This window comes from Kocuria sp. CPCC 205235, from assembly GCF_040980905.1.
In the GTDB taxonomy this organism is placed as follows: Bacteria; Actinomycetota; Actinomycetes; order Actinomycetales; family Micrococcaceae; genus Kocuria; species Kocuria carniphila.
The window spans coordinates 1-57671 of sequence record NZ_JAVKPR010000001.1 but is presented as its reverse complement, the minus strand read 5'-3'; the positions used below and the strand labels follow the sequence as shown (position 1 = coordinate 57671).

Annotated in this window: 53 protein-coding genes, 1 tRNA gene, 2 pseudogenes and 1 riboswitch; of the genes and pseudogenes, 33 read left to right on the top strand and 23 right to left on the bottom strand. The window is 63.9% G+C overall.

Annotated elements, in window-relative coordinates; translation table 11 throughout:
• Positions 1 to 1344 precede the first annotated feature (1344 nt).
• The 4 genes and pseudogenes from RF638_RS00280 to benB form a co-directional block, all read right to left on the bottom strand.
• Positions 1345 to 1776: pseudogene (locus RF638_RS00280) on the bottom strand (ATP-binding protein); the annotation flags it as partial.
• A gap of 142 nt (positions 1777 to 1918) precedes the next feature.
• A complete protein-coding gene (locus RF638_RS00275) occupies positions 1919 to 2752 on the bottom strand; it encodes a 1,6-dihydroxycyclohexa-2,4-diene-1-carboxylate dehydrogenase (RefSeq protein ID WP_305778352.1) in 834 nt (277 codons plus the stop codon).
• On the bottom strand, positions 2749 to 4320 hold the full coding sequence (gene benC, locus RF638_RS00270) for a benzoate 1,2-dioxygenase electron transfer component BenC (protein ID WP_315278384.1): 1572 nt from the start codon (positions 4318 to 4320) through the stop codon (positions 2749 to 2751). The genes RF638_RS00275 and benC overlap by 4 nt, the downstream gene beginning before the upstream one ends.
• Before the next feature lie 160 nt (positions 4321 to 4480).
• On the bottom strand, positions 4481 to 4921 hold the full coding sequence (gene benB / locus RF638_RS00265) for a benzoate 1,2-dioxygenase small subunit (protein ID WP_311198952.1): 441 nt from the start codon (positions 4919 to 4921) through the stop codon (positions 4481 to 4483).
• A 143-nt stretch (positions 4922 to 5064) separates the two neighbouring features.
• Between benB and RF638_RS00260 the strand changes: the two are divergent.
• Positions 5065 to 5529, top strand: a pseudogene (locus tag RF638_RS00260) (catechol 1,2-dioxygenase); the annotation flags it as partial.
• A 477-nt stretch (positions 5530 to 6006) separates the two neighbouring features.
• Here the strand turns inward: RF638_RS00260 and RF638_RS00255 are convergent.
• Positions 6007 to 6492 carry a MarR family winged helix-turn-helix transcriptional regulator gene (locus tag RF638_RS00255; protein ID WP_129699547.1) on the bottom strand — a complete coding sequence of 162 codons (486 nt, stop codon included), beginning with the start codon at positions 6490 to 6492 and terminating at the stop codon, positions 6007 to 6009.
• Positions 6493 to 6540: 48 nt separating this feature from the next.
• On the bottom strand, positions 6541 to 7281 hold the full coding sequence (locus RF638_RS00250; protein WP_368841183.1) for a hypothetical protein: 741 nt from the start codon (positions 7279 to 7281) through the stop codon (positions 6541 to 6543).
• Between the two features lie 166 nt (positions 7282 to 7447).
• On the opposite strand from RF638_RS00250, the gene RF638_RS00245 reads away from it, so the two are divergent.
• Together RF638_RS00245 and RF638_RS00240 are read left to right on the top strand one after the other, a co-directional pair.
• Positions 7448 to 8527: a glutathione S-transferase family protein gene (locus RF638_RS00245; RefSeq protein WP_259914992.1), complete on the top strand. Its 1080-nt coding sequence runs from the start codon at positions 7448 to 7450 to the stop codon at positions 8525 to 8527.
• A 39-nt stretch (positions 8528 to 8566) separates the two neighbouring features.
• Complete coding sequence (locus RF638_RS00240; protein ID WP_095796352.1) at positions 8567 to 9412, top strand: CoA ester lyase; 846 nt, start codon at positions 8567 to 8569, stop codon at positions 9410 to 9412.
• 128 nt (positions 9413 to 9540) lie between these two features.
• Here RF638_RS00240 and RF638_RS00235 read toward each other — a convergent pair whose 3' ends face one another.
• Positions 9541 to 10245, bottom strand: a complete 705-nt coding sequence (locus tag RF638_RS00235) for an HAD family phosphatase (RefSeq protein ID WP_259914995.1) — start codon at positions 10243 to 10245, stop codon at positions 9541 to 9543.
• Between the two features lie 14 nt (positions 10246 to 10259).
• On the opposite strand from RF638_RS00235, the gene RF638_RS00230 reads away from it, so the two are divergent.
• The 13 genes from RF638_RS00230 to RF638_RS00170 all read left to right on the top strand — a co-directional run bounded on the left by RF638_RS00230 (position 10260) and on the right by RF638_RS00170 (position 23200).
• Positions 10260 to 11348 carry an LLM class flavin-dependent oxidoreductase gene (locus tag RF638_RS00230; RefSeq protein ID WP_315279321.1) on the top strand — a complete coding sequence of 363 codons (1089 nt, stop codon included), beginning with the start codon at positions 10260 to 10262 and terminating at the stop codon, positions 11346 to 11348.
• Between the two features lie 76 nt (positions 11349 to 11424).
• Complete coding sequence (malQ, locus tag RF638_RS00225; protein WP_368841182.1) at positions 11425 to 13653, top strand: 4-alpha-glucanotransferase; 2229 nt, start codon at positions 11425 to 11427, stop codon at positions 13651 to 13653.
• Positions 13654 to 13916: 263 nt separating this feature from the next.
• A complete protein-coding gene (locus RF638_RS00220) occupies positions 13917 to 14045 on the top strand; it encodes a hypothetical protein (protein ID WP_256382218.1) in 129 nt (42 codons plus the stop codon).
• A gap of 100 nt (positions 14046 to 14145) precedes the next feature.
• The gene (gene rpmB, locus RF638_RS00215; RefSeq protein ID WP_016997590.1) at positions 14146 to 14382 is read left to right on the top strand and encodes a 50S ribosomal protein L28; all 237 of its coding nucleotides are present in this window, start codon (positions 14146 to 14148) and stop codon (positions 14380 to 14382) included.
• 1 nt (position 14383) lies between these two features.
• Complete coding sequence (gene rpmG / locus RF638_RS00210; RefSeq protein ID WP_016997591.1) at positions 14384 to 14551, top strand: 50S ribosomal protein L33; 168 nt, start codon at positions 14384 to 14386, stop codon at positions 14549 to 14551.
• A gap of 4 nt (positions 14552 to 14555) precedes the next feature.
• Positions 14556 to 14861: a 30S ribosomal protein S14 gene (gene rpsN, locus RF638_RS00205; RefSeq protein ID WP_016997592.1), complete on the top strand. Its 306-nt coding sequence runs from the start codon at positions 14556 to 14558 to the stop codon at positions 14859 to 14861.
• Between the two features lie 78 nt (positions 14862 to 14939).
• Positions 14940 to 15224 carry an HU family DNA-binding protein gene (locus RF638_RS00200; protein WP_095796356.1) on the top strand — a complete coding sequence of 95 codons (285 nt, stop codon included), beginning with the start codon at positions 14940 to 14942 and terminating at the stop codon, positions 15222 to 15224.
• A 156-nt stretch (positions 15225 to 15380) separates the two neighbouring features.
• On the top strand, positions 15381 to 15998 hold the full coding sequence (locus RF638_RS00195; RefSeq protein ID WP_368841181.1) for a hypothetical protein: 618 nt from the start codon (positions 15381 to 15383) through the stop codon (positions 15996 to 15998).
• Between the two features lie 120 nt (positions 15999 to 16118).
• Entirely contained in the window at positions 16119 to 16793 is a 675-nt protein-coding gene (locus tag RF638_RS00190; protein WP_368841180.1) for a copper resistance protein CopC, read from the top strand.
• A 118-nt stretch (positions 16794 to 16911) separates the two neighbouring features.
• A complete protein-coding gene (locus tag RF638_RS00185; RefSeq protein ID WP_368841179.1) occupies positions 16912 to 17568 on the top strand; it encodes a copper chaperone PCu(A)C in 657 nt (218 codons plus the stop codon).
• Positions 17558 to 18835: a Dyp-type peroxidase gene (locus RF638_RS00180; RefSeq protein ID WP_368841178.1), complete on the top strand. Its 1278-nt coding sequence runs from the start codon at positions 17558 to 17560 to the stop codon at positions 18833 to 18835. Before RF638_RS00185 ends, RF638_RS00180 begins: the two co-directional genes overlap by 11 nt.
• A gap of 81 nt (positions 18836 to 18916) precedes the next feature.
• Positions 18917 to 21061, top strand: coding sequence for a cytochrome c oxidase assembly protein (locus RF638_RS00175; RefSeq protein ID WP_368841177.1), 2145 nt, complete (start codon positions 18917 to 18919; stop codon positions 21059 to 21061).
• Positions 21062 to 21268: 207 nt separating this feature from the next.
• Entirely contained in the window at positions 21269 to 23200 is a 1932-nt protein-coding gene (locus tag RF638_RS00170; RefSeq protein WP_368841176.1) for an NHL domain-containing thioredoxin family protein, read from the top strand.
• A 119-nt stretch (positions 23201 to 23319) separates the two neighbouring features.
• On the opposite strand, the gene RF638_RS00165 is transcribed toward RF638_RS00170, so the two are convergent.
• The gene (locus RF638_RS00165) at positions 23320 to 24303 is read right to left on the bottom strand and encodes a hypothetical protein (protein ID WP_259915031.1); all 984 of its coding nucleotides are present in this window, start codon (positions 24301 to 24303) and stop codon (positions 23320 to 23322) included.
• Positions 24304 to 24442: 139 nt separating this feature from the next.
• Between RF638_RS00165 and RF638_RS00160 the strand changes: the two genes are divergently transcribed.
• Entirely contained in the window at positions 24443 to 25096 is a 654-nt protein-coding gene (locus RF638_RS00160; protein ID WP_259915034.1) for a hypothetical protein, read from the top strand.
• A gap of 84 nt (positions 25097 to 25180) precedes the next feature.
• On the opposite strand, the gene RF638_RS00155 is transcribed toward RF638_RS00160, so the two are convergent.
• The 7 genes from RF638_RS00155 to RF638_RS00125 form a co-directional block, all read right to left on the bottom strand.
• Positions 25181 to 26536, bottom strand: a complete 1356-nt coding sequence (locus RF638_RS00155; RefSeq protein WP_259915036.1) for an ABC transporter ATP-binding protein — start codon at positions 26534 to 26536, stop codon at positions 25181 to 25183.
• 53 nt (positions 26537 to 26589) lie between these two features.
• The gene (locus RF638_RS00150) at positions 26590 to 27426 is read right to left on the bottom strand and encodes a carbohydrate ABC transporter permease (RefSeq protein WP_345310267.1); all 837 of its coding nucleotides are present in this window, start codon (positions 27424 to 27426) and stop codon (positions 26590 to 26592) included.
• Between the two features lie 6 nt (positions 27427 to 27432).
• Positions 27433 to 28398 carry a carbohydrate ABC transporter permease gene (locus RF638_RS00145; RefSeq protein ID WP_368841175.1) on the bottom strand — a complete coding sequence of 322 codons (966 nt, stop codon included), beginning with the start codon at positions 28396 to 28398 and terminating at the stop codon, positions 27433 to 27435.
• Complete coding sequence (locus RF638_RS00140; protein WP_368841174.1) at positions 28395 to 29711, bottom strand: extracellular solute-binding protein; 1317 nt, start codon at positions 29709 to 29711, stop codon at positions 28395 to 28397. Before RF638_RS00140 ends, RF638_RS00145 begins: the two co-directional genes overlap by 4 nt.
• A 127-nt stretch (positions 29712 to 29838) precedes the next feature.
• A complete protein-coding gene (locus RF638_RS00135; RefSeq protein WP_368841173.1) occupies positions 29839 to 30759 on the bottom strand; it encodes an AEC family transporter in 921 nt (306 codons plus the stop codon).
• A gap of 76 nt (positions 30760 to 30835) precedes the next feature.
• Entirely contained in the window at positions 30836 to 31288 is a 453-nt protein-coding gene (gene panD, locus RF638_RS00130) for an aspartate 1-decarboxylase (protein WP_368841172.1), read from the bottom strand.
• A gap of 76 nt (positions 31289 to 31364) precedes the next feature.
• Positions 31365 to 31438 (bottom strand) — tRNA-Gly (locus RF638_RS00125).
• A 107-nt stretch (positions 31439 to 31545) separates the two neighbouring features.
• Here RF638_RS00125 and RF638_RS00120 point away from each other — a divergent pair.
• Both RF638_RS00120 and dcd read left to right on the top strand, forming a co-directional pair.
• Positions 31546 to 32049 (top strand): GNAT family N-acetyltransferase, encoded by a 504-nt coding sequence (locus RF638_RS00120; RefSeq protein WP_095796370.1) that lies wholly within the window; start codon positions 31546 to 31548, stop codon positions 32047 to 32049.
• Positions 32050 to 32076: 27 nt separating this feature from the next.
• The gene (gene dcd / locus RF638_RS00115; RefSeq protein WP_259915047.1) at positions 32077 to 32655 is read left to right on the top strand and encodes a dCTP deaminase; all 579 of its coding nucleotides are present in this window, start codon (positions 32077 to 32079) and stop codon (positions 32653 to 32655) included.
• A gap of 74 nt (positions 32656 to 32729) precedes the next feature.
• On the opposite strand, the gene RF638_RS00110 is transcribed toward dcd, so the two are convergent.
• Positions 32730 to 34052, bottom strand: coding sequence for an MFS transporter (locus RF638_RS00110; RefSeq protein WP_129699566.1), 1323 nt, complete (start codon positions 34050 to 34052; stop codon positions 32730 to 32732).
• Between the two features lie 224 nt (positions 34053 to 34276).
• Here RF638_RS00110 and RF638_RS00105 point away from each other — a divergent pair, with 224 nt between their 5' ends.
• From RF638_RS00105 to RF638_RS00060, 10 genes are all read left to right on the top strand, one after another.
• Positions 34277 to 37393, top strand: a complete 3117-nt coding sequence (locus RF638_RS00105) for a Na+/H+ antiporter subunit A (protein WP_259915053.1) — start codon at positions 34277 to 34279, stop codon at positions 37391 to 37393.
• On the top strand, positions 37390 to 37980 hold the full coding sequence (locus RF638_RS00100) for a Na(+)/H(+) antiporter subunit C (protein ID WP_016997736.1): 591 nt from the start codon (positions 37390 to 37392) through the stop codon (positions 37978 to 37980). The genes RF638_RS00105 and RF638_RS00100 overlap by 4 nt, the downstream gene beginning before the upstream one ends.
• Positions 37977 to 39614 carry a Na+/H+ antiporter subunit D gene (locus tag RF638_RS00095; RefSeq protein WP_095796374.1) on the top strand — a complete coding sequence of 546 codons (1638 nt, stop codon included), beginning with the start codon at positions 37977 to 37979 and terminating at the stop codon, positions 39612 to 39614. The genes RF638_RS00100 and RF638_RS00095 overlap by 4 nt, the downstream gene beginning before the upstream one ends.
• Positions 39611 to 40267 (top strand): Na+/H+ antiporter subunit E, encoded by a 657-nt coding sequence (locus tag RF638_RS00090; RefSeq protein ID WP_129699568.1) that lies wholly within the window; start codon positions 39611 to 39613, stop codon positions 40265 to 40267. The genes RF638_RS00095 and RF638_RS00090 overlap by 4 nt, the downstream gene beginning before the upstream one ends.
• 3 nt (positions 40268 to 40270) lie before the next feature.
• Positions 40271 to 40534, top strand: coding sequence for a monovalent cation/H+ antiporter complex subunit F (locus RF638_RS00085; protein WP_129699569.1), 264 nt, complete (start codon positions 40271 to 40273; stop codon positions 40532 to 40534).
• Positions 40531 to 40896, top strand: a complete 366-nt coding sequence (gene mnhG / locus RF638_RS00080) for a monovalent cation/H(+) antiporter subunit G (RefSeq protein ID WP_095796377.1) — start codon at positions 40531 to 40533, stop codon at positions 40894 to 40896. Before RF638_RS00085 ends, mnhG begins: the two co-directional genes overlap by 4 nt.
• Positions 40897 to 40990: 94 nt before the next feature.
• The gene (locus RF638_RS00075; RefSeq protein WP_368841171.1) at positions 40991 to 41260 is read left to right on the top strand and encodes a DUF4235 domain-containing protein; all 270 of its coding nucleotides are present in this window, start codon (positions 40991 to 40993) and stop codon (positions 41258 to 41260) included.
• Between the two features lie 90 nt (positions 41261 to 41350).
• A riboswitch (TPP riboswitch) is annotated at positions 41351 to 41457 on the top strand.
• 59 nt (positions 41458 to 41516) lie between these two features.
• Entirely contained in the window at positions 41517 to 42122 is a 606-nt protein-coding gene (locus RF638_RS00070; RefSeq protein ID WP_368841170.1) for an ECF transporter S component, read from the top strand.
• Positions 42119 to 43690, top strand: coding sequence for an ABC transporter ATP-binding protein (locus RF638_RS00065; protein ID WP_368841169.1), 1572 nt, complete (start codon positions 42119 to 42121; stop codon positions 43688 to 43690). The genes RF638_RS00070 and RF638_RS00065 overlap by 4 nt, the downstream gene beginning before the upstream one ends.
• Positions 43687 to 44484 (top strand): energy-coupling factor transporter transmembrane protein EcfT, encoded by a 798-nt coding sequence (locus tag RF638_RS00060; RefSeq protein WP_129699573.1) that lies wholly within the window; start codon positions 43687 to 43689, stop codon positions 44482 to 44484. The genes RF638_RS00065 and RF638_RS00060 overlap by 4 nt, the downstream gene beginning before the upstream one ends.
• 108 nt (positions 44485 to 44592) lie before the next feature.
• On the opposite strand, the gene RF638_RS00055 is transcribed toward RF638_RS00060, so the two are convergent.
• The 4 genes from RF638_RS00055 to RF638_RS00040 form a co-directional block, all read right to left on the bottom strand.
• Entirely contained in the window at positions 44593 to 45486 is an 894-nt protein-coding gene (locus tag RF638_RS00055) for an aminotransferase class IV (protein ID WP_238663002.1), read from the bottom strand.
• Positions 45483 to 46181, bottom strand: a complete 699-nt coding sequence (locus RF638_RS00050; protein ID WP_368841168.1) for a uridine kinase — start codon at positions 46179 to 46181, stop codon at positions 45483 to 45485. The genes RF638_RS00055 and RF638_RS00050 overlap by 4 nt, the downstream gene beginning before the upstream one ends.
• Complete coding sequence (locus tag RF638_RS00045; protein WP_368841167.1) at positions 46112 to 46600, bottom strand: low molecular weight protein-tyrosine-phosphatase; 489 nt, start codon at positions 46598 to 46600, stop codon at positions 46112 to 46114. The genes RF638_RS00050 and RF638_RS00045 overlap by 70 nt, the downstream gene beginning before the upstream one ends.
• Positions 46601 to 46728: 128 nt before the next feature.
• Positions 46729 to 48726 carry a BCCT family transporter gene (locus RF638_RS00040; RefSeq protein ID WP_129699575.1) on the bottom strand — a complete coding sequence of 666 codons (1998 nt, stop codon included), beginning with the start codon at positions 48724 to 48726 and terminating at the stop codon, positions 46729 to 46731.
• 346 nt (positions 48727 to 49072) lie between these two features.
• On the opposite strand from RF638_RS00040, the gene dnaK reads away from it, so the two are divergent.
• From dnaK to RF638_RS00020, 4 genes are all read left to right on the top strand, one after another.
• Positions 49073 to 50944, top strand: coding sequence for a molecular chaperone DnaK (gene dnaK, locus RF638_RS00035; RefSeq protein ID WP_259915094.1), 1872 nt, complete (start codon positions 49073 to 49075; stop codon positions 50942 to 50944).
• The gene (locus RF638_RS00030; protein WP_095796385.1) at positions 50941 to 51582 is read left to right on the top strand and encodes a nucleotide exchange factor GrpE; all 642 of its coding nucleotides are present in this window, start codon (positions 50941 to 50943) and stop codon (positions 51580 to 51582) included. The genes dnaK and RF638_RS00030 overlap by 4 nt, the downstream gene beginning before the upstream one ends.
• An 85-nt stretch (positions 51583 to 51667) precedes the next feature.
• The gene (locus tag RF638_RS00025) at positions 51668 to 52717 is read left to right on the top strand and encodes a DnaJ C-terminal domain-containing protein (protein ID WP_259915099.1); all 1050 of its coding nucleotides are present in this window, start codon (positions 51668 to 51670) and stop codon (positions 52715 to 52717) included.
• A gap of 1 nt (position 52718) precedes the next feature.
• Positions 52719 to 53150 (top strand): heat shock protein transcriptional repressor HspR, encoded by a 432-nt coding sequence (locus RF638_RS00020; RefSeq protein ID WP_259915102.1) that lies wholly within the window; start codon positions 52719 to 52721, stop codon positions 53148 to 53150.
• A gap of 82 nt (positions 53151 to 53232) precedes the next feature.
• Here RF638_RS00020 and RF638_RS00015 read toward each other — a convergent pair whose 3' ends face one another.
• From RF638_RS00015 to RF638_RS00005, 3 genes are all read right to left on the bottom strand, one after another.
• Positions 53233 to 55116 carry a BCCT family transporter gene (locus RF638_RS00015; RefSeq protein WP_259915119.1) on the bottom strand — a complete coding sequence of 628 codons (1884 nt, stop codon included), beginning with the start codon at positions 55114 to 55116 and terminating at the stop codon, positions 53233 to 53235.
• Positions 55117 to 55451: 335 nt separating this feature from the next.
• Positions 55452 to 56507 carry a PASTA domain-containing protein gene (locus RF638_RS00010; RefSeq protein ID WP_129699579.1) on the bottom strand — a complete coding sequence of 352 codons (1056 nt, stop codon included), beginning with the start codon at positions 56505 to 56507 and terminating at the stop codon, positions 55452 to 55454.
• A gap of 32 nt (positions 56508 to 56539) precedes the next feature.
• Complete coding sequence (locus RF638_RS00005; protein ID WP_315279406.1) at positions 56540 to 56932, bottom strand: hypothetical protein; 393 nt, start codon at positions 56930 to 56932, stop codon at positions 56540 to 56542.
• Positions 56933 to 57671: the final 739 nt, after the last annotated feature.

Here is a 57671-nt window from a genome sequence, read left to right as displayed (position 1 = left end):
CCCGGCGGACTCGAACTGCGCCTGCGCGGATTCCACCTCGTCCGTGCGTAGCGCGAGCCAACCCGAGCCCATCTCCATGCGCTGTTTCTGCACGTTCTCCTCGCAGCGTTCAAAGGCCTTGGCGTACGCCTTGCGGGCTTCCTTCAACTGTCCCGTGGCGAACAGCCCCAGCCCGTAAATCGCTTCGGTTTCGATATAGGCGGGCGTCGTGGGCTCGGTCAGGGACATGGCCTTCTCGGCCCACGAGATCATGGCCGGACCATCCCACTGAGCCACTCCGCGCAGCACCAGACGCTGAGCGATCTGGCCGGCGATTGCGGGTTCCTGCTTGATGTTCACGCTGCGCCATGCGGCACCGAGCTGGTTCTCGGCGCTGCGATTCTGGCCGGTGACCACGGAAAGATACCCCAGCACCGAGGACCGCAGGGCGGAGGGTTGCATGTCGTCCACCGCGGCGGCCCATGCCTTGGCCTCGGCGATATTGCCCGAGCCGATAATGGCGTCCACTGCGCGTAGGAGCAGATTGTTGCGCAGTCTGGTGTCGTCGGTCAGGCGCGAGGCGGACAACAGGGCGTTGGCGGCGTCGTGCCAAGCGCCCTGGGCCGCCTGTTCGGTGGCGAAGGCCTCCAGCCGGGCGGCGAGTTCCGGATTCGCCGACGGCGCCGAGCTCACCAAGTGGCCCAGCCGGCGGGACTCGTCCGAGACCGCGCGGCTCGCGCGGTGGTGCAGTTCCACGCGGCGGCTGGGCAGCATGCGCTCGTAAATGGCCCCCGCGGCGGAGGGCTCGAAGAACTTCACCTGACTGCTCGCCTGATTCAACTCCAGGGTCAGCAGGTCGGCCCGATGTCCCTCGTCCAGCGCGGCGAGCATGCGGGCCTGATCAGTGATGCCGCAGACCTCTGCGATTTCGGTGAGTGAGGAATCCTCACCCAGGAGCGCCACCGCCTCCGCGACCTGGGTGAGATCCTCGGAAGCGGCCGCCATAATGCTGCCGACACGAGCGCGCACCCGGCTGCTCGGTGGGAGGTCGGGGAACCAGGAATACCAAGTGTCCGGCGGCATCTCGCGGAGTAACTCGTTGATTTGCTGAGGATTGCCGCGGGTGTGTCGGACCAGCTCGTAACTCGCGGCCGAGGAGAGGTCGATGTTGAAGCGGCGACGGGCCAATTCCTGGGTGCCGCGGGGGTCCAACGGCTCCAACGTGATCTGTTGGATCTCGTGACCGGTGAGTTGGTCCAGGACGGTCGCAGGCATGCCCTGGGCTTGTTTGCGGTCCAGCGCCAGCACGAACATGACCTTCTTGGCATGCAAACGACGAAGCACGAAGGACAGGATGCGAAGACTTGCCTCATCAATCCAGTGCGCGTCGTCGATGACGACCAGGACGGGGGAGCGATCCTGGAGAGATTCCAGGTGGGTACCGAGCGTGGCCGCGTGATTCATGAGACGATCCGGGCTCAGAGCCTGGGAGCCCACGGGAGTCTGGGCGATATCGATGTCGTAGCCCTTACCCGAACGGAGCGGGGAGGTCATGATCAGCTGACTGTAACCGGCCAACTGCAACTGGGCCTCCCACTGATCACCCTGGGCCCGCAGAATCCTGGGAGGACGTGCGCCGTTGCGCACGTGGGTGAGGAACTCCGAGATCAGTGAGGTCTTCCCCATTCCGGATTCCCCGTTGATGACTACGGTGTTCACGCGACCGCGGCGCGAGTCCCTGAGTAGGTCGCCCAACCGTTCCAGGGCGGGATCCAGTCCGATCAACACACGATGCATGGTGCCGTGGGTGGGCACAATGGGTTGCGGAGATTGGCTCACGATCACTCCTGACGGTCATCGGCAGCGGGGACTACCTGCGGATACTGTACGCGCCGGGTAAGTCTGTTCGACTCACCCGGCGCGTAGCCAGTGTGGGCTGTCAGCCCATGTCACCACCGCTGACCTGGATCACCGACCCGGTCATGTAGGAGGCCTCGTCGGAGGCCAGGAACACGATGGGTGCGGCTTGTTCGTCCAGAGTTCCGTAGCGCTTGAAGAAAGTGGACTCGGTGACTTGGTCCACCACGTCCTTGACCCACGCTTGCTCCTGCTCACCCTCCGGTCCGGGGCCGCGCTGAACCTTGCGCGGGGGTGCCTCGGTACCACCCGGCGCAGTGGCCATCACGCGGATACCGCGGCCCGCGGTCTCCATGGCCAGTGCCTGGGTAATGCCGTTAACACCGCCCTTGGCCGCCGAATACGGCACACGGTTGATGCCGCGCGTCGCATTCGAGGACACGTTGACGATGGTTCCGGATCCCGCTTCCAACATGGTGGGCAGTACCGCGCGGCACATCCACAATGTGGGGAACAGCGAACGGTTGATCTCCTTCTGGATCTGTTCGGCATCGAAGTGCTCGAACGGACGCATCAGGATGGCGCCGCCCACGTTGTTGACCAGGATGTCCGCGCGACCGTGGCGTTGCAAGGTCTCGGACACGGCGAGCTCGGCGCCGGCGAACTGCTCAAGATCGACACCGGTCACCGCGCTCGCGGATCCCTCGGAACCGTTCTTTGCGACGTGCTCGTTGATGCCGTCAGCCACCTGCTCCGCCAATTCGGAACGGTCCACCAGAACCACGGCGCCGCCCTCGGCGCCGATGCGTTCCGCGACCCGCTGACCGATGCCCTGAGCTGCACCGGTCACCAGCACCACCTTGCCGTTGAAACGGCCCGGGCTCAGTGCGCTGAACGGTTCGGGCAACGGGGTCACCCGGACTCCTTCTTGTCGATGGCGCCTTCCATGGTCTCCTTGGCGTCACGTGCGTGAGCCATGATGACATCGCGGGCACGCTCGACGTTCTTGTTCTCGAACGCCTCGACGAAGTCCAGGTGATCCTGGATGACGCGATCGAAGATCACGGTTCCGGACTCGAACGTGGCCTCCATCTGATCGCTCAGGTCCAGGCGACGGTAGGACTCCAGCAGCGAAGGGTTGTTGGAGACCGTGAAGAGGTACTCGTGGGACTCCTCGTTGTAGCGCACGAAGTCTTCGGGCTTCTTGACCTCGGTGCCGCTCACGCAATCCGCGGTGGCCTCGGCCAGGCGGCGAAGGTTCTTCACCTGCTCATCCGTGATCTTCGGCATCATGAGCTCAGTGATGGCGAGCTCAAGGCCCATGCGGGCGTCCAACTGCGCGAAGGAATCTTCCTTGGCGAAGGAGAGACGACCGGTTTCCATGGAGGACACGGCCTCGGACTTGGACATCGAATCACCGGACTCCGCAACGTCCTCGGAGCTGGCCGGCGCACCGGTCTCGGGATCGCCGCCGGTCTTCTCCTTGGGAGCAAAGCGCTCGAAGTAGAAGTTGGCGGGCTCGATGCCCTCGGTCTCGAGCCACTTGGCTACGGCGTTGACCATGAGCGGGGGGCCACACGGGTAGATGTCGACGTCGCCGTCGTTGAGGTGGCCCGGCTCGATGATCTGGGTGACGTAACCGGTGTGGGGTGCGGAGGTGCCCTCTTCGGAGGCGGTGTAGTCCCACGTGAAGTTGGGCAGCTTGGCCTTGTACTCCTCGATCCATTCCAGGCCCACGATGTCTTCCTCGCGGGTCACACCGTAAACCAGGTGCACGGCGTGCTCCGGCGGGTTCTCCGAGAGCTTCTCCAGGATGGACAGCAACGGGGCCAGACCGGTACCGCCGGCCAGCAGCAGCAGCGGACGCTTGGGGTCGCGAAGGAAGAAGGAGCCGAACGGGCCGGACAAAGTGATCTCGTCGCCCACTTCGGCGCGGTCACGCAAGTACTCGGACATGGCGCCCTTGGGAGCGGTACGCACCATGAAGGACGCAGCTTCGGTGTTGGGACCACTGGAGAACGAGTACGAACGCTCGACATTCGCGCCGGGGATCTTGAGGTTCACGTACTGGCCCGGCAGGTAGGCCAACTCGGAACGCTTGTCGATCTCAAGGGTGAAGGACATGGTGGTCTCAGAGTGACGGTCCAGCTGCGTGATCCGCGAGATGTACGAGGAGGCCGAGGTCTTGGCGGACTCGGAGGTCGCGGGAATGTTCACGGCCATGTCCGATTCCGGCATGGTCTGGCAGGTCAGGATGTAACCCTTCTCGAACTCTTCGTCCGTCAGGGCGTCCTCGATGAAGTCTCCCGGGTCGAACTCGCCGGACTCGCAGAAGGACTTGCAGGTACCGCACGCGCCGTCGCGGCAGTCGGAAGGAATGTTGATGCGCGCCTTGTAGGACGCGTCCATGATGGTTTCGTAGTCATCGACCTTGATGACCTTGGTGACGCCATCTTCGAAAGTTAGTGCAACCTGGTGCGGCATGGGTGATCTTCTCCTACTAGCGGTGAGCCGTGGTCATGGGACGGGTTCGTTCACCGCACTAGCTGTGGTGTGTAAATGAGCCAACCGGTGCGGACAGCGCCGGTGCCCGGACCCCTGAGGCGGGGGCCGGGCACCGGTCCGTCCGTCACAGCGAGTGGACTTAGATCATGTAGATGTCGACCACGTGGTGAATGTAGTCGTTCTTCAGGACAACCTTCTTGTCCATGATCTTGGGCTGCTCGCCGGCCATGTTGATGGTGTACAAGCTGTAACCGAAGTAGGTCTCGGTCACGTTGTAACGGAAGTAAAGGTTGAACCAGTTGAACCGGACCTTCACCTCGTCACCGTTCTGCTCCAGGATCTCAACATCGGTGATGTTGTGACCGGTGCGCGGTTCCGGCAGGGACGTGGCCGATGAACGGTCGGTCTTGATGCGGAACACGCGGTCCTCGATACCACCGCGGTTGTCGTAGTAGATCAGGGAGATCTCGCGCTGCGGATCCTCGGTCAGCTCGCCGTTGTCGTCCCAGGCGGGCATCCAGTAGGAAGCGCTCGGGTCGTAGCACTCGATCCAGGCATCGAAGTCGCGGTCGTCCAGCAGGCGAGCCTATCGGTACAGGAAGGCCCGCACCTTTTCGATGGTGGATGTGCGTTCTTCGGTCAACGTTTCAGTCATGGTCTCGCAATCTTTCGTCGTGTCAGGGAATGGCCGGGCGTGGATCAGGCAGAAGCCGGATCGTTGTCCTGCTCTTCCACGGCAACTTCACCGACACCGATGGCAACCCCATCAAGGACGCGCAGGTTGAGATCTGGCACGCAGATGCTGCCGGCTTCTACTCCCAGTACGCTCCCGGCCTGCCCGAGTGGCTCTTCCGCGGCACCGTCAAGGCTGACGAGAACGGCTACTTCGAGATCAACACCATGCAGCCGGCTCCGTACCAGATTCCCACCGACGGCGCTTGCGGCCAGTTGATCGGGGCTGCTGGTTGTCACGCGTGGCGTCCGGCCCACATCCACATCAAGGTTTCCGCTCCCGGCTACCAGCTGGTCACCCAGCAGCTGTACTTCCCCGGCGACCCGCACAACGAGGACGACATTGCTTCGGCAGTGAAGCCCGAGCTGATGTTGGACGTGAAGGAGCGCCAGGACGGCGAAGGCAACCAGGTCGAGTACAACTACGTGCTCGCCAAGGAGAACGAGAGCAAGTAAGTCGCTCTCAGCCCGTAGCGATCACGCGTGATCGCTACGCTCACAAGAACGCGCCCCGATCCCAACGGATCGGGGCGCGTTCTTGTACCAGATCACCGGCGTGTCGCTCGCGTCGTGAGATTTGAGATCAGCGCAGGCGGTGAGATGCACAGGATTACTGCAGTAGTTGGGACTTGGTATCAGAATTTCTTATTATTCAGTAGTCATAATGTGAAGTCATGAGAATCACCGTGCTTGTTACTTGCATCTGGATGTAAATGACGCCTACAGTGTTGATGTCAGTCGAAGAGGCCCGGGTGCATCCCCCCAAGCGCGCCCGGAAGTTCCCCCGACTGGCCGGCGTCCCGTATCTCCCCCGATCGGGATGTCCGACGGGTCCTGTCGATTCCCCCAAGCGACAGGGCCCGTCCCCTGTTTAAGAGCGATTTCGACTCACCGACGGGTAGGTCCCGGGTTCGTATGGCGAACCCGGGCCTGTTAGATAAGGTTCATGTTCTCCAGACGGGGAATCACCTTGTCCGCCATGTTCACCAGGGCTTGCATCTCGTCGGTGCTGAGGTTGTCCATGAACGCCTCTCGCACCATGGTCAGGTGTGAGGGCGCGGCGCCATTGATGACCTGGCGTCCGTGCTCCGTGATCTCCACGATGAGACCCCGGGCGTCCTGGGGGCTCGGCTTGCGGCAGACCATACCGCGCTTCTCCATGCGGGACAGCATGTGGGACAGCCTGGAGCGTTCCCAGTCCAGGTGGCGCAGCAGTTCACGCGAGGGCAGGCTGCCGTCCTGTGACTCGGACAGGGGTACGAGCACGTGGTATTCGGAGCTCGACAGCTCGCTGTCGCGCTGGAGCTGTCGGTCGATGGCGCGCTCCATGCCACGCGAGAGCGCCAAGAAGCTGCGCCAAGCGGCGTCCTCGTGCTCTGTCAGCCAGGGCACGGAATTCGCGGAGGTGGGCGTCTGCATGATCTGTGGAACTTTCTGTTGGGGCCGGTTCCGGCGGGAGTCAACGGATCAGTCGCGGGGGCCGCGCCGGATCCAATCCGAATCGTAGTAGTTGGGGCCGCGGTCACGATCACGGTCGCGTTGTCGTGCCTGCTCGGCGTAGTTGGTCGGGCGGAGCGGGGAATCGTCGTCATCGGGGCGGGTCAGCATGGCCATGGCCACCAGCCCGAAGCCCAGCACCGATCCCACGACCATGGTCATTCCAGCCACGATGAAAGCCAGAATGTAGTCGTCCACGAGACCCTCGGGGATGGAACTGCCCATGACCGGCTCCACCAGGAACGATGCACCGATTCCCAGCAGCCCAATGAGCAAGAGGGACCCCGGGATGAGCCACAGTTTGGATCGTCTGTGGATGGCCACGGCATCCGGATCGCGGAACAACGGGATGATCTGGAACTGAACCATCACGTATCCCACAACACCCACCAGGGCCAGGGTGGAACCCACGATCCAGCCTTCGGCGAAGCCGATCGCCATCAGTCCCAGTCCCACCAGTGCGCCCAGCAGGATTACGGTGAAGGACAGGCCTCGTCCCATGCGGCGCGCGGCCTTGGGAGAAACATTGCGCTGCGCGCTTGGTTCCCCATTGAGTTCGACGTTCCGCGGCTCGTTGGCCGTAGCGGACGGTGTGGGCCCGGGGGCGCCGGTCGTGTCGGATTGCGGCACCCGCACACCGTAGCGGGGGCGCTCCGTGTCGCGATCCCGGGAGTTCTCCGAGTTTTCGGAAGAATTGCTCGTTGAATTCATGATGTTCACCCCGACAAATGAAGCGGCCGTTCGCCGCGTCCGACGCGGTATGTATGCAGCCACTGTAGCCCCGGTGGCTGCCCCTGATGACGGTGGTCAGCGTCATAGCAAGCTCGCACAATGATGACGTATCATCAAAATAAACCATTGATGTGAGGAGCGCACCGTGACCGACGCGAAAAAGCAGGACAAAGACAAGTATTCGACCGCCGGGGCCTACGTCCACGCCGGTGAGGAATTCAATCGAGACACCACTTATATCGAGGATCGGATCGTCGCCGACCCAGAGTCCGCCGAACTGAGCGAGGGTGCGCAGGCATGGCCGGTCGAGGCCGGACGCTACCGGCTCGTTGCCGCCCGTGCGTGCCCCTGGGCCAACCGGACCCTGATCGTGCGTCGCCTGCTGGGCCTCGAGGACGCCATCTCCGTGGGTCTGCCCGGACCTACCCACGACGTCCGCTCGTGGCAGTTCGACCTGGATCCGGAAGGTAAGGACCCCGTGCTCGGCACCGAACGCCTGCAGGAGAACTACTTCAAGCGTTTCCCCGACTATCCGCTGGGCATCACGGTGCCGGCCATCGTGGACATTCACACCGGTGAGGTCGTGACCAACAACTTCCCGCAGATCACGGAGGATTTCGCGAAGGAGTGGGCCGAGTTCCATCGAGAGGGTGCCCCGGATCTATGGCCCGCGGAGCTCGAGGACGAAATGCTCGACGTCATGAAGCGCATCTACACCGAGGTCAACAACGGTGTGTACCGGTGCGGTTTCGCAGGTTCTCAAGAGGCCTATGACAAGGCCTACGACCGGTTGTGGGTCGCCATGGACTGGCTCGAGGAACGCCTGGCGGACAAGCGGTACCTGATGGGCGATCACATCACCGAGGCGGACGTGCGGCTGTTCACCACCCTGGTCCGTTTCGACCCGGTGTACTACTCGCACTTCAAGTGCTCGCGCCAGAAGCTGACCGAGCTGCCCAATCTGTGGGGTTACGCCCGAGACCTGTTCCAGACTCCCGGTTTCGGTGACACCGTGGACTTCCAGCAGATCAAGGAGCACTATTTCATCGTGCACGAGGACATCAACCCGTCTCAGATCGTTCCCGTGGGTCCGGATCTGAGCAATTGGATGTCCGAGCACGGTCGTGAAAAAATGGGTGGTTCCCCGTTCGCGGACGGTGCTACCGCACCGGGTCCGGTGCGCGCCGGTGAAGAGGTCGACCCCGCGCACACGCCCCTGCGCTAATTCCAGTCCAGTAAAGTTTTTTCGAATCAGAGGAGAGTAGTGACTCCGTATCGTAATCAGCGCGCCGCAGATCTGCCCGCTCGGCTGTCGCGTTCATGGCTGTTGACCTCGGCGGCGGACACGTCTTTGTTCGCCCCGGCATTGGCCTCGGAAGCGGACTCGGTGATCTTCGACATCGAAGACGCCGTGCCCGAAGAGGACAAGGACACCGCCCGGGCCAATATGATCCAGGCCATGCACGACGGTGCGAGCGCGTGGGTCCGTGTCAATGACATCACCAGCCCCCACTGGGAGAAGGACCTGGCTGCCCTGAGCGAGGTCAAGAACCTCCGTGGGATCGTGCTGGCCAAGACCGAGCACCCCGATCACATCACCAAGACGGCCATGATGAGCCGCGCCGGCACCCCGGTGGTGGCGTTGATCGAGTCCGCGGTGGGCCTGATGAACGCCTACGACATCGCTCGTGCGCCTGGTGTGTTCCGGCTGGCCTTCGGGGTGGGTGATTTCCGTAAGGACACGGGTGCCTCGGGCGATCCCATGGCGCTCGCCTTCGCGCGTTCCACCCTGGTCACCGCGTCTCGCGTGGGCGAGCTGCCCGGCCCCATTGACGGTCCTAGTAACGGCGCCACCGGTGACGAGCTCGAGGCCGCATGCAAGGTAACCCAGTCCATGGGCATGACCGGCAAGCTCTCCCTGGACCCGAACCAGACGGACGCCATCAACCACCTGCTGGCGCCCAGCGAGCAGGAGATCCGCTGGGCTCGCGAAATGATCGAGAAGGCCAATTCCGGTCACGCCGGCGCGGACGGTTCCTACCTCCCGCGCTTGGCTCGCGCCAAGAAGGTCTCGGAATTGGCCGAGACCTACGGTCTCTGGAACAGCTAGTACCGTCCTACGGCCTTTGGAACGGCTAGCGCTTTTCAGGACGACGCCGCTGCGCCCCGTTTCCTGCCTCACGGCGGGTTGCGGGGCGCAGCGGTTTCGTTATGGGGTGCGAGGGTTTCGGCGGCGGGTCACAGGCCCCAGCCGGTCATGAATTCGCGCACGCGCGGGTCCGCCAGGGAATCGGCAACGAAATGGCATGCGAGCGGCTCGTCGTGGCCGTTGGGAACACCCAGCACGTACAACCCCGCCTTGGACGCCGCCGTGGTGCCGGCGGGGGAGTCTTCAATGGCCAGGGCGTGATCGGGATCCACACCCAGTCGGCGAACGGCCTCTTCGTAGATGTCAGGAGCGGGCTTCCCGTGGGGGACATCGTCGGAACTGACCCACGTGGTGATGACTTCGTCCAGTCCCAGGGCGTGCACCTTGCGATCCAAGACCTGCGCCGTGGAGTTACTGGCCACCGCGACGGGCATCCGCTCGGCAAAGGCACGCACTGTTTCAAGCGCGCCGGGCAGGGGTTCCAGCACGGAAGAGACGACCTCTGATTCGACCTCGATCAGGTGATCGTAGACCTCGCTCAAGCTCGGCTTCTCACGGCCTTGCTCCTCGGCTACCTCACCGGCGCGGTCGGTGATCCACTGGGCAACATCCGCGGCGGAAAGGCCCATGAGTTCCTTGAGCGCAGCCTGGTTGAAATCCACCCCGTAGTCCGCTGCGACCCGTTCCTGCACACCGGCCCATGCGGTCTCGGTATCCATCAGGACGCCGTCGCAATCGAAGACCACGGCGGAGGGGTGCCAGTCTGCTGGCGGTGCGGGCAAAGAAGGCTTCACGGGGTAATCCTCACATGACGAGCGTGGTCGGGTACGGAACGGGTAATAGCATCGAAGAACAAGATCCAGTGGACGGCCGGCGAAAGGACCACACCGTGGTAGCAACCCAGAATTCTCGCGTGAACCTGTCCGCACTGGACCTGGTCCCCATTATCCAAGATCGGTCGGTCGCCCAGTGCGTGCGCGATGCCACAACGTTGGCCCAGCGGCTCGAAGCGGCCGGATATGCACGGGTCTGGTACGCGGAACACCATAATTCGGAGTCTTTCGCCTCCTCGGCCACGGCCCTGCTCATGGGGCAGGCCCTCGCCGCCACCTCTACTATTCGTGTGGGCTCCGGGGGCATCATGCTGCCCAACCATGTGCCGCTCACCGTGGCCGAGAGCTTCGGCACCCTGGAGAACTTGTACCCGGGGCGGGTGGACCTGGGACTGGGGCGGGCGCCCGGAACCGATATGCGTACTGCCCTGGCGTTGCGTCGTGGTCAGGGCGGCCACGACACGTTCCGGCAGGACATTCACCAGCTCGAGCGGTACTTCGGCGGTCAGAACGGCGAGCCCATTCGCGCGGCGGTCGCCCGTGACACCAACGTTCCGCTGTGGATCCTGGGCTCCTCGACCGACGGGGCCCTGGTGGCGGCATCCCTGGGTCTTCCCTACGTGTTCGCATCGCACTTCGCCCCGGCCATGATCATGCAGGCCCTCGAGGTGTACCGGACGTCCTTCGACGCGTCGGCCCCCACGGCCACTCTGGAAGAGCCCCATGTCATGGTTGCCGCCAATGTGCTCGCGGCCGATACCGAAGCCGAAGCCCGCAGGCAGTTCACGACCCACCAGTTGCTGGTGCGCGGGATGGCCCGCAACAACAGGGGCCCGCTGCAACCCCCGGTGGATGAAGTGGATGTGACTCCGGCCGAAGCCGCCTTCGTGGAGCAGCACCTGGCGGTCTCCGCCGTGGGAGCCCCGCACCAGGTGGTCGAGCAGCTCGATCAAATCGTGGAGGTCACCCGGGCGGACGAGCTGATGCTCAACAGCTACGCGTTCGATCCGGAGGTGCGGGCGCGCAGCTTCGAGCTCACGGCAAAGGCATGGTCCGAGTCGTGATGCTCTGAACCGCCGACGGACAGTCGCACAGGTCATGTGCGCGGGGGACCATCACCCGGCTGATTAGAGTGGAACCATGGCGGACAGCGGATCACACTCAGGCGAGACCTCACTGCAAACATTGGCTTCCCGCTACGGCGTGGCCACCGAATACCAAGGCTTTGACGGCCAGCCCAAAACCGTCCCGGACGACACCTTGGGCAAGGTTCTCACCGCGCTGGGTGCGGACGTTTCGTCCGAGGCCGCGGTGCGGGAGAGCCTCCGGGCCCGAGACGAGGCGCCCTGGCGGCGCATGCTGCCTCCCTCGGTGGTCGCCGAGGTCGGAACCTACACCACGGTGGACGTCACCGTCCCCGCGGGTGCCGAGACCCACGTGCGACTGTGGCCCGAAGACCGACCGGAGGCCGCGCGCGACCTGGACGCAGCGGCGTCGTCGGACACCCGCACGGTGGACGGGACGGAACGTGAGCGGCGTCGTTACGAACTCCCCGAAGACCTGGAACTGGGCTGGTACCGCTTGGAAGCGGTGTGCCCGAAGGTCAAGGAGGGGCAGGCCGAAACGATCTACGTGGCCGTGACACCGCAGCGGTTGAACACGACCGACAAGTTGCGCGGGCAGCGGCGCTGGGGGTACATGGCGCAGCTGTACTCCGTGATGTCCTCGCGCTCGTGGGGCGTGGGGGACCTGTCCGACCTGGCGTCCCTCGCGGCCATCAGCGGCACCCAGGGCGCTGACTACGTGTTGATCAACCCGCTGCACGCCGCTGAGCCGGTGCCCCCCATCGAACCTTCGCCGTATCTGCCGTCCAGCCGACGCTTCTTCAATCCGCTGTACCTGCGCATCACGGACGTGGCCGAGTTCGCCTATCTTCGTCCCAACGACCGCGAGGTGGTCGAGCACCTGGCCGCAGTGCAGCGCAAGACCGTACTGGACCCGAGCAGCATCGGGCGTGACGCAGCCTACGAGGCCAAGCTCAAGAGCCTCGACCTGCTCTTCACCGTGCGGCGCTCGCCGTATCGCCAGCAGCAACTGGAATCTTTCGTTGCGCGCGGCGGCCAAGCGCTGCAGGACTTCGGGCTGTGGTGCGCCCTGCGTGAGGAGCTCGGCGAGGAGTCACCGGAATGGGACGACGGCGCCGCGTCACCGGAGGCTCCCTACGCACGAGAAGCGCGCACGCGCCTCGAGAAGCGGATCAATTTCTACGTGTGGCTGCAATGGCTGCTGGACGAACAGCTCGAAGCGGCGCAGCGCGCGGCCCACAGGGCGGGCATGGACATCGGCGTGGTGCACGACCTCGCTGTGGGTGTGAGCAAGAACGGTGCCGATGCGTGGACCCTGCAGGACACCATGGCCGGCGGCGTGAGCGTCGGTGCGCCCGCGGACATGTACAACCAGCTCGGCCAGGACTGGAGCCAGCCCCCGTGGCACCCTGAGCGGCTTGCCGAGGCCGGCTACCAACCGTGGCGGGACATGCTGCGCAATATCTTCCGACATGCCGGCGGCATCAGGATCGACCACGTGGTCGGCCTGTTCCGACTGTGGTGGATTCCGGACGGTAATCAGGCCTCCGAGGGGGCTTACGTCTATTACGACCACGAGGCCATGGTGGGTGTGCTGGCCCTGGAGGCAGAACTCGCCGACGTGGTGGTGATCGGCGAGGACCTGGGCACCGTTGAGGCAAGTGCACGGCAGTACCTGGAACAGAAGGGTGTGCTGGGCACGTCCATCCTGTGGTTCGAGATGGCCGAGGACGAGCCCCTGGACCCGTCAGAGTACCGCGAACTGTGCATGGCCTCCGTCAACACGCACGATCTGCCGCCCACGGCTGGTTACTTGGAGGGTGTGCAGCTCGAACTGCGCGAGGACCTGGGGTTGCTCGCTCGTTCCCCGGAGGAAGAACGCAAGGAAGCCCAGCAGCAACTGGATACCTTCTTCACGGCGGTGGAGGCGGCCGGTCTGCTCCCGGAGGGGGCCGACAGCAGCGAAGAGGCCAAGATCGAAGCGCTCTGCCGTTACCTCGGGCGGGCGCCGTCCATGCTGTTCAACGTGTCCCTGGTGGACGCGGTGGGGGAGAAGCGGATTCAGAACCAACCCGGCACGAGTGACGAATATCCCAATTGGCGGGTTCCCCTGGCCGACGGGAACGGAATGTACGTCCTGCTCGAGGAGCTGAACCGGATGGATCGGGTGCGGTCGCTCGTCAAGGCCGTGAACGAGACCCTGGGCACGAGCTCGCGCGAACCCGGAGTGTCGGTGCCGGAACCGCTTGAACACCGGGATATCGCGGAACCGCGCGGAAAATGAGGGTCAAAAGTCAGGGGTTCCCCCGTCGGAAAAATTAGGTTAGATTAGTCTTACCTAATCTCCTGGGTGAGGAGTTGGGAACCGCACACGTGTTCTGGGGTGTGCGCCGGGTCATGGACGGCGCACACCCCGCACTCGTGTTAAAAGCACTCGAGTTTGCCCCCTGGGCACCTACCGCTAAGATAGTCCTGCGCTCAATCGCACCGTTTTTAACGTTGAGTTTGCGAGAGAGACCGTAGAAGCCTAGAATTTAAGGTTGTCGTGTGGTGGAGTCCATCTACCGGCACCTGATCTTCACCGTCTTCGTCGTGGCGAGTGCCCTGACCGGTACTGACGCGGGGCAATTAAGCACCACCGCCCAGCGCACGAACGGTGGCATTTTCTTGAGGTGACGGATCACTCTTGGCCGCAGCTGTCAGCGTGAACACAAAACATTGACAGCGACCATGCGTGCCGTCATTTCGTCGACATTAGACATTGGAGGAGAACACTATGGCAGCGCACTGCCAGGTGACCGGAGCTCAGCCGGGCTTTGGACACAGCATCTCGCACTCGCACCGCCGCACCAAGCGCCGGTGGAACCCGAACATCCAGAAGAAGCGTTACTGGGTGCCCTCGTTGCGTCGCAACGTCACGCTCAACTTGAGCGCCAAGGGCATCAAGGTGATCGATGCTCGCGGCATCGACTCCGTGGTCAACGAGCTCATTGCACGTGGGGAGAAGATCTGAGATGGCCAAGGACAAGGACGTACGTCCCATCATTAAGCTGAAGTCCACCGCAGGTACCGGCTTCACCTACGTAACCCGTAAGAACCGCCGTAACAATCCTGACCGCATGGTCATGAAGAAGTACGACCCGGTGGTTCGCAAGCACGTCGATTTCCGCGAGGAGCGCTAAATCCATGGCAAAGAAGTCCAAGATCGCCAAGAACGAGCAGCGCAAGGTCATCGTCGAGCGCTACGCCGCTAAGCGCGCAGAGCTGAAGAAGACTCTCGTGGATGAGAACGCAACCCCGGAGGCTCGCGAAGAGGCTCGCCTGGGTCTGCAGAAGCTCCCCCGCGACGCCTCTCCCATCCGCGTTCGTAACCGTGACCAGATCGATGGCCGTCCCCGCGGTACTTTCCAGCGATTCGGAATCTCCCGTGTTCGCTTCCGCGAGATGGCTCACCGCGGCGAATTGCCGGGTATCTCCAAGTCGAGCTGGTAATTTCTCACTCGGAAGCACTGGGCGCGTATGCTCCCTATTTCCATAGAGAACGCCAATTAAGTCCAGGAGGACAAGCACATGGCTAAGAACCGCAGCGAACTCGTTGCCGAGGTTGCCGAGAAAGCCGGCACCACTCAGGCCGCCGTCAACGGCGTCCTGGATGCAATGTTCCAGGTCTTCGAGAGCTCCGTTTCCAACGGCGAGAAGATCACCATCCCGGGTTGGATGTCCGTTGAGCGCACCGACCGTGCCGCTCGCCAGGGCCGCAACCCGCAGACCGGTGAGACCATTCAGATTCCGGCCGGCCACGGCGTCAAGCTGACCGCCGGCTCCAAGCTGAAGGCTGCTGTTTCCTCCAAGTGAGGTAAGCCTGCGCGGGCGTCATGCTCGTGTTAGTTCAAGGGACCGTCCACGATTTTCGTGGGCGGTCCCTTGCTCGTCTCCGAGTTCGTGGATTCTCGGGTCTACGCGCATAATGGAGGGGAATTTATTGGCTGATCAGATCCCCGGAGGTGTGCGGTGTCTTCGCGTGCGCGCCGTCTTGCCCGGGGCTGGGCCGCGTCGCTGATCGCCACGAGCCTGGGCGCCGCGTCTCACGCCGCCGTTGACGGCACGTGGCCTCCGGTCATCCTGATTCTCCTGTCCGCCGCGCTGGCCGCCCCCGTGTGCATGCTGCTCGCGGGTCGCGTGCTGTCCCGTGTGAGCGTTGCCGCGGCCGTCGTGGCAAGCCAAGGACTTCTCCACGGACTCTTCGCACAATCCGGGCACGGCGTGACTGCCGTTGACCACACGCATCACGTCACGGGCGCGGTTGCCGAGGGCACCCCGCAGCTCGTGGTGACCCTGGCGCCGGATCTGGCGCACCACGGCGCGGGGATGCTCGCCGCACATGTGATTGCCGCGGCCGCCACGTATGCCCTGTTACGCCACGGTGAGGTTGCCGCGGTGCGGCTGCTCGACGCCGTGTCGTTGCGCGTGCTCGCATTGGTGAGCGTTCCCGTGCTGCCCGTGATTCGCGCGGTGCCGCGGCGAATCGCGTGGACTTCTCCCCGTGCCCTCACGGATCAATTGCTGCTGCCGGTCGTGCACGGCTTCAGGGGGCCTCCCGCGCGCGGGACGGCCCCGGCTTTCGCCTAGTTCTTCAGCGTCGATCATTGGCGCTGCGGCGGGACCGGGAGTGCCGTCTCGGCCACTCTTCACATTCCGCTTCTTGCCGCCTCCCGCGGCACCAATGCGTCCGAGACGCAGGAGAATTCCATGCACACTTTTGATGCCTCAACCCCCGTTCCCGCCGCGCCCTCAGCACGGACGACGCCGCCTCGCGCGGTTGCGCGCGCCACTTCCGATCGCCGTCCGCTCGCGGTGGTTCTGCTCGCGGTGCTCACGGCCCTGTTCATGCTTGTGAGCACGGCACAGCTCGCGGCCGCCCATGACGAGATGATTGGTTCCGACCCCGAGTCCGGGGCTTCCCTGGACGCTTCCCCCGAATCGCTGACGCTGACCTTCTCCGGAAACGTCATGGACATCGGGCGTGAAATCCGAGTCACGGACTCCGCCGGTGAATCCCTGGTGGAACGTGAGTCCACCGTGGAACGCCAGCGCGTGATCCAGCCGCTCGCCAACCCCGGGTCCACCGAGGATGAAACCTACACCGTGGTGTGGCGTGTGGTTTCCGAAGACGGCCACCCCATCGAGGGAACCTTCGAGTACACCGTGGGACAGGGAGCCGGCGAGCAGGCCGGTCAGGGCCCCACCCAAGAGCCGTCCTCGGCTGCCACGGGTGAACAACGTGACGACACCGCTACCGAGGCCGCAGAGCCCGCCGGTGATTCCGGTACCCCCGGTTGGCTGATCCCTGTCATCGGTGGCGTGGGTGCCCTTGCGCTGCTCATCGTGGTGCTGGTTCTGGCCGCCCGTCGGAAACAGCGCTGATCGCCCCGTATCCCCGTAGGTTTCTGGGTTTCGCGTCCTATGTCGGTGGAGGCATGGTTCGCCCGCGCCCGATCTGATCACGGCGGAACTCAGGTTCGAGAAAGACACCATCATGAACATGCCCATTGAGACTTCTACCCGTTCCCTGCCCCGGCCCTTGCGCCGTAGCGTGACCACACTGCTGGCTGCGGGCTTCGCCGTTACGGCACTCACCGGCTGCTCGGTCGACGGCAACCAGGCGAGCGAGGAAACCCAAGCCCCGGCGGCGTCGTCGGCGGAGGACAACGCCGGAACCGAGCAGGTCGTAGAACTGACCGACGGCTGGGCCAAGGCCGCCGACTCCAACATGACCTCCGTGTTCGGCTCGCTCAAGAACACCGGCGACCAGTCCGTGACACTCGAGTCCATCGGCGCGGGGGACACTGCCGGTGTGGCCGAGCTGCATGAAACCGTGATGAACGACCAGGCCGGCTCCACCGAAATGAAGCGGGTCGAGGGCGGCTTCGAGATCGCTCCGGGGGAGACCAAGACGCTCGAACCCGGCGGAGACCACATCATGCTCATGGAGCTGCAGTGCGCCGTGAAGTCGGGGACGGATCTCACGGTGGAACTGGGTTTCGACAATGGTCGGACGCAGCAGATCACCGTCCCGGTGCGTGACTACACCGGAGCGCAGGAGCACTACGCGCCGGGCGAGGAGCACAGCGGACACGGAGAGCATTCCGAGATGCTCAGCCCGGAATCCTCGGCCCTTCCGGAATGTCATGAGCACTGACGAGACCCCTGCTCGTGAGGGCCTGCAGCGGCGATCGCTCCTGATCGGAGCGGTCGCCGGTGCGGGCGTCACCGGCATCGGAGCGGCCTCGGCAGTAGGCCTGAACGAGGCTTTCGGGGCCGCGGAGGATCCCACCGCCGATCATTCCGACGCCGCTCGCCACGGATTGCAGGTCGAGCCGTTCCACGGTGCTCGCCAAGCCGGCGTGGCCACGTTGCCACAGGCTTTCAGCGCGTTCATCGCGCTGGACCTCAACCAGGGCGCGAGCAAAGATTCCCTGCGGCGCATGCTTCGTGTACTCAGCGACGACGCCGCCGCACTCACCCAGGGCCGCGCCCCGCTGTGGGATCAGGAACCGTGGCTCGCGGAGAATCCGTCGCGGCTCACTGTCACGTTCGGTTTCGGTCCGAAGGCCATGGCGCTGATCGATGCCGCTCGCGCGCCCGAGTGGCTCAAACCGCTCCCGGCCTTCGATATCGATCAGTTACAGGATCGGTGGAACCAGGGAGACCTGTTGCTGCAGCTGTGCTGTGACGACAAGCTGACCCTCGCGCACGCCCAACGTGTGCTGCTCAAGGACTCCCGATCGTTCGCGAAAGTGCGCTGGATCCAGGACGGTTTCCGGAACACCGTGGGTGCAACTCCCGCGGGCCAGACCATGCGTAATTTGTTCGGCCAGGTGGACGGCACGGTCAATCCGTATCCGGGCGAAGAAGATCACGAGAAGGTGGTCTACGGGCGGGACGGTTTTGAACCGTGGATCGAGAACGGCACGTCACTGGTGCTGCGCCGCATCCACATGAACCTGGACACCTGGGACGAGGCCGACACCCCCGCGCGCGAGGACTCGGTAGGGCGGAAACTGGCCGACGGCGCACCCCTGACCGGTTCCCAGGAACACGACGAGCCGGACTTCGAGGCCAAGGGGCCTCTGGGGTTCCCGGTGATCGCCTCCTACAGCCATATCCGGCGCTCGCGCACCGACAATCCGGACGAGAAGATCTTCCGCAGGGTGTACAACTACGACCTGCCGGTCGCCGATGCGTCCGGTATGAGCCGTTCCGGGGACAGCAGCGGGGGAGTGTCCGACACGGGACTGATCTTCGCGTCCTATCAATCCGATCTGACCCAGCAGTTCGTTCCCATTCAGAAGAAACTGGACGACATGGACATGCTCAACACCTGGACGGTCCCCATCGGCTCGGCGGTGTTTGCGATTCCGCCCGGGTGCGAGGAAGGTGGATTCGTGGGAGACGGGCTCTTCTGATCGGATGAAGCACTGCATCTCAGGGTCAGCGGGTAACAACACGGGAATGGCCGCGACGTACGGGGCCGAAGGAGCACACGAATGAGCACTGCCACTGGGGCGAAAACCCCGGGAAGCACCAAGCCCCAGCGGTCCGAGATCGCGGGGGTGAGTCTCAACCCCTGGATCATTGCCGTGGTGGTCGTGGCCGCCATGATCGGCATGACCGCCGCGCTGCTGTACGGCGGTGCATCGGACCCCCGCGAGGTCGCGGACCCGGGAGCTCTGGTTCGTTGGGGTCTGCCCGCGCTGGAAACCGTGCACAACATCTCCATGGCCGTGGTCATGGGCGCCCTGCTGCTGGCCATCGGCGTGGTCCCGCGTTTCGCAGATCTCACTCGGAAGCGTCCGCCGCGCAACAGCCGAGACCAGTCGGTCGAACCGGATCACCCCGTGTATTCCTCGGTGCTCCGGCTGGCGCAGGCGGCTGCGGTCATGTGGACGGTTTCCGCCATCGCGGTGCTGATCTTCACGTACTCGGACGTCTCGGGTACCGGGCTCGGCTCGGGACAGAACTACACCCAGCAGCTGACCCACTACATCACCGAGATCGCCACGGGTCAGGCCCAAGCGACCGTGGTGATCGTGGCCGCCGTGGTAACCACCCTGATCTTCGGTGTGCGTGCCCTGCTGGGACTTTTCTGCACCCTGGCGCTGAGCATGATCGCGCTGGTGGCGCTCGCGCTCAACGGCCACTCGTCCGGCGGCGCGGACCACATGGGTGCCGTGAATTCGCTGGGTCTGCACCTCATGGGTGTGTGCTTGTGGGTGGGCGGCCTGATCGTCCTGGCATGGGCCAGCCCGCTGCTCGCCAAGGAATCCACGGTGATCGCCCACCGCGGCGAGACCAAGCACCGCGTCCCGCTGTTGTCCGTGGTGCTGCGCCGCTATTCCGTGGTGGCCCTGGGCTGCTACTTCCTGGTGCTGCTGTCCGGCATCATCAACGCCCAGGTGCGCATCGGCACGTGGGAGCAGCTGAACTCGGGCTACGGGCGCATCGTGCTGGCCAAACTCGTGCTCACCCTGCTGTTGGCCCTGGTCGGTTTCGCTCACCGGCAGTGGCTGATCCCGGGTGTGGAGGACGGCTCCCGGTCCCGCACGGCCACCCTGTGGCGCGTGATCGTGGTGGAGCTGGTGCTCATGGGACTGCTCATGGGTATCGCCTCCGCGTTGAGCCGCACGGCTCCGCCCGTACCGGAGGAGATGCCCACCGATGCTTCCCCGGCACGCTTGCTCACGTGGTACGAACTGCCGCCCGAACCGACCTTCGCCTCGTGGTTCACCACGTGGCGCATCGACTGGTTCTGGGCTGCGGTGGTCGTCTTCTTTGCCATCGTGTACCTCTGGGCCGCGATTAAGGTGTGGCGCCGCGGGGACAAATGGTCTGTGCTGCGAACCGCGTCCTGGCTGATCGGCCTGGTGCTGCTCATGTACGCGACGTCCGGCGGCGTGGCGGTGTACGCCCGCGTGCTGTTCTCCGCCCACATGGTCGAGCACATGAGCCTGACCATGATCGTGCCTCTGTTCCTGGTCTCCGGTGCACCCATCACGGTCATCCTCAAGGCGCTGGAACCCCGCGGCGACGGCACTCGCGGTCCACGCGAATGGATCCTGCGCCTGGTGCACTCCACGTGGGGCAAGATCGTGACCCACCCGATTTTTGCCGCGGCCAACTTCGCCTTCTCGATCGTGCTGTTCTACTTCACGGATCTGTTCCACATCACACTGCGCTACCACGTGGGCCACGAGTTCATGATGATGCACTTCCTGTTCACCGGGTACATGTTCGCCCTGGTGCTCATCGGCATCGACCCCATCCCCAAGCGGCCCAGCTATCCCATGCGCCTGGTGCTCCTGCTGGCCACGATGGCCGCCCACGCGTTCATCGGTATCTCCATCATGAGTATGACCGCGGTGCTGCAGGCCGGCTGGTTCGGCAACATGGGCCGCCCCTGGGGCCCCAGCGCGCTGGAGGATCAAGAGCTGGGCGGCATGCTCATGTGGGGGATCGGTGAGTTCCCCACATTCCTGCTGGCCGTGATCGTGGCCATCATGTGGGCGCTCGAGGGCAGCAAGGAGAACCGTCGCGTGGACCGACAAGCGGACCGCACCGACGACGCCGAGCTCAAGGCCTACAACGAAATGATGGCCAACCTGGCCGAACAGGACGAACGAAGCCGCCGCTGACGTCCCAGCACGCGTCCCGATCTCGCCTCGGGCCGGTTCGAACTCGGGCCGGCACGGACATCAAGGGTGCCGGCCCGCGGGAGGGGGTGAGCGGCGTCGTCGTCCATGGCGCGGGCCCGCTCGCCGAACGCGCGTCACAGACCGCAACGCGCGTGGCCGGGAAGATGCGGGCGGCGGCTAACGTTGACCTGGAAGACCTGATTCTGCATGCTTGGAAGGACTCATCACACTGTGAAGACACAGCGGAGCACTACCCCCGTACGAGCTTCCGAGCTCACCGGCCGCGCCTGGCTCAACACCGGCGACCGGCAGCTGGATCTGGAGGCCCTGCGCGGCAAGATCGTGGTGTTGGACTTCTGGTCCTTCTGCTGCATCAACTGCCTGCACGTGCTGGACGAGCTGCGCCCGCTCGAGGAGAAGTACTCGGACGTGCTGGTGACCGTGGGCGTGCACTCGCCCAAGTTCGAGCACGAGGCCGATCCCGAGGCGCTCGCCGCCGCCGTGGATCGCTACGAGATCACCCACCCGGTGCTCGACGACCCCGAGCTCAAGACCTGGGACGCGTACACCGCTCGCGCCTGGCCCACTCTGGTGGTGCTGGACCCCGAGGGTTACATCGTGGCGCACCTGTCCGGTGAGGGTCACGTGCAGGGCCTGGAATCGCTCGTGGAGGAGCTCGTGGCCGAGCACGACGCCAAGGGCACTCTGCACCGCGGCGACGGCCCCTACGTGCCGCGCCCGCGACCCGAGGGCGACCTGCGCTTCCCGGGTAAGTCCGTGCGACTGCCGGACGGCTCCTTCCTGGTCACGGACACCGGCCACCATCGTCTGGTGCAGCTCGACGACGACCTCACCACGGTGCGCCGCGCCATCGGTTCCGGAACCAAGGGCTGGGCGGACGGCCCCGCGGACGCCGCCCGGTTCAACGAGCCCCAGGGCGTTGCGCTGCTGCCCGAATCGGTGCGCGCGACCGTGGGTTACGACCTGATCGTCGCGGACACCGTCAACCATCGCCTGCGCGGCGTGGAGCTGTCCACGGGCAAGGTGCGAACCCTGGCCGGTAACGGCGTGCAGCGCCTCCTGGACGACGCTCGCGCTCGCGGCGTGGACCCCAACGAGATTCCCGCCGACGCCGCTCCCACGGACGTTGCGCTGTCCTCGCCGTGGGACGTGCTGTGGTCCACCGCGACGGACACCCTGGTCATCGCGATGGCCGGCACCCACCAGCTGTTCTCCTTCGACCCGCGCACCGGTCAGGTCTCCGTGCTCGCGGGTACCGGTGACGAGGGCCTGCGCGACGGGGCCGCTTCCGAGTCCTGGTTCGCCCAGCCGTCGGGCTTGGCCGAGGACTCCTCCGGCACGGTGTGGGTCGCGGACTCCGAATCCTCGGCGCTGCGCCGCGTGCGCTTCGACGAGTCCGGCGCGGTGTCCTCCGTGGACAGCCCCATCGGTGAGGGCCTGTTCGACTTCGGCTTCCGCGACGGCGCTGCCGATCAGGCTCGCCTGCAGCACTGCCTGGGCGTTGCCGTGCTGCCCGACAATTCGGTGGCGATCGCGGACACCTACAACGGTGCGATCCGTCGCTACGACCCCTCGACCAACGAGGTCTCCACGCTGACCCGCGGGCTGGCCGAGCCGTCCGGCGTGATCCTGGACGACGCGGACGAGCAGCCCGTCATGGTGGTTGTCGAAGCCAACGCTCACCGTTTGGTGCGCGTACCGGTGCCCAAGGATGCTCAGACCGTGGACGAGGGTGCGGCACAGATGCAGCGCAAGCGCACCCCGATCGCACCGGGTGCCCTGGACCTGGTGGTCCGGTTCTCCGCTCCCACCGGCCAGAAATTGGATACTCGCTGGGGTGATCCCACCCAGCTGAAGGTTTCGTCCTCCCCGGCCGAGGCACTCGTTGAGGGCGACGGCACCGCGCAGGGTCTGACCCGCACGCTGCGCCTGGCCGACGGCGTGACCGAGGGAGTTCTGCACATCACCGCCCGTGCAGCCGCGTGCGACGGTTCCCCGGACGGCGAGATCCCCGAGCACGCCGCGTGCCACCTGTACCAGCAGGACTGGGGTATCCCGTTCACGGTTTCCGAAGACGCCGAGTCCGAGCTGACCCTGGAGCTGCGCGGGCTCGACTGATCCCGCCGCTGATCGGTGACGTGAGAAAGGCCGCTACCGTCCGTGAGGACGGTGGCGGCCTTTCTCACGGTGAATTGTGCGTCGACGCGGGGTGGCCTGCACGTTTCAGTGCTTGTGGGTCAGTGCCTGGGAGTGACCGTGGCTTCTTCCTCGGTGACCTCTAGCGTGCCCTTGAAGGTGAAGGGCACCTCTTCGGAGACCTGGCTGGTCTTGCCATCGAGCAGGTTGACGGAGATGAATTCGATCTTGGCCGTGCCGGGAGCGTCCATGAGGCCCCACCGGTCCACGTTGGGCCCGCTCAACCGGATCTCTGTGGTGGGATACTCGATGATGGACCACTTCACGCTGTCCTGGACACGTCCCGAGAACTCGTACGAGAACGGGCAACCGGCCGGGTACAGGGTGTCCTGTTCGGCGCACGTGTCCAGATAGGTCTTGATCTGCTCGCTGGCCTGCGACTTCAGCTCATCCGAGGGGCTGGCGTCCAGCGTGAGATCGGTCTCTGCATCTGGATCGGTCACCAGGGTCTGTTCGGGCTCGGCCGTCACCATGGGGGACGTGTAGGAACCGGTGTAGATCCCGGGGTAGAAGACCGCGAAGTCACGTGCGGAATCGGTCAGTGCCACGGACTCGCCGTTGATGTCCACCGAGGTGGAACCGGCCATGGTCACGTGCATGGTGGGCAGGGTGGTGCGGTCGAAATCCCACACGGTGAAGAAACCCCACTGGGTGTCCGCGGGGTGGAGAGTGAACTCGGAACTGTGTTCCTGTCCGTCCAACGTGTAGTCGGCGCGGACCACGGCTTGGTCGCTGGTCGAGGACACCGTGGAGATCTCCACGTCGTCTAATTTCTCCGCGGCGGCCTCCAACGGCTCACCGTCCAGCAGGGCCGCGTTCGAATCGGGGACCTCGGCGTTGAGCGCACCGAGAGCCGCGGCGCCGTCGCCGGCCTGGAGCGCGTCGAAGTAAGCCTTGACGTCCGTTTCCGGGCCGTACTGGTACTTGTTGACCAGGGCGATCGTGACCGCCGCGGCCGCGACCGAGAGCACAATGAGAAAAAGCCATGCCCCTACGGCCTTCAGTACGCGGTCGGTTTGTTCCATGGATCATCACGTTAGCCCATCGGCAGGTGCGAGTCGCTAGATGGCGCGATCCGGCGATCCGACCGTCCGATCCAGTGTGCTGCGCCGGTTAAGCTGGTGCGGGTCCACACCAACGGCAGCGGGAGAATCTCAGCACACCATGGCAGAAACAGTTCGGCAGGTTCCGGAGAAATATTCCGCTCCGCAGCATGTCTTTCACCCGCGCATCACCTCGTACGGGCGCAGAATCTGGGCCGCGGTGCCTCCATTTCTCCTAGTGGCCGTGGCTTTGCTGGCGCTGTACTACCGCCGCCCGCGCGGGCCCGTGATCGCGGTGCTGATCCTGCTGGCCTTGGCCGGAGGGGTCATTGCCTACGGGTACCTGCGCCCCGCGCTGACGGTGATCACCCGGACGCACTTCCTCAAGTCGCGCTGGATCGGATTCCACGCCGTACCCCGCGACAGGGTCCATCAGGTGGTCACGGTGGACAAACTTCTGCCTCCGCGCCCCACATCGGGTAAGCCCCGGGGCAGGCCCTACTTGTGGCTCGTGACCGAGACCGGCAAGCGTGCCATGGCGCTCGACGGAATCGTGTGGGATACAACCTCGCTCAAGAGTTTCGCGGACCTGTCCGGCGCGCAGCACGTGAACTTCAAACAGGCCACCCCCGAGCAGGTCAGCACGCATTGGCCCGCGCTCGTTTCCTGGCACGTGCGCTATCCGCGGCTGCGCTACGCGGCGTCCTCGCTGGCCCTGGTGCTCGTGATCGCGCTGGTTGTCTGGCTGACCTTCGTCCAGACCACGTTCCAGTAATAACCGCACACACGCCGACGCCGCGGTGAGACGTCCCGGAGGAGTCTCACCGCGGCGTCGGCGGTCATGAATGCTTGGCGGGCGTCAGACGCTGGTGCTGCCGCCCTGCCCGGCCGCGCCGGCCGCGCGGTGTCGACCACCCAACTCGGATCCGTCGCTGGCGGCGTTGCGAACACCACTGTCCGACTCGCGGTCGGCCTTCTGCCGAGCGCGCTCGATCTCCGCCTCGCGCTCTTCGGTGGCCTCGCGGGTCAACTCCGCACCGGCCTCCTCGTCGCGGGTGAGGTTCTCACCGGTCTCGGGATCGAACACGTGCATGCGGCGGGCATCCAACCAAATATTGGCCGCTGTGCCACCGCGGATGCGGGATGAAGCGTCCAGGGACACGACCACCTGCGAAGGCATCTCGTCCGCGTCCAAGTCCTTGGCCAGCTCGTCGAGCTTGTGCTTGACGGCCTGGTCCTGCTCGAACTGTCTGTAGCCGTACTGCTGGTTACCCAGCCACTCGGTGTGGGTGAACTCGGCCTCGAACGTGGTGCCGTGGGGCACCTTGGCCTCGTCCACGAACTTGGAGTCCTCGAAGTGCTCGGGGCGCAGGCCCAACAGCACAATGTCGTTCTTGCCCGACACTTTCTGCTGCACGCGCTCCGGGACGTCGATGTCACCGATGGGCGTCTTGAACACGTTGCCCTCGATGCGCGCCGGCAGGAAGTTCATGGACGGTGCTCCGATGAAGCCCGCCACGAACAGGTTGACCGGCTGTTCGTACAGCTCACGCGGGGACGCGATCTGCTGCAGCACGCCCTTCTTGAGCACGGCCACGCGGTCACCGAGGGTCATGGCCTCGGTCTGGTCGTGGGTCACGTAAATGGAGGTGATGCCCATCCGGCGCTGCAACTGGGCGATCTCCGTGCGCATCTGACCACGGAGCTTGGCGTCCAGGTTGGACAGCGGCTCGTCGAAGAGGAACGCATCCGCGTCACGCACGATCGCGCGGCCCATGGCCACACGCTGCCGCTGACCGCCGGACAGGTTGGCCGGCTTGCGCTCCAGGTGCTCGTCCAGGTCCAGGGTGTCCGACGCCGCACGGACCTTACGGTCGATCTCGTCGTTGGAGAACTGACCCTTGGACAACCGCAACGGGAACGCAATGTTCTCGTAGACGGTCAGGTGCGGATACAGGGCGTAGTTCTGGAACACCATGGACAGGTTGCGGTCGCGGGGAGCCTTGTCGTTGACGCGCTCGCCGTCAATGAGCAACTCGCCGCTGGTGATGTCCTCGAGTCCCACGACCATGCGCAGGAGGGTGGACTTACCACAACCCGAGGGGCCCACGAGGATCAAAAATTCGCCGTCGGCCACGTCGATGGAGACGTCGTTGACCGCCGGAAAACCGTCGTCGTACTTCTTGACGAGGTTCTGCATGGTAATAGCTGCCATGTCTACTCAGTCCTTACTGTGCTTGAGCTTGAAGTGTTGAGGCACCGGTGGGATCAACCCTTGACCGCGCCCTGGGTCAGGCCGGAAACGATTTGGCGCTGGAAGGCCAGGACCAACAGCACCACGGGGATGGTCACGATGATCGCGGCGGCGGAAATGGCACCGGCGGGATCCTCGAACTGCGACGCGCCCGTGAAGAAGGCCAGCGCCGCCGGCACGGGGCGCGCCGCCGACGTGGAGGTCAGACCGATTCCGTAGACGAAGTCGTTCCACGCAATGAAGAACGCAATGATCGCGGTGGTGAACACACCCGGGGCGGTCAGCGGAACGATCACCTTGCGGAACGCCTGCCATGTGGAAGCGCCGTCGACCTGGGCCGCCCGCTCCAAGTCCCACGGGATCTGCTGGAAAAAGGCCGCCAGCGTCCAAATGGAGATGGGAAGGGTCAGGGACAGGTAAGGAATGATCAGACCGAGCCAGGTGTCGTACAGGCCCACCTGACGCCACAGGTTGAACAGCGGGGTGACAATGGAGATCACCGGGAACATGGACACCATCAGCGCGGTGGTCAGCACGATCCGCTTACCCGGGAAGTCCAGGCGGGCGATTGCGTAGGCGCACAGGGTGGCCAGCACCACGGCGATGAACGTGGCGATCAGTGAGATACCGATCGAGTTCCGCAGCGCGGGAAGGAACAGATCCTTGGCGTCGCCCACGAAGATCTGCTCGTAGTTGTCGGTGACGAACTGGGCGGGCAAGAACTTGCCGGAGCTCAGATCGGCAGGGGTCTTGAACGAGGTCATCAGGATCGACAGCACCGGGAACAGTGCGTAGATCAGCACCAATACGGTGACAATGGCCCATCCGACCTTTTGTTTAGTGCTCAACATGGCGGGTTACCTCCCCTTCCCACTGCCGGCAAGATCCACCTTGAAGACCTTGATCGCGGTGAGAGCTATGAGCATCACGCACAGGAACAAGATCACGGAGATCGCCGAGCCGAGGCCGATTTCCAGGCGTCCGATGGAGGTTCGATACGCGAGCAGCGAGAGCGCCTCCGTGCCGTACTGGCCCTGGGTCATGATGAAGATGTTGTCGAAAATACGGAACGCGTCCAGCGCGCGGAACACCACGGCCACCATGATGGCGGCCTTCATGTTCGGCAGGATCACCTTGGTCAGGCGCTGCCACGCGGAGGCACCGTCCACACGGGCCGCTTCGGAGAGTTCCCCCGGAACCTGTGCCAACCCGGAGAGCAGCAACAGCGAGATGAACGGGGTGGTCTTCCAGATCTCGGACGCCATGATGATGGTCAACGCGGGACCCTGAGAAGCAAACCAGTTGAAGTCCGGTCCGATACCGGGAACCCAGTCGAACCAGTTGTTGACGTAACCGGTGGTGATGTCGAACGCGTAGAACCACGCGAACGCGGAGACCACGGTGATGATTCCATAGGGCACCAGGATCGCGGTGCGCAGGAGGCCGCGGGTGGCCTTGATCGCACTGTGCATGACCAGTGCGAGGGCCAGACCCAGCACGAGTTCCACGAGGACGGTGACCACTGTGATCAACAGGGTGACACCCAGGTTTTGCCAGAACAGGGAGTCGGAGAAAACCGTGGCGTAGTTGCCCAGGAACACGAATTCCTTGTCCCCGGGTGCGGTGAGGCGGAAGGAGAACAGGGAGTCGTACAGGGCCTGCACAATGGGGTACAGGGTCACCAGCAACATGATGATGAACGCGGGGCCGGCCAGCAGCCAACCGAGCTTTCGCTCCGCCCGGACGCGGTCCGAAATCTGCCGTTTGGCCTTGGGCGCTTGGGTCCCAGGTGCTCGGGTCGAAGAATCGACGGTGGTACTCACAGCAGCGCATCTCCCTTCAGGACTTGCTCAATAAAGGCAGTGGTCTCTTTAGGCGTGTTCTCGTTCACGCTCTGCGGTGGCGTCCACTCCTGCTGAATGGCGGTGGAAATCTCGTTGTAGTACGGAGTCTGCGGGCGCGGTGCCGCGTTGTCCAGGGATTCCCGAATGACCGAAGCCTGCGGGTACGCCTCACGCACCGCGGCGTCGTCAAAGGCCTTGGCGGAGGACGGCGGGTTGCCGTTGGTCGCGAAGTACTGCGACTGGTGTTCCGGGGTGACGATGCACTCCACAGCCTCCCAGGCGAGATCCTGGTTTTCGGAAGTGGCACCCACACCAATGTTGATACCACCCAGCGGAGGGGCGGACGGGGTGTCGGCATTGACGCGGGGCCATTGGGCCCAGCCGATATCGTCCACCAGGGACTTGTCCAGTGAACCTTCTTCCACGGCGGCGTTGGACGCCGCCCAGACGAAGGGCCAGTTCACCATGAACGAGCCCATGTCCCCCTGGAACTGGATCATGGATGAGTTTTCGTCCTGGGTGGGTAGACCCGGTCCGCCCAGGCCCTCCTCGCCAATGGTGCCCACGATCTCGGCAGCCTTCTCACCGGCCTCGCTGTTCAAGGTGATTTCTGCGTCCTGGCCCTCTTCGCCGGAGGTGATGATCTGGCCGCCGGCCGAGGCGACCAGTCCGTTGACCCACACGGTCATGGACTCGGCCTGGGTGCCTTGAACGCCCAAATACTTGTCCTGGCTGCGTGCGGCGTCAATGATTTGATCCCACGTGACCGGCTTGGACATGTCCAGACCGGCGGCTTGTGCGACCGACTTGCGGTACCAGAGCAACTGGGTGTTGGCCCAGAACGGTACGGCCACGATCTCACCGTCCCACTTGGCGCCCTCGAGTGGGCCGTCCAGGGTGTCCGAGGTGGTCCTTTCGACCACGTCCGCCGGCGGCTTGGCCAGGAACCCGGGCTCGGCGAGCTCGGGAACGAACGGCGGGTCCAGGCTCATGATGTCCATGGACGTGTCGCCGGCGGCCAATCGCCGGGCCAACTGCTCTCGCTGCGAGGACGCATCGCGGGGCAGCAGGGACGTTTCGATCTTGTACTTCCCGTCAGAGGCCGCGGAGCATTGTTCCGCAATGGTGGCCTGCCCGCCGTCGTCCGGGTTGATGTACCACGTGAGCGTGGGCGGGCCCGATTCTTGCGAACCGCACGCCGTCAGCAACATTGCCGACGCGCCCGCGAGCGCAACCGCACTGCGGATCCGGCGTCCCCTCCGCGCCCTGCGTGGTGTGTGAGTGGCTTTCACTATGATTCCTCCCCTGTGACAAGGTCATCCACTGGGCAGTGAGCCCATGGACCCGGAAGGGTCATCAGGCTGCTCAGCATTTACTCAGTCTATGGGTGAGGCATCTCACACCTGTCGACCGACGCGGTCACGAAAGCACTACGGCAATGATTGCCATGGTGACCATCGAGAACACCGTGGTGACCAGGACCGTGTCACGGCTCACAGTGGTTGCGCGTTTATACCGTACCGCCGTCACGTAGAGATTTTGAGCAGTGGGCAGGGATGCCATGATCACCGTGGCGTACAGGGCATGACCCTCGAGCCCCAGGAGGTGCCCCAAGAGCAGGGCGAGCGCGGGGTGGACGAACAACTTTGCCGCGGAGGCAAGCAGAGTGTCCATGCGTTCGCGCTTGTCCGACAGGGGTCGTGAGCCCACCAGGGACATGCCGAAGGCCAGCAGCATGGCGGGGATGCTTGCGCCGGCGACCAGTTCAATGGGCTGCAGCACCAGATCGGGCAGGTGCCATCCGGTGGCTCCGAACAGGATGCCCAGCAGGGACCCCACGATCAGTGGATTGGTGAACGTGTTCTTAAGAATCGAGCCCGGGGTGGGTCTGGCGCCGTCGGTGAGGGTGTCCATGGCCGTGAGATAGAGGGGTGAGTTGATGGCCAGCTGGAACAGCATCACGGGGGCCACCTGAGACGCGTCCCCCAACACGAACATCGCAATGGGGATACCCAGATTTGCGGCGTTGACCTGCGCGGCGGCCTGTGACCCCATCACCACGGTGGCGGCGTCGCGCTTGAGGGCGAAGCGGGCAACGGCCGCATACAACAGCATGGTGACCCATGCGGAGACGGCTGCGATCAAGAGGGGAGCGGAAAACATCTGGGCGATGTCCGCCTGCGAAATGGTGAGGAACAGCAGCGGCGGTGAGGCCACGTAGAACGAGAGCTTGGACAGCACCACTTGCCCGTGCGGACCCAGGAAGCCCGAGCGGCCCACCAGGAATCCCACCCCGATCACGGCCCAGATGATGAAGAATCCGGAAAACACGCCGCTCACGGGCGAGTCCCCTCTGCAACGAAGTTCGGGTGCTGTTCTCCTTGCGGGAGAGAAGGTCCGGGAGCCACCGCCGTGGCTACAGTGCCGCTACAGCGGCGTCTTCCTGGGCTTCGGTGTGATCGCGCGCCTTTGGCGGGCGCACCATGTCACCGGTGACGGCATCCGCGGGGTCCGAACCCAGCGCCACGATCTTGTTGTTCTCGTCCACGTGCACCACGTGGGGGTTGTAATTCTGGGCTTCCGCGGTGTCCATGAGCCCGTAGGAAATCAGGATCACCAGGTCGCCCGGGTGCACCAGGTGGGCTGCGGCGCCGTTGATTCCGACCACACCGCTGCCGCGCTCGCCGGCGATCGTGTACGTCTCAAGACGGGCGCCGTTGTCGATGTCCACGATGGAGACCTGCTCGCCCGGAAGGATATTGGCCGCATCCAGGAGGTCCTGGTCGACGGTCACGGATCCCACGTAGTGCAGGTCGGCCTGGGTCACGGTTGCTCGGTGGATCTTGCCGGTAAACATGGTGCGCAGCATGGGTGCTCCTCGACGCGTGCAATAAGTAACACGAACCCCGGGTCCTCGAAAGGTTTCCCGGGGTGGTGGCGCGATATGGAGCGGCTGACGGGAATCGAACCCGCGTATCAGGCTTGGGAAGCGTGCGCTCTACCATTGAGCTACAGCCGCGCGTTGCACCAATCAGACCTAACGGCCCGATTGAACGCCACCGAGTCTACAACAACTTCAGCGGGGACTTTCTTCCCAGGCCCCCGAACCACGAGGTAGGAGCGCCCATGATCCGGCCAGCCGATCAGCGTGACCTGATTTCGCTCCCAGCTGTGGAAGTGGCCGCGGGCAAGATCTTCGAGGACGTTGGCATGCCTGAGATCGCACTGGACGTCCCGCCCAGTCTGACCTGGCTGGGTGGCTTCCAACGAGCGGGCCGGTTATGGGTCGCGACCGACGACGCCGGAGAGCCGGCCGCGTACTGCGCTGTCGAGCTGATCGGGGCCAATGCCCACATCGCGCAGGTTTCGGTTCACCCCAGGCTGGCCGGGCGGCGCATTGGTGCGGCCCTCATCGACACCGTGGGTGATTGGGCCGAGACCCAAGGCTTGGACGGACTGTCCCTGACCACGTTCCGAGACGTTCCGTGGAACGCGCCCTACTACGCGCGCCTGGGCTTCCGCGAACTGCCGGAGGGAGAGTGGTCCCCGGAGCTGCGTGCTGTGGTCGACCGTGAAACCGCGCAAGGACTGGATCCTGCCGCGCGGGTGGTCATGATGAAACCTCTGTGACCGGTACCGGTGCACTACCGTGTAAGCGTGCTCATCTCCGATCGTGATATTCGCAGCCTCATGGATTCCGGCCGTGTGCAGCTGGAACCGTACGACCCAGCCATGATCCAGCCCGCCAGCGTGGACGTGCGCCTGGACCGGTGGTTCCGGTTGTTCGACAACCACAAGTACGCGCACATCGATCCCGCCCAGGAGCAACCCGAACTCACGCGGTTGATCGAGGTCGACCCCGACGAACCATTCGTGCTGCATCCCGGCGAGTTCGTCCTGGGCGCCACCTACGAAAAGGTCACGCTCCCCGACGACGTCGCCGCGAGACTCGAGGGTAAATCCTCCCTGGGTAGGTTGGGCCTTCTCACGCACTCCACCGCGGGGTTCATCGACCCCGGATTCTCCGGCCACGTGACGCTGGAACTGTCCAACATGGCCACGCTCCCCATCAAGCTGTGGCCGGGTTCCAAGGTGGGGCAGTTGTGCTTCTTCCAGCTCTCGTCCGCCGCGGAGCACCCCTACGGTAGCGGCGCCTACGGGAACCGGTATCAGGGTCAGCGCGGCCCCACGGCCTCGCGCAGCCATGTGAACTTTCACCGATCGCCGGTCGAATAGGACGTCCACGCCCCTGCCCGATGGAGTGGAACGCCGTATATGCCGTGTAAGGCATCTGCGGCGTACTGGTGTCATCAGGCCTGAACGGTCGTGAAGCCCTTGGGTGGCTTGGGCGTGAACAGCAGCAGGAGCAACCCCACGCCCACCACACTCAGGATCCCCAGGATGCCCCAGATCTGGGCACCGAACGCGGTGACGAAAATGCCGAACATCAGGGGTGCCAGGAAGCTGACGGCTCGACCCGTGGTTGCGTAGAGGCCGTACATCTCCCCGTCGCGACCGGACGGGGTCAGTCGTCCCAGGTAAGTTCGCGACGCCGCTTGAGCAGGTCCCACGAACAAGCACAGCGCCAGGCCGCACACCCAGAACGCGGTGGAGCCCTCCCAGAACAACAAGACGGAACCCGCGACCATGATGCCGAGCAGCGACACGACGATCACGGCACGGGGGCCGGCAGCGTCGTCGAACTTGCCGCCCACGATCGCGCCGAGCGCTGCGGCGATATTGGCGACCACCGCGAAAATGATGACCTCGGACATCGAAAAACCAAAGGTACCCGCCGCAAGAACGCCGCCGAACGTGAAGATACCGGCGAGCCCGTCGCGGAAGATGGCGGAGGAGAGCAAAAAGTAGACGGTGGCGGGGGAACGGCGCCAGACCCTGGCAATTGTGCGGAACAAATCTCTGTACGAGGCCAAGATGCCGCGGCGCGGGGCGGGTGAGGCGGCGTCGTCGTCGATCTCGAGTGGGCGGTAGGGCATGCTGCGAGCGCGCAGCATCAGGGGCAGTGAGAACACCAGAACCCACACGGCGCTGAACAGGGCCACAGAACGGTAATTGAGGGCGTCCTCGGTGGCGATCCCCAGAAAACCGGGCTGGACGAAGCCGAAGAGCACGAACGCCAACGCCACGATGCCGCCCAAGTAGCCGGCACCCCAGCCCCAACCGGAAACCGCACCGATCTTCCGGGGGCCGGCCAGACCGGGGAGCATGGCGTTGTAACTGACCTCGGCGAACTCGGCCACGATGCTGGCGATGGCGATCATTGCGACACCGAAGATCAGGAAGGACGGCTCGGGGCGGGCGAAGAACGCGAGGCCCGTGAAGAGCGCCAGCAACACCGTGTTGACACCCAAGAAGCGGGAACGGGAGCGAGGTGCGTCCGAGCGCTGCCCGATCAACGGGGCGGTCAGGGCGATGAAGAAGCCCGCGATGGCCATGCCCGCGCTCAGCACGGCAGACGTGTGCTCGGGTGAGCCGAAGGACGAACTTGTCAGGTACACGGTGAACACGAAGGTGAGCATGATCGCGTGGAACGCTGAGGATCCCGTGTCCCACAAGCACCAGGCGAGGACCTGTGCGCGCGTTCCCACGGTCTCCCGGGCTTGAGTGGTCATGGCCCCCACCCTAGGGCCCAGATGTGACCCGCGGGTAAAGAATTAACGGGGTGGCGCGCGAGCTTTTCGTTCCTCGGTTCACCCAGAGGAAAATGTGGACGTGTCATTTATGCGCTTTGTTAGGATTGGCAGGAATCTTCCGGCCCGTCCGCCTGGGTAGAACCGTGCCTTTCGTGGGGGTCATGTCCATGCTGTTTGTGACCTCCAGAGAGGTTTAGGTTTCTATGCTCGCTGTGCTGCTCCTCCACGGCCTTGCAGCCCTGTGTGCGCCAGCGATCCTCAAACGAACCGGACGATCCGGCTTCTACGCCGTGGCACTGGTGCCCCTTGGTTCGTTGATTTGGCTGTTCACTCAAACTCCCCGCGTCTACGGTGAATCCGGCGAGTGGTACAGCACCCTCGAGTGGATCCCGCAGCTGGGGATCACCCTGGCCTTCCGCATGGACGCGCTCGCCTACATGATGAGCCTGCTGATCCTGGGTGTGGGCGCACTCGTGTTGATTTACTGTGCGCTGTACTTCAAGTCCGATGCGGACGGGATCGGGGCCTTCGCAGCGCAGCTCGTGGCGTTCGCCGGGGCCATGTTCGGTCTGGTCACCGCGGACGACCTCCTGGTGCTCTTCGTCTTCTGGGAAATCACCTCGGTCCTGTCGTTCCTGCTGATCAGCTACTCGCGCACCAAGCTCGCCGCTCGTCGCGCCGCGTTGCAGGCGCTCGTGATCACCACCGCGGGTGGCCTGGCGATGCTCGTGGGCATGATCATGCTGGGCGAGGCCGCGGGGACCTACCGCGTCTCACAGATTGTCGACGCCGCCCCGGAACTGATGGCGACGTCCGCCACCCTCAACGCGGCCATTATCCTGATCCTGGCCGGCGCGATCTCCAAGTCCGCGCTGTTCCCCACACACTTCTGGCTTCCCGCGGCCATGGCCGCACCCACGCCGGTCTCCGCATACCTGCACGCTGCGGCCATGGTCAAGGCCGGCATCTACCTGGTGGCACGATTCGCTCCGGGGTTCGCCGCGACCGAGTGGTGGTTGCCGGTCACGGTTTCCCTGGGTCTGGCCACCATGATCTTCGGCGGCTGGGTGGCCCTGCGCCAGTTCGACCTCAAACTCATCCTCGCCTACGGCACCGTGAGTCAGTTGGGCTTCATCACCGCGGTCATCAGTTTTGGTTCCGCGGACACGGCCATGGCCGGCATGGGCATGGTCATGGCCCACGGTCTGTTCAAGGCCACCCTGTTCCTGTGCGTGGGCATCATCGACCACCAGGCCGGAACGCGAGACATCCGCAGGCTCTCGGGTGTGGGGCGCAGTGCTCCCAAGTTGTTCGTCGTTTCGCTCATCGGTGCCGCGTCCATGGCGGGTGTGCCACCGCTGTTCGGTTTCGTGACTAAGGAAGCCGTGCTCACCGCACTCGTGGACCACAGCGCGGAACCCCTGGGCATGATCATGCTCGTGGGCGTGGTCATCGGCTCCATCCTGACCTTCGCCTACAGCGCGCGCTTCATGTGGGGTGGCTTCGCCCGCAAGCCAGGACAATTCTCCGAACTGGACACCGCAGAGGATGGCCAGTCGGTCATCGGTGACTTCAAGCCGGTCCCGTGGGGTTTCATCCTGGCCCCGGCCGTTCTGGCAGTCCTCACCGTAGTGTTCGGTCTGTACCCCAAGCCCATGGAAGCCGGTATCAAGCCCTATCAGGAGGAGTTCTCCGACGCCGCCGAATCCGGGGTGCACTTGGTGCTGTGGCACGGATTCACCGTGGCCCTGGGCCTGTCCGCGCTGATCATCGCCTTGGGTGCGGTGCTGTACTTCGCTCGCCGCCCCGTGGGCCAGTTCCAGGACAGGCTGCCGGAGGTTCCCACCGGTGACTTCGTTTACCGAAAGATCGTCAACGCACTGGACCTGGTGGCCGTGTGGGTCACCGGTCGCACACAGCGTGGTTCGCTGAAGTTCTACCTGTCGGTCATCCTGGTTACCGCGATCGTGGTGCCCCTGATCGCGCTGTTCTGGTACGAAACCCCGCCGTTGGCCGACACCCGCTACGCGGATTCCCCGGGCCAGTTGGTCACCGGCATTGCCATGATCGTGGCGGCACTGTTGGTGCTCACCGCGGGCAAGCGGTTCCTCGCGGTGCTGCTCGTTTCCGTGACCGGTTACGGCCTTGCGCTCATCTTCGCCCTGCAGGGTGCCCCGGACCTGGCGCTGACCCAGACGCTCGTGGAGACCATCATGCTGGTGGCCTTCGTGCTGGCGCTGCGTTCGCTGCCCGGTCCACTGTGGAACCGCCGACCCGCCGGTCGCAAGGCCTTCCGCGTGATCTTCGCCGTGGCGTTCGGGCTGTTCATGATGGCCCTTGCGGCCTTCTCGATCTCGTCCCGCTCCGCCGAGCGCATCTCGCTCGACCTGCCTCGCCTGGCTTACGAAGAGGGCGACGGCGCCAACGTGGTCAACGTGATCCTGGTCGACATCCGCGCGTGGGACACCTTCGGTGAGATCACCGTGCTGGTCGTGGCGGCCACCGGCATCGCCTCGTTGATCTTCGTGAAGAGCCGTGGCGACAGGTTGCGCAGCGAGCGGCACCAGCTGGACACGTCTGAACTCAAGATGATCCGCACGATGAACGCGGCCGCCCATTCGCAGAACGTCAACACCGAGCAGCTGGATCTGGCCCGTCGCTTCTCATCACGCCCGGATGCCGACCCGTTCATCCTGGCCGGCCGGACGCTGGCACCCGAACGGCGCTCCATCATCTTCGAAGTGATCACACGGTTGCTGTTCCACACCATCATGATGGTCTCCATCTACCTGCTGATCGCCGGGCACAATGACCCCGGTGGCGGCTTTGCCGGTGGCCTCATGGCCGCCCTGGCGCTCACGCTGCGCTATCTGGCCGGCGGCCGTTACGAACTGGAACGGGCCACCCCGGTCAATGCCGGTTGGATGCTCGGTGCGGGTCTGGCCATCGCCTCGCTCTACTCGATCGTGCCCGTGCTTTTCGGTGGCACCGTCATGCAGAGCTACACGTTCGAGTGGGACATGATCGTGTTCGGCCACGTGAAATTCGTGACCTCCGTGATCTTCGACATCGGTGTCTACCTGATCGTGATCGGACTGGTCCTGGACATCCTGCGTTCGTTGGGCGGGCGCATCGACGAGCGTAAGGAACGTGAGGCCTTCGACGGCACCACCAAGAAGGGCGGTGGTTCTCGCATCCGCGTGACCCGCAGCGGTCCGTCCGTCTCCGCGCAGCGCGTGGGGGACTCCGCTTCCGCAACCACGTCCAACGGACCCGGAGCCTCGGCCACGGGTGGCAACCCCACGGAGGTGCAGGGATGACTGTCAACCTGACATTGCTCGTGGTCATGGGCGTGATGTACTCCGTGGGCGTGTACTTGCTCCTGGAACGCTCCATGACCCGCGTGTTGCTGGGCATCATGCTCTTGACCAACGCCACCAACCTACTGATCCTGCACGCGGGTGGCGCCCCCGGATTCGCTCCGCTCTACAACAAGGATCTTGACGGATCCGAGTACTCGGATCCCCTACCGCAGGCGTTGATCCTGACCGCGATCGTGATTTCGCTGGCCACCACGGCGTTCATCCTGAGCATGATCTACCGCTCCTGGACCCTGGCCCGCCGCGACGAGATCCAGGACGACCTTGAAGACCGTCGCGTGGCACAGCAGTCCGCCTACGACGCCGAGGACGACGACGCCATGCCCCAGGACTCCTCCGAGTTCACCGACTCGGACACTCCGCCCGTACGGCCACGTCACAACGAAGAGGAAGCCACTGAGTCCCCCGGACATCACCGAGCACAGCACCTGGCTGCCCCTTCATCACCGGACTACGTCGAACACGCAGAGGGCCATCGCCATGAGGGTCACGGACCCGAGGACACCGGAGAGGAGGGTCGATCATGAACTATGACTTCGCGCAGCTAGCTCCGCTGGCCGTGGTGATCCCCTTCCTGGGCGCCGCGATGAACATGTTGATCGTGCACCGGAACCGGTTGCAGCGCTTCGTGACGATCGGTGCCATGAGCGTGACTCTGGCGTTGAACGTGATGATCATGATCACCGTGTGGAACCAGGGCCCGCAGGCCATCCACCTGGGTGATTGGGCCGCACCCTTCGGCATCGTGATGGTCGTCGACCAGCTGTCCGCCCTGATGCTCGTGGTCTCCGTGGTCGTTTCCTTGGCGGTGTTGATCTACGCGGCGGGCGAGGGCGTCGCCGACGGCGACGACGAGGGCCCCATCTCGATCTTCTACCCCACCTTCTTGATCCTGGTGGCCGGTGTCTCCAACGCGTTCCTCGCCGGAGACCTGTTCAACTTGTACGTGGGTTTCGAGATCCTGCTGACCGCCTCCTACGTGCTACTGACCATGGGCGGAACCGTGCAGCGCATCCGTGCCGGCGTCACCTACGTGGTGGTCTCGGTGATCTCCTCCGTGCTGTTCCTGATTTCGATCGGCATGATCTACGGCGCCACAGGCACGGTGAACATGGCCGATCTGTCCATGAAGTTGGCGGACCTGCCGCAGGGCACCCAGATGCAGCTGCACCTGATGCTGCTCATCGCGTTCGGCGTGAAGGCCGCAATCTTCCCGCTGTCGTTCTGGCTGCCCGACTCCTACCCGACCGCCTCCGCACCGGTGACCGCCGTGTTCGCGGGCCTGTTGACCAAGGTGGGCGTCTACTCGATCATCCGTACCGAGACCCTGTTGTTCCCCGGAACACAGATCAACGACCTACTCATGTGGGTCGCCCTGCTCACCATGCTGGTGGGCATCCTGGGTGCGCTGGCCCAGATCGACATCAAACGTATGCTCTCGTTCACGCTGATCAGTCACATCGGGTACATGATCTTCGGCATCGCAGTGGGGACCGAGGCCGCGTTGGCGGCAGTGGTCTATTACATTGCCCACCACATCGTGATCCAGACCAGCCTGTTCCTGGTTGCTGGCCTGATCGAACGGCGTGGCGGCTCCACCAACGTGGATCGCCTCGCGGGCATGCTCAAGATCTCACCGTTGCTCGGCATTCTGTACATGATCCCGGCCCTGAACCTGGGTGGCATTCCGCCGTTCTCCGGCTTCCTGGGCAAGGTGGGGCTCCTGGAAGCGGGCGTTGCCCGCGGAACCGGCCTGGATTACCTGCTGGTGGGTGTCAGCGTGTTCGTGTCGCTGCTGACCCTGCTCGCGCTGATTCGCGTGTGGATTCGTGTGTTCCTGCGCAGCGTGGACGACGCCGAGTATCCGGACCCCGTGCTGCGCTCCACCACCGTGGACGGCAAGCGACCGCGGACCTCCGGGCCCGCATCCCGCGACCAGTCCAGCACCTTTGCCGGTCGTGGCGCCGTGGTGCTCATGCCGAGCTTCATGGTGGGCGCAACCACGGCGCTGGTGATCGTGGGTGTTGCGTTGACCGTCTTCGCCGGGCCGCTCTTCGATCTGGCGGATAACGCTTCGCAGAACCTGATCAACCCGGACCGCTACATCGATGCCGTCTTCGCCCCGGTGGGCCAGGGTGGCGTGAGCGAGGAGGCGCAGTGAGTACTTCCCCCACCCTGAAGCGTTCCCAGAGCACGTTCCGCGCCGATATCCCGCTGCTGTTGTGGTTGGTCGTGGTGTGGGGTGCCCTGTGGGGCGATTGGAGTCTGGGAAACCTGGTGTTCGGGTTGATCCTTGCGCTGATCGTGACCCGCGCGCTCACTTTGCCTCCCATCACACTGTCCGGCCGTTTCAACGTGCTCCACTTCGCGGTGTTCGTGGCAACGTTCATCTGGCAGGTGGCCAAGGCTAGTTTCCACGTCTTCACGCTGGCCCTGATTCAAGGACCCAAGGTGCACAACGCCGTGGTGGGTGTGAAGTTGCGACAGAACAACGACCTGCTGATGACCGCGGTGGGCCACACCATGGCCCTGATCCCGGGCTCCCTGGTCATCGAGGTGGACCGTGCGTCGGGCATTCTGTACTTCCACGTTCTGGACGTATCGAACGAAGAACAGGCAGAGATCTTCCGCAAGTCCGCACTCAGGATCGAAGCCGCCTGGATCCGCATCATGGGCACCAAGGAACAGCTGAAGGAACTGAAGCACGAGTCCAAGGGCGATGACACGACCACGACCGGCATGATTCATTCGCCATCCACTCAGATGCACCGCGCAGGCGGGGCAGCTGAGCGGGCTGATCGGGGAGAGGAGTAAGCCGTGTTCGAGATAGCAGTATGGATCTGCGGGGTCTTCCTGGTACTGGCTGCGGCCGGGGCCATATACCGCCTGGCCAAGGGGCCCTCCCTGCTGGATCGAGTCATTGCCAGCGACGTATTGCTGGCCATCGTGGGTGCCGCCTTGGCCATCGAGATGGTCTACAACCACCACATGAACAACATTTTCCTGTTGGTCATTGTCTCGCTCATCGGGTTCTTGGGATCCGTGACCGTGGCCCGCAACGTGGGAACGGGGAAATCATGACGTTCGAACTCATTCTGGATATCGTGGCCGCGGTGTGCATGGTGGTGGGTTGTCTGATGTCTCTGGCGGCAGCCGTTGGTCTGGTGCGTTTCCCTGACCTGCTGTCCCGGATGCACGCGGGTACCAAGCCCCAGGTGTTCGGCCTGCTGTTGTTGTTGACCGCGGTGGCCATCGAGGGGCGGGACCCCACCATGATCCCGTTGCTGATCCTGGCCTGGTTGTTCATGCTGCTGACCGTTCCCGTCTCTGCCCACATGGTGGGGCGGTCCGCCTACCGGTCCAAGCACCTGCACGAGGAGAACCTCACCCAGGACGACCTGAAGGACGTCGTGGATTACGCGAGCACCCGGCGCGAGGATTAAAAATTTCGGCCCGGCAGGGGCCGAAGTTGTCGTGGAACCGCCAAGTGGTTCGTATGCTTGGTGAAGAACTGTGAACCATGAAGAGGAGCGTTCGATGAGCAAAGCAATTGATTTGGCCAGCACCGCGGCATCGCTGGGCGGAACCGCAGTGGCCACGAAGGTTCTGACCGCGGGGTGGAAGAAGGTCACCGGCAACGAGCCCCCGGCTAAGAACCCGGATCCGGACGAGGCCTGGCGCGACATCATCGTGTGGGCTCTCCTCACCGGTTTGGTGACCACCCTGGTCAGGGTGGGCGTACAGCGCGCCATGGCCAAGATCAACGCGGATAACGACCAGGACAATACGTCGCAGACCGAGATCTGAGGTCTTTGAACTGTCGGAAGCGGCGGGGGTGCGTTCATCGAACGTCTCCCCGCCGCTTTTTGTGATCTGGCGTTCTGGTCTAGGATGAGTTACTAACGACAGGGGAGCGCCCGAGCGGCGCTGAGAGTGCGCACCAGCGCAGACCCTCGAACCTGATCCGGGTCATTCCGGCGATAGGGAGTCGAGTATCTCAAAGGGCCCGTGCACGTTCCGTGTGCGGTTCTTTCCCCTCCTGTACTCATCAGGAGGATGAAACATGACACAGGTCAAGACCGGGACAACCCGTACGCCTCAGAAGTCGTGGCGCGTGGTGGACATCGTGGTGGCTGCGGTGTTGGCCGCCGTGTGCGCCGTGGTCTTCTGGGCGTGGGCGAACCTGCTGTACCCCGTGGCAACCACCGCTGCGGTGGCTTATCCGCCGGCCACCGGGCTGATCGGCGGCGGTTGGCTCATCGCCGGAACTCTGGGTGCCTTGATCATTCGCAAGCCCGGAGCCGCGGTTTTCTGTGAGCTGCTTGCGGCCGTTCTCGAAGGATTCTTGGGCACGCACTTCGGATGGACCGTGGTGATCTCCGGCCTGGTGCAGGGTGCTGCGGTGGAGATCGTGTTCTTGTTGACCCGTTACCGAAAGTTCGGTTTGGCCGTTGCGGCCGCCGGTGGCGCGATGGCGGGGCTGTTCATGGGCGTCAGCGAGAACATCATGTACAACTTCGAATGGGCCCTGGACCAGCAGGTGGTCTACGCATCTCTGACCACGTTGTCCGGTGCGATCATCGCCGGTGTTCTGATGTGGTTGGTCACCCGTGCGCTGCAGAAGACGGGAGTGCTCAACGGCCTGGCGTCGGGCGCAGCGCGGCGATGACGTCGCACGTGGCCGTGGATCAGCGCGGGGCGGAGGTGGTGCTCACGGAGTTCGGGTGGCACTACCCGGGACGCGAACAGCCGTCCCTGAATTCGGTCAGCGCGCACATCCGACCCGGCGAGCGAGTGCTGCTCCTGGGCCCGTCCGGGGCCGGTAAGTCAACGTTGCTGCACGCGATGGCCGGGGTCGAGCAGGACCCGGACGGGGAATCCCGATCGGGGGAACTCACCGTCAACGGTGTGGATCCGCGTGACGCTCGCGGGGCGGTGGGCTTCATGCACCAGGACCCGGAGACGCAGGTTATTCTCGCGCGGGTGGGTGACGACGTCGCTTTCGGCCTCGAGAATCTCGCCGTACCTCGCGAGCAGATCTGGGCCCGCGTGGGCGCCGCTCTTGCCGAGGTCGGGTTGGATCTCCCGCTGGATCACTCCACGACCGAGCTGTCCGGTGGGCAGAAGCAACGGCTGGCGCTGGCCGGAACCATGGCCATGCGCCCGCAACTGTTGCTGCTGGACGAACCCACGGCCAGCGTGGACGAGCAGGGTGCAGCGGAACTGCGTGACGCCGTGGAACGCGCCGTGGCGCAATCCGGCACCACGATGATCGTGGTCGAACACCGGGTCGGCCTCTGGGAGTCCGTGGTGGACCGCGTGATCGTGCTCAATGACGATGGACGGGTGGCCTTCGACGGCCCCACGCGCGAAGTCCTCGGAGACGCCCGCGAGCTATTGCAACGCCAAGGCACGTGGGTTCCGAACTGGACACCGCGCACCATGGCACCACCGGCTCGCGATGAGCAGGCGACCCCGCTGCTTGAGGCGCGTGGACTGGCCGTGAGTCGAACGCAACCGAGCTCGCGAACGGTGGCGCGGCGGCGTCGTCGGGAGCGGAAGGCCTGGGCCAAGGGAACCCCCACCCAGGCCGATATATACCGCAACAAGAATGTGATTCCCGCGGCCGCGGACATCGACCTGAGCGTGCGCGCAGGCCAGGCCCTGGCCATCACGGGCGAGAACGGTGCGGGCAAGTCCACGTTGGCACTGACCCTTGCGGGACTATTGTTGCCGTGCGCGGGAACCGTTCACGCCACCAAGGCCCTCGCCGGGGACGCGCCCGCGGACCCCTCACTGTGGGAGGGGACCGAACTCATCACCCGCATCGGCAGCGTGTTCCAACACCCCGAGCACCAGTTCCTGTGCTCAACCGTGCGGGCGGAACTGGAGTACGGCCCGCACCAGGCAGCTCGCCGCGGTGCGGGACCGGGTGTGGACGAGGAACGAATCGAGTTCCTCCTGGCCAGGCTGGGACTCGGGGGCATTGCCGATGCCAATCCGTTCACGCTCTCCGGCGGTCAAAAGCGGCGACTCTCCGTGGCCACCGTGCTGGCCTCCGCCCCCGACGTGCTCATCCTGGACGAACCCACGTTCGGTCAGGACGCCCAGACCTGGCGCGAGCTGGTCGACATGTTGGTCGAAGAGCTGGAACGCGGCACCGCCGTGGTGGCCGTGACCCACGATCGCGAACTCATCACGGCGCTCAACGCCGTGGAACTGAGGTTGGGAGCATGAGCGTCACTACTATCGCGGACACCGCCCGGTTCAGCCCCGTGGGTCGCTCCAACGCGGTGATCAAACTGCTGGGCGCACTGCTCATCACCGCGGTGCTGGTGGTGAGCGCGGACCCCGTCACGAGCGGCATCGCGCTGCTGGGCCAGTTGCTCCTGCTCAGCGCGGCGGGACAGAAGCCGCTCCGCCTCTTGCTGACCCTTTGGCCCATCACCGTGGCCGCGCTCATCAGCGGCTGGGGAACGGCCATGCTGTCCCCGGAGGGGGGCACGGTACTCCTGAATCTGGGGTGGATCACCGTGACCACGGGGTCGCTGGCGGCCGGCGCGGCCATTGCTCTGCGTGGTTTAGCAATCGCGCTGCCCGGCATCACGGTGTTGCTCACCACCGATCCCACAGATCTGGCGGACGGTCTGGCGCAGACCCTGCGGTTGCCGGAACGTTTCGTGCTGGCCTCCCTGGCCGCGCTGCGCCTGGTGGAGGTCATGGTCAAGGAATGGTCGGTGCTGGCCTCGGCGCGGCGTGCCCGCGGAGCGGGTAACGACCGCGGGCCGGTGGGGATGGCCAAGGAGTTCGGCGGTCAGGCGTTCACGCTGTTGGTCCAGTCGCTGCGTCGCGCCACGCGGTTGGCGATGACCATGGAAGCGCGCGGGTTCGGCGCCGGGAAGCGCACATGGGCCCGGGTGCCCCGCTACGGGCGCGTGGACCTCTATACGGGCGGCGCCGCGGTACTGATTGCGGTCAGTGCCCTCTCGGTATCCGTGCTCCTGGGCACGCACCGGTTCATTTGGCAGTAACTGGGGCCGTGGTTTCCGCGGGCGCAGGCACCTGCGAACCGCTAACGGGGGACCCGAGTGACCCGAGTGACCCAGCAGTGTTGCCGGGGCGATTCGGGGTGCCGCGGGTCAGTGACCGACTAAGTAGCCGGTGAGCAAATCCGTGAGCTCGCGAGTGTGGGGCAGCGGTTGTTGATCCAGGCGCACCACTGGCACGGCGAGCCGCACGGACGAGGTGAGCCATACGGCGTCGGCGCGCAGGAGGTCCGCCGGGTAGATCGGACCGTAATCGATGCGCCACCCGTCCTGGCGAGCCGCCGCGAAAATGCGTGCCTGCGAGGTGCCCGGCAGAATACCGTGCGAGGGTTCCGGGGTCACCAGGGTGCGTTCGCCGTGGCCGGTTCGCGCGCAGATCACCGACGACGTCGCCGCCTCGAGTACCCGGCGATCGGTCGAGGTCGTGAAGATGGCCTCGTCCGCACCCAGATCTCGCGCGTGCCGCAACGCGGCCATGTTGACCGCGTAAGAGAGCGTCTTGGCGCCGGGGAGCAGCCACGCGCAGCCGGAGTCCTCCGCCGGATCGTGACCGCGTTGCAGCAGCACGGCGGAGACGCCATTGCGCCGCACCGCGAACGTGGCTTCGCCGACCGGGGTGACCGTGAGCCATGCCCATGGGGATCCACCGGGGGCACCGCGGCTGATGCTGAGTTTGATTGCGTGCTCGGCGCCCAGTCCGGCATCGCCTCCGGGTCCGGCGTTCCCCAGCCCCAGTTCAATGGCTTGCCGACAGGACTGTTCCGAAGGCACCGGGAGCTGAGCCAAGCGGGCGGACGCGCAAAGCCGCCTGTAGTGCGCCCCGAACTTGTAGACCTCACCGTTGAGGGCGTGCATGGTCTCGAACACGCCGTCGCCGCGGGTCAGGCCCTCATCGTCGATGAGGACGAGCGGCCGGGAGGGATCCACCAACTGTGGCTCCTGATCCACGGGAGCCATCATGACGACCGCGCGCTGAACGTCGCTCACGACTGTCCCTGCCCGTCCTCGGGGGATTCTGTCAGCTCGGGGGCGGGCCCGGGGTGCAGAACTTCCGCGTTCTCCCAGACCGGATCCGCTGCAAGATAGGACTGCTCCTGCTCGGCCCAGACATCCCAGAATTTTTCGTAGGAACGGCCGTCTCGCTCCATGGCCCGCTTTTTTCGCAGCGCGGCGGGGAGCTCGACCCACACCGACGAGTTAAGTAGCGGGCGGGCGAGATCATTACACGCACCCACGCCCTCGACCAGAATGATCTCCGCAGCGCGGGTAAGCCTCGGCGTGCCAGGTTCGTTGGTCAACCAGTCCCACGCCGTCCAATGGGCGTCCTCGCCGCGGCGGAGGGGTTTGAGAACCTCATTCACATACTGGCCTATACCCTGTTCCAAGCCGTTCCAGCCCGGATAAATGTCCTCCAAGTGGAAAACCGTGACATCGTGCCGGCGTTCGAGCACTGCCGCGAGCTGGGCGGTCAGAGTGGTTTTCCCGGCCCCCGAGCGGCCGTCAATGCCAATGATGAACGGTCTTTGCGTGGGCACTGGAAGTAACCGTGCCAGGTTCACGCCTTCCGGATAGGCCGCGAACAAGGCGTCGTCGAAATTTTCCTCGGGGTCGATCACGATGACTTGAGCCTCTTCGAGACTTCCGAAACCACGTGCGGGACCGCCGCCTGAATCTGTTCCCAAGCGAGGTCGAAGTCCTCGGCGTCGCCGTACCAGGGGTCGGCGATATCCAGCTCGTCGTCGACAATGTCCTCCGCGCCGAACGAGCGCATGAGTCGCACCTGATCGGCCTGATCATCGCCCAGCCGGCGGCGCAACTCTGTCTGGTGCGCGGCCGTCATGGCCAGCAGCAGATCGGCGTCCTGGAGTTCGTCGTCGGTGATGCGGTGGGCCTGGTGATCGGGTAACTCCAGGCTATTGCGGGACAGTACGGTGACGGCGCGGGAGTCCACGGGATTGCCGTGCTCCTCGTCGCTGATGCCGGCGGAGATCACGCTCACCCGATCCTGTAGACCCTCTTTGGTCAACTCTGCATCGAGCAAGGCATGGGCCATGGGGGAACGACAGATGTTGCCGGTGCACACCGTGACGATTTTGAACATGATCTCCACTGTACGAAACTTTGCACCGATGTGACGGCTCCGGAACGATCCGCCCACAAAAATGGGGGCTCGGCACCTATCGGCACCAAGCCCCCATCATGGAGCGGTTACTGACTCACCGCTTGTCGTTACTTGTCGGTTGAGTCGTTCCCCTGCTTCCAAGGGGCCTTGTCATCCGGGGTGGTTTCCGCGATGTCATCCACTGGCGATGAAGACCACGCGGTCTGGTACTCGAACGGAATTTCCTTGCCGTCCTCGTCCGTCTGGCGGTACCACTCGGTGACCGACGGATCGTGCGAGTCGAAGTCCTGACCGGCGGCGCGATGGCCCTCGGCATGCTCGACCTGCAATGCGAAGTCATCGCCGTGTTCGGCCAACCCGGTGGAAATGGCCTTGTCCACTGCAGATGCGGCGAAGCGCGAACGCAGGGTGGCCGGATCCTTCCGGAGATCCTTGAACAGCGAGATCATCATGCCGGCCATGATGATGGCGAACGGCAGTGCGGAGACGATCACCAGGTTCTGCATCCCGGCCAGGGCGTTGTCGCCGCCCACCAGCAGCATCACGATTGCGATGCCGGCCAGGCACAGGCCCCAGAAGATCACGATCCACTTGGACGGAACCGGCTTGCCCTTCTGGGTCATGGTGCCCATGACCACGGACGCGGAGTCTGCACTGGTCACGAAGAAGATGCCGATCACGATCATGGCCAGCACGGAGGTGATGGCAGAGAGGGGCAGCTGGTCCAGTAGTCCGAACAGCATGGATTCGGCGCCGTCCTCGACGGTCAGGTTGGCACCGTTCTGCGCGTAGTACATGGCCGAACCGCCGAAGACGATGAACCACAGGACACACACGGAAGCAGGGACCACGAGCACCACGGTCACGAACTGACGGATGGTGCGGCCACGGGAGATCTTGGCGATGAACATGCCCACGAACGGTGCCCAGGACATCCACCAAGCCCAGTAGTACACGGTCCAGGTGCTGGAGAACTCAGCAGCGGCGGGGCCCCATGCGGCCGACTGACCGGTCATGAAGAGGTACTCGGAGATGTAGGTCGAGAACACGGACGGGATCAGACTGAGCATGAACACCGTGGGGCCCACGACAAACACGAACAGGGCCAGGATGAAGGCCAGCACCAGGTTGGTGTTGGAGAGGTAACGAATACCGCGGGACACACCGGACACCGCCGAGACGATGAATGCGATGGACAGCACGCAGATCACGATGATCGACACGGTGTTGCCGGCCGGTTCCACACCGCCCACGATCTGCAGACCCTGAGTGATCTGCATGGCGCCGAAGCCCAAGGAGGCAGCGGTACCGAAGAGAGTTGCGAAGATGGCGAACACGTCGATGAGCTTGCCGAGCGTGCCCTCCACCTGGCGCTGACCCAGCAAAGTCGTGAAGATGCGGGAGATCAACGGTGCACGGCCGCGGCGGTACGCGCCGTAGGCCACGGAGACACCCACCACGGCGTAGATGGCCCAGGGGTTGAGAGCCCAGTGGAAGGCGGTCTGGACCAGGGAGTACACGACCATGGAGTTGTCGCCGGCCTCGGCCACGCCCTCGAAGCCGGGGATGCCGCTTTCGAAATATGTCATGGGCTCGAAAGCGCCGTAGAACATCAGGCCGATGCCCATGCCCGCAGCGAAGAGCATGGCGAGCCAGGAGAAGAAGGAGTATTCGGGCGGCTCGTTGTCACGGCCGAGCTTGATGCGGCCGGTGCGAGTGAAGCCGATGACCAACATGAAGAGCACTGACGCGGTGGAGAGCAGGATGAAGAACCAACCGGTGTTGGCCGTGACCCAGGCCAAAGCCGTGGAAGAGACGTTGGTCAGGGTCTCGGTGGAGAGGATGCCCCACAGGATGAAGCCCAGGATCAGGGCCGCGGTGACCAGAAAGACCACCTTGTCGGTACCGAAGGACAGTTTGCGATCTTCCACGCCAACACCCGGAACCAAGGCCGGGTGGATTCCGTGGGGGTATGTCAGCTCGTCGAAGATTCGGCGGGGACGGCTTCGGTTGTCCCGGTAGATGATCTCACCGTTGGGGGATTCGGTGGTCGCGGTCGAACTGGAACCGGGTTGGTTCTCTGAAGAGTGTGGCGGCGTGCTCAAGACGGTCCTCCTGGACATGGCGTCGAGTGAATGAATCGTGGAATCGAAAGAGGTGTGTCTCCTAAGTAGAGGCGGGGCCCTGCGCTACCTGACACGCGTCAATGGGAGGCCCGCGCACAAGCAGACGACTATATCGAGTTCTCGGTGTTTAGTCAGGCGGCCCGATCGTGACCTCATGGATGTTGGCTCCATCACATTGAGCGCGTTCGACTCAACTTTACTTGACTTCTGGCGCTCATGTGGCAAACTTGAGTCATAACAACTCATGTTTGACATTTGTCCCGAGTGCTCGCGCGTCGAGTGGGCGGGAACAGACCCAAGCAGTCGAAAGAAAGGACTCGCAACTATGTCTCGTGCAGTAGGTATTGACCTCGGCACCACCAACTCCGTGGTCGCCGCCCTCGAAGGTGGCGAACCCGTCGTTATCGCCAACGCGGAAGGCAACCGCACCACCCCCTCCGTGGTTGCGTTCTCCAAGGACGGCGAAACCCTGGTGGGTGACGTCGCCAAGCGTCAGGCCGTCACCAACGTGGATCGCACCATTGCGTCCGTGAAGCGTCACATGGGTACCGACTGGAAGACCCAGGACATCGACGGCAAGAAGTACACGCCGCAGGAAATCTCGGCTCGTACCCTCATGAAGCTCAAGAACGACGCCGAGGCGTACCTGGGCGACAAAGTCACGGACGCCGTGATCACCGTTCCCGCGTACTTCAACGACGCCGAGCGTCAGGCCACCAAGGAGGCGGGCGAGGTCGCGGGCATGAACGTGCTCCGCATCATCAACGAGCCCACCGCCGCGGCCCTGGCCTACGGTCTGGAGAAGGGCAAGGAAGACGAGCTCATCCTGGTCTTCGACCTCGGTGGCGGTACGTTCGACGTCTCGCTGCTGGAAGTCGGCAAGGATGACGACGACTTCTCCACCATCCAGGTGCGCGCCACCGCCGGTGACAACCGCCTGGGCGGTGACGACTGGGACCAGCGCATCGTGGACTGGCTGTTGCAGCAGGTCAAGTCCAAGACCGGTGCCGACCTGTCCAAGGACAAGATTGCCCTGCAGCGTCTGAAGGAATCCGCTGAGCAGGCCAAGAAGGAACTGTCCTCGGCTACCTCGACCAACATTTCCCTGCAGTACCTGTCCGTGACCCCCGAGGGTCCGGTGCACTTGGACGAGAAGCTCACTCGCGCCAAGTTCCAGGAACTGACCTCCGACCTGTTGGCACGCACCGAGAAGCCCTTCAAGGACGTCATCGCAGAAGCAGGCATCAAGGTTTCCGACATCGATCACGTGGTGCTCGTGGGTGGTTCCACCCGTATGCCCGCCGTGGTCGAGAAGGTCACCGAGATGGCCGGTAAGGCTCCCAACAAGGGCGTGAACCCGGATGAGGTCGTGGCCGTTGGTGCTGCGATCCAGGCTGGCGTGCTCAAGGGTGACCGCAAGGACGTCTTGCTGATCGACGTGACCCCGCTGTCCCTGGGTATCGAAACCAAGGGTGGCGTGATGACCAAGCTCATCGAGCGCAACACGGCCATCCCCACCAAACGTTCCGAGACCTTCACGACCGCGGAGGACAACCAGCCGTCCGTGTCCATTCAGGTCTTCCAGGGTGAGCGCGAGTTCACCCGGGACAACAAGAACCTGGGCACCTTCGAGCTGACCGGTATCGCACCGGCTCCGCGCGGCATGCCGCAGATCGAGGTCACCTTCGACATCGACGCCAACGGCATTGTGCACGTGTTCGCCAAGGACAAGGGCACCAACAAGGAACAGTCCATGACCATCACCGGTGGTACTTCCCTCTCCAAGGAAGACATCGACCGCATGGTCAAGGATGCTGAAGCCAACGCTGAGTCGGACAAGAAGCGCCGCGAAGCCGCTGACCTGCGCAACAACGCCGAGCAGACGGCCTACTCCGTGGAGAAGCTGCTCAACGACGACGAAGGCGCACTGCCCGAGGACGTCAAGTCCGAGGTCCAGGCCGATGTCGCCGCCGTCAAGACCGCACTCGAGGGCACTGACGACGACGCCGTCAAGACCGCGTTCGACAAGCTGCAGTCCTCGCAGACCAAGATCGGCGAGGCCCTGTACGCGCAGTCCCAGGCAGACGGCGCAGCTGACGCCGGTGCCACCGGTGCGGACGAGGCTCCCAGGGAAGACGACGACATCGTTGACGCTGAAGTGGTCGACGATGAAGAAGACAACAACGGAAAGAAGTGAGCATGAGCGATTCCGAGAACACCAAGGGCCACGGCCAGTCCGTGCCGGAGGGGGACCCGGAGCACTCCGCTCACGCCCAGTCCGGTGAGCAGCAGTCTCAGGGCGAACCGGGGTTGACCGTGGATGACATTCTGGGCACCCCGCAGTCCGAGGGCGTAGAAGCTGCCGATGCGGCGTCGTCGACCACCGACGACGCCGCCCCGGGCGGCGACAGCGCCGCGCAGAAGCTCGCGGACGAACGTCTTGAGGATCTGCGCCGCTTGCAGGCGGAGTTCGTGAACTTCAAGAACCGCACCACGCGGGAACGGGATCAGCTGCGGGACTTCGTCTCCGCGGACATGATCACCGCGTTGCTGCCGGTTCTTGACGACATCGAAGCCGCTCGCAAGGCCGGCGACCTCACGGACGGACCGTTTGCCGCGATCGCCAACAAGCTGGACGAGACGCTGACCCGTCAGGGTCTGGAACGGCTCGGAGAGGTTGGCGAGGCATTCGACCCCAACATTCACGAAGCCGTGTTGCAGCAGCCCACCGAAGAGGTGGAACCGGACCACGTGTCCATGGTGCTGCGATCGGGTTTCAAGATCGGTAACCGGGTGGTCCGCGCGGCTCAGGTAGCCGTGGCGGCACAGCCGTAAAGCGCCACAAGGTCAGGGCGGGTCTTCATGACAAGACCCGCCCTGACTCGCACAAAACACATATTCTTAGTTGAAAGGAGGCGTCATGGCCAGTCAGGACTGGATCGATAAGGATTTCTACAGTGTCCTGGGCGTCTCCAAGGACGCATCCCAGGCCGATATCAAGAAGGCCTATCGAAAGCTGGCCCGCAAGTATCACCCGGACCAGAACCCAGGGGATGCTGCTGCGGAGAAAAAATTCAAGGACATCACCGAGGCTAATTCGGTGCTGTCCGACAAGGACGAACGCGAAGAGTACGACGCGATCCGAGCCATGGGCTCCGGTGCTCGATTTGCCGGTTCCCCGGGTGGCGGAGGCGCGGCCGGTGACGCGAGCTTCGAAGACATCTTTGGCGGAATGTTCGGCGGTGGCGGCCGCGGTGGCCGTCGCACGAGCTACTCCACGTCCGGCGGGGGGTTCTCCGGCGGGGGCGGATTCGAGGATCTGTTCGCGCAGTTCGGCGGCCAGGACGGTGGCACCCGGTTCACCACATCGGGCGGACCGGCCTACGGCGCCCCCGGTGGTTACGGTGGCTATCAGGGCCCGCCAGCCAAGGGCGAGGACATCCACACCACCACGACCATCCCGTTGCGTTCTGCCTACAACGGCACCACCGTGAAGCTGCGCCGTGGCAACGGTCAGACCACCACGGTGCGCGTGCCCAAGGGCGTCAAGGACGAACAGCGCCTCAAGGTTGCGGGTAAGGGTCATTCAGGCCCGGGCGGCAACGGCGACCTGTTCGTGACCGTCAAGATCAAGGATCATCCGTTCTTCAGCCGCGACGGACAGAACGTGGCCGTCACCGTACCGGTGACCGTGAGCGAAGCCGCTCTGGGTGCCACCATCGAGGTGCCCACCCTTGATGGCAATCACGTGAACGTGAAGATTCCCGCGGGTACGTCCTCCGGGCGTCGCTTCCGGGTCAAGGGCAAGGGGTTCCCCTCCGGCTCCAAGACCGGGAACATGATCGTCACGGTCGACATCGAGCTTCCCAAGACCCTGGACGATCAGGCGAAGGAGGCTGTGGAAGCGTTCGCCAAGGCCACCGAGGATTTCGATCCCCGTGCCGGCCTGGGCGAGAAGGCGGCTGAGTGACATGGCCCTTGATTTCACGCAACCCGTGTTCGTGATCTCGGTAGCCGCCGAGCTCGCGGACATGCACCCCCAGACCCTGCGGCAGTACGACCGACTGGGTTTGGTGACTCCTTCGCGAGAATCGGGTCGGGCGCGGCGCTACTCCCAGATGGATGTGGAGAAGCTGCGCCAGATCCAGGGATTGTCCCAGCAGGGGGTGTCCCTGGAGGGCATCAAACGGATTATCCAGCTCGAAAACCAGGTCAGTGCGCTGCAGTCACGCATCACTGAGCTTTCGGAAGAACTGGAAAGAGAACGCGAGAAATCACGGGTCTTCGCCGCGGACCCTTCAGGGGACGTGGTCAGGCTGACCCACGGAGGCCACCGCACGCCCCGTAAGGTCTCCCAGTCACTCATGTTGTACCGCCCGGCCAAGCCGCGCACCAAGAAGTAGTGAGCGAGCGGCGTCGTCGAGACGCCACATGAAAAACGCGCCGGTCTCCCAGAGGGGAGGCCGGCGCGTTTCGCTGTCGCGGCTACTTTCCGGAGCGGTCCTCGGAATCGACGACGTCGTTCGGCTCGGTGTACTCGCCGGTCTCGTAGTCGTACGGGATGGGGTTGCCGTCCTCATCCGTGCGCTGATACCAGTCGGTGACCTCGGGGGCGGTGGAATCGAAGTCCGCACCCGCAGCCCACTTGCTCTTGTCACCGGAAGCGCGCTCGACGGCCAGGGTGAAGTCGTCGCCGTACTCGTCGATGCCATGGCGGACGGACTTGTCGATGGCCCAGCGGGAGTACTTCTCGCGAATGATCATCGGATCGCGACGCAGGTCCTTGTGGAAGGCCACGACCATGCCGAACATGATCACGGTGAACGGCAGCGCGGTCACGGTGATCATGTTCTGCAGACCGGTGAGCGCGTTCTGACCGCCCACGAGCAGCATGACCACGGCGATGCCCGCCATGCACAGGCCCCAGAACACCGTGACGGTCTTCTTGGGCTCGGGGTTACCCCGCTGGGACATCTGCGAAGCCACCACCGAAGCGGAGTCCGCCGTGGTGATGAAGAAGATCGCAAGCATGACCACCACGATGCCCGCCATGATTCCGGCGCCGGGTAGGCCGTCCAGGACCACGAAGAAGATTTCCTCGGGTGCGGGAAGAGTGGCCGCGGTGCCGTCCGGGGCGATCGCGTTGGATTCCATCTGCTGGCGGATCGCGGTGCCGCCCAGCACGGTGAACGCGAGCACCACGATGGAAGAGGGGATCAACAGCACGCCCAGGATGAACTGACGGATGGTGCGGCCGCGGGAAATCTTGGCCACGAACACGCCCACGAACGGTGCCCAAGAAACCCACCAGGCCCAGTAGAACGTGGTCCAGGAGGAGAGGAACGTCTGCATCTCCTCGCCGTCGGCCATGGAAGCGGAGAGCATGTTGGGCAGTTCACCGAAATAGGTGACCACCACGGACGGGATGAAGTTCAGCAGAAATGCGGTGGGGCCCACGATGAAGAAGAACAGGGCAAGGCCCACAGCGAGCACCATGTTGATGTTGGACAGCCAACGGATGCCCTTGGCCACGCCGGAGACCGCGGAAGCGATGAAACCGGCGGTCAGCACGGCAATGATGATGAGTGCTGCACTGTTGCCCGTGGGGCCCAGTCCCGCGAAGATCTCCACGCCACGGCCGATCTGCAGCGCGCCGATACCCAGGGACGCGGCGGTGCCGAAGAGCGTGGCCACGATGGCGAGCATGTCGATGATCTTGCCCGCGGTGTTGTCCGTGTTGCCGTTGCGGGAGAAGGGAGCGAACACGGAACTCATCAGCGGCACACGACCGCGGCGGTAGGACGCGTAAGCCACGGCCACGCCCACCAGGCCATATATGGCCCACGCGTTGAGACCCCAGTGAAGCGCTGCCTGGGCGGCGGCCTTGGTCATGGCGTCCACGGTCGCCGGATCAGCGGATCCTGGGCGCGGGGACAGGAAGTAGGTCATCGGCTCGAACGGGCCGAAGAAGATGATGCCGATGCCGATACCCGCGGCAAAGAGCATGGCCGCCCAGGAAGCGGTGGAGTACTCGGGCTTGTCATTGTCCAAACCCAGCGGGATGCGACCGTACTTCGACAGTGCCACGTAGAGCAGGTAGAACAGCAGGCCGATGGCCAGCACGTTGAATACCCAGCCCATGTTCACCATGGTCCAGTTCAACGCCGCGGTGGACGCTGCAGTGAGTGACTCGGTGGCAACCACGCCCCAGATAATGAAGCCGATGATCAACGCGCCGGCCACTCCGACCACCAACCGGTCGATCCCATAGCGGACCTTCTGGTCATCCACGGACACACCGGGCACCAGCGCCGGGTGAATGTTGTGGGGGTAGCTGATCTCGCTCAGGAACGACCGCGTGGCGTCCATGCGACTCGCGGGCCTGCGAACGTCCACGCGCGGCGGCGTGGGGTCGGCCTCCGCATCAGCCGGATTGGGCGGACGCTTACTACTGGAAGACACGGGGACTCCTGCGGGGGTAGTCGGTCAGCAACCTTTCCAGGTTAGGGTGGCGAACCACTTTTCCCCACATTTAGGTAACGGTGGTGCGGTATGTGTCCGGCGCGCATCTGAGGTGGCGCTAGAACCGTGAACCACGCGTGAGGGGCCGTTAGACCCTTTTTCTACTTGCGAGAAGGTTCCAACGACCCCTCAGACGCTGGGTAGGGCGCTACCGGCACCTCAGATGTGCCACTGTGGCTGAACTACTGACTGCTCGGGGAGGATGTGCTCTCCGGGGAGGCAGATTCGCTCGGTTCTTCGGAAGCACTCTCCGACGCATCGACCGATAGCGAGGAGTCCGTCGAATCCGAAGAACTCTCCTTCAGCCCGGTCGCCTGGAAATCGCCGAAGACCAAGCTGCAGTCACCTTGGTCCGAATTCAGGCGAGCGTCGATATTAAGTCGGATCACGTCAGCTACGGAGAACTTCACGTCAACGGGGTTCGAGAACGTGACGTTGTAAGTATTCTCTCCCAACGGCCGGCCCTGCTCATTCGTGAATGAGACCGTTGCCGTGCACGCGGTGTCACTGTCCTCGGTGTTGATACCGAGTTTGCCTTCTACCTCGCTGTAATCACCGGCAAGATTGACGCCGAATTCGGAAGAGGATCCGCTGTAGGACTCAAGCAACCATGCCTCGGCGTACTTCTGGTTTCCAATTTCCGCACTGTCGGTCTGCGGTCCAGAGGAACCGCCGGAAGTAATGGGTTTCGTATCCTTGAAGGGCATGGTCTGGGGTGGGCGCGCCACCTCCAATGTCACTGTGGCAGCGTTGCTATCACCGGCGTCCGGGTCCTGACCCACGACCTCGCCGTTCGGTGAATCGGGGGCGAAGACATCAGTTTCCTCGACCGTGAAGCCGAGGGTTTCCAAGTCGCGGCGAGCGTCATCAACAGATGAACCCATGACATTGGGAACGGCTGGGGGATCCCCGGCTACGGTGAGTGTCACTCGCGGACCGTCACCCTCGACGGGGGTGCCCTCTTCGGGGTCCTGGGCTATGACAGTTCCGGCATCTTGGGATGAGGACTCAATCTGGGAGTCGAATCGAACGCCCAGCTCTGTCAGCTGTTCCTCTGCGCTGGATTGATCTTTGCCAACGAGGTTCGGGATCTCATTTGCGGGTGCAGCTTCGGTAGTGGTCTCGGCCGAGGCAGGTTCGTCTGTGGAAGTCTCGGATGAGTCACCGCCGTTGCAGGCGGTAAGCGCGAGAAGACAAGACAGAGCCAGACCAATGCCGGCCGTCGATCGTGAACGCATCTGTAACTCCTAGGGGTGAGGGGGTGAATGAGTTAGTTGAGGACGGCGTCTTCGATCGCCAAGACTTCGTTGGTTGAATCGCAGGAAGAACCCAGCTCAGGTCGGTGCTGTGCCGAAATGGTGATGTTCAAGTCGCCGCGTTCCCGTGCATTCGCTTGAATTCGTCGAATTGCGCCGTCGGAAATCCGATAATTTTCCGAAATTCCTGCACCCCGGGCAGTAACGGCATAAGATCCGGATTTGTTATCGCCGGGGAACCCTTTGAGGGAGAAACTCACCCGGTCGCCCTTTTCCAGAGACTTGACGGTGAAAGAAGAGGTCTCCTGTGGGCAGGACTTAGCCTGCATTTCCACTCCGCTGACGGTTGCAGTGCTGCCGTCACGTTGTACTTGGTATTTCTCCGGTTTTGGATTAATGCTCTCCATGAGCGTCCGGCCATTCGTGTGTCCCTCGCCTGTGACGTTCGGCTGAATAAGGGATATGGCAAGGGCGGTGATTCCGACAATCGTCAGGGCAGCCGCAGAGACTAACCGAATTTTCCAATTCGGTTTAGAATGTATTGAGTTTCTGGATATCCTAACGAATAAAATTAAAGCAGCGCCTAGAAATGAAAAAGCGGCCAGGAGGCTTAGTGTAGGGATTGAGTCGAAAGGTATGTTTTTACTGGTTACGCCGAAGAATCCCAGAACGGTAAGTGCTGACGCGAAGAATGAGAAGGCCCCGTAGAATATTTTGGCAGCCTTCGCGGCACGGCTGCTTGGCCTTCGTCTGCCCGGTTGGCTCGGCTGGCCGCCACCCCTGTTCCCCATGTGTGTCCCCTGACCTGCATGAGCGCCCACTCATGTCTTATCTAGGGAGTGTGGGCAACAGGGTCCACGGGGATCAATAGGTCAGGGCAATAAATAGGGAAAAACAGCATATAAACACCATTGTTACGCGCCATCGACTAGGGGTAACAGTAATTACATACATAACCATGGAAACAGCCGATGCACGTTGACTGTCAATCGTAGATGGCCGACAGCTCATGCGCCATGAGGACCCTCGGGCGCACGTGAGGGCTCGTTAGAACCCTTCTGCATCCGCAAAAAGGGGCTCTTCAACTTTGAGCGTGGTGGGGCCCTGAAGTAGGGCTCGCGGCCCTACGCCAGCATGGGTGTTGTC

Bases quoted from the DNA above. Each gene is read 5' to 3' on its own strand.
- RF638_RS00175 (WP_368841177.1), top strand. From the start codon at position 18,917: ATGAGCACTGCCACTGGGGCGAAAACCCCGGGAAGCACCAAGCCCCAG.
- RF638_RS00170 (WP_368841176.1), top strand. From the start codon at position 21,269: ATGCTTGGAAGGACTCATCACACTGTGAAGACACAGCGGAGCACTACC.
- RF638_RS00190 (WP_368841180.1), top strand. From the start codon at position 16,119: ATGCACACTTTTGATGCCTCAACCCCCGTTCCCGCCGCGCCCTCAGCA.
- RF638_RS00095 (WP_095796374.1), top strand. From the start codon at position 37,977: ATGAACTATGACTTCGCGCAGCTAGCTCCGCTGGCCGTGGTGATCCCC.
- RF638_RS00230 (WP_315279321.1), top strand. From the start codon at position 10,260: ATGACGAGCGTGGTCGGGTACGGAACGGGTAATAGCATCGAAGAACAA.
- RF638_RS00155 (WP_259915036.1), bottom strand. From the start codon at position 26,536: ATGGCAGCTATTACCATGCAGAACCTCGTCAAGAAGTACGACGACGGT.
- RF638_RS00015 (WP_259915119.1), bottom strand. From the start codon at position 55,116: ATGGACGCCACGCGGTCGTTCCTGAGCGAGATCAGCTACCCCCACAAC.
- RF638_RS00250 (WP_368841183.1), bottom strand. From the start codon at position 7,281: ATGAATTCAACGAGCAATTCTTCCGAAAACTCGGAGAACTCCCGGGAT.
- RF638_RS00105 (WP_259915053.1), top strand. From the start codon at position 34,277: ATGCTCGCTGTGCTGCTCCTCCACGGCCTTGCAGCCCTGTGTGCGCCA.
- RF638_RS00025 (WP_259915099.1), top strand. From the start codon at position 51,668: ATGGCCAGTCAGGACTGGATCGATAAGGATTTCTACAGTGTCCTGGGC.
- RF638_RS00020 (WP_259915102.1), top strand. From the start codon at position 52,719: ATGGCCCTTGATTTCACGCAACCCGTGTTCGTGATCTCGGTAGCCGCC.
- RF638_RS00010 (WP_129699579.1), bottom strand. From the start codon at position 56,507: ATGCGTTCACGATCGACGGCCGGCATTGGTCTGGCTCTGTCTTGTCTT.
- RF638_RS00060 (WP_129699573.1), top strand. From the start codon at position 43,687: ATGAGCGTCACTACTATCGCGGACACCGCCCGGTTCAGCCCCGTGGGT.
- rpmG (WP_016997591.1), top strand. From the start codon at position 14,384: ATGGCCAAGGACAAGGACGTACGTCCCATCATTAAGCTGAAGTCCACC.
- benC (WP_315278384.1), bottom strand. From the start codon at position 4,320: ATGCCGCACCAGGTTGCACTAACTTTCGAAGATGGCGTCACCAAGGTC.
- RF638_RS00120 (WP_095796370.1), top strand. From the start codon at position 31,546: ATGATCCGGCCAGCCGATCAGCGTGACCTGATTTCGCTCCCAGCTGTG.
- RF638_RS00185 (WP_368841179.1), top strand. From the start codon at position 16,912: ATGCCCATTGAGACTTCTACCCGTTCCCTGCCCCGGCCCTTGCGCCGT.
- RF638_RS00160 (WP_259915034.1), top strand. From the start codon at position 24,443: ATGGCAGAAACAGTTCGGCAGGTTCCGGAGAAATATTCCGCTCCGCAG.
- RF638_RS00070 (WP_368841170.1), top strand. From the start codon at position 41,517: ATGACACAGGTCAAGACCGGGACAACCCGTACGCCTCAGAAGTCGTGG.
- RF638_RS00075 (WP_368841171.1), top strand. From the start codon at position 40,991: ATGAGCAAAGCAATTGATTTGGCCAGCACCGCGGCATCGCTGGGCGGA.
- RF638_RS00110 (WP_129699566.1), bottom strand. From the start codon at position 34,052: ATGACCACTCAAGCCCGGGAGACCGTGGGAACGCGCGCACAGGTCCTC.
- dnaK (WP_259915094.1), top strand. From the start codon at position 49,073: ATGTCTCGTGCAGTAGGTATTGACCTCGGCACCACCAACTCCGTGGTC.
- RF638_RS00065 (WP_368841169.1), top strand. From the start codon at position 42,119: ATGACGTCGCACGTGGCCGTGGATCAGCGCGGGGCGGAGGTGGTGCTC.
- RF638_RS00200 (WP_095796356.1), top strand. From the start codon at position 14,940: ATGGCTAAGAACCGCAGCGAACTCGTTGCCGAGGTTGCCGAGAAAGCC.
- rpsN (WP_016997592.1), top strand. From the start codon at position 14,556: ATGGCAAAGAAGTCCAAGATCGCCAAGAACGAGCAGCGCAAGGTCATC.
- panD (WP_368841172.1), bottom strand. From the start codon at position 31,288: ATGCTGCGCACCATGTTTACCGGCAAGATCCACCGAGCAACCGTGACC.
- mnhG (WP_095796377.1), top strand. From the start codon at position 40,531: ATGACGTTCGAACTCATTCTGGATATCGTGGCCGCGGTGTGCATGGTG.
- RF638_RS00045 (WP_368841167.1), bottom strand. From the start codon at position 46,600: ATGTTCAAAATCGTCACGGTGTGCACCGGCAACATCTGTCGTTCCCCC.
- RF638_RS00180 (WP_368841178.1), top strand. From the start codon at position 17,558: ATGAGCACTGACGAGACCCCTGCTCGTGAGGGCCTGCAGCGGCGATCG.
- RF638_RS00100 (WP_016997736.1), top strand. From the start codon at position 37,390: ATGACTGTCAACCTGACATTGCTCGTGGTCATGGGCGTGATGTACTCC.
- RF638_RS00150 (WP_345310267.1), bottom strand. From the start codon at position 27,426: ATGTTGAGCACTAAACAAAAGGTCGGATGGGCCATTGTCACCGTATTG.
- RF638_RS00165 (WP_259915031.1), bottom strand. From the start codon at position 24,303: ATGGAACAAACCGACCGCGTACTGAAGGCCGTAGGGGCATGGCTTTTT.
- rpmB (WP_016997590.1), top strand. From the start codon at position 14,146: ATGGCAGCGCACTGCCAGGTGACCGGAGCTCAGCCGGGCTTTGGACAC.
- RF638_RS00255 (WP_129699547.1), bottom strand. From the start codon at position 6,492: ATGCAGACGCCCACCTCCGCGAATTCCGTGCCCTGGCTGACAGAGCAC.
- malQ (WP_368841182.1), top strand. From the start codon at position 11,425: ATGGCGGACAGCGGATCACACTCAGGCGAGACCTCACTGCAAACATTG.
- RF638_RS00005 (WP_315279406.1), bottom strand. From the start codon at position 56,932: ATGGAGAGCATTAATCCAAAACCGGAGAAATACCAAGTACAACGTGAC.